The organism is Blautia stercoris, assembly GCF_054657695.1.
The window spans coordinates 1,770,686-1,828,356 of the sequence record NZ_BAAHYF010000001.1 but is presented as its reverse complement, the minus strand read 5'-3'; the positions used below and the strand labels follow the sequence as shown (position 1 = coordinate 1,828,356).

Here is a 57,671-nt window from a genome sequence, read left to right as displayed (position 1 = left end):
GAAAAATATGATAAAAGTATTTCAGGCTACAAAGCAACAAATTTTACAGATATATTCAGAAACAGAATATGAGCAGGCTGTGAAAGAACTCGAGGAGGAAGAAGTCGAAACTAAGTAAATACAAGGAAGTGAAACATGGGCTATCTGTTTTCAGATGGCTCATGTTGTTACGAGATTGTAATTTAAAAGAGCACCTAAAATAGTGCAAATCTAATAGAAACCACATCTTGACAGAACAGAAGCTAACTGCTATGATAGCTTCAAATCAATTTTTTAAATGAAATCAAAATCGAGCTTTTCAAAATCAAGCGGACATTCACAATTCGCTATGCTACTTACTCATAACCAAAATCTTTTCAAAGTCTAATTTTTTTCATCATTAAGAATCTCAATTATTCAAAAAGCAAATCTAAAATTCAAAAAAATCAATCCATAAAAAAGATAAAAATTAAATTATGAACAGAAAATGAGTCTATATGGAAAAAAGACTGACCACAGATTTTGACACATATTGTAAAAATATGTCATTGAAGTGTAAAATTATAAAAAACATTAATGAAATAAGAAAACTTAAGTCGAAAGAGAAAAATAGTTAAGGGATTAGAAAAACAAAGAAGAGAAAAAGGTTATGAAAATAAAAATTGCTATTTTAGAACAGGATGCGGGCTATCTTAGCAGGATTACAAATGTGTTTAATGTTCGATATGCGGATAAGTTAGAGGTATATTCTTTTACTACATATGAGGGCGCGATGGAGGCATTGGACACAAAAAGAATTGATGTCTTATTAGCGGATGACTCGTTTGAAATTGATGAAGAATCTCTTCCGAGAAGATGCGGATTTGCTTATCTGGTAGACTCGGCAGGGATAGAAAGTGTAAGAGATTGTGTAGCGATCTGCAAGTTCCAGAAAGCAGATTTGATTTATAAACAGATATTGGGAGTCTATTCTGAAAAAGCAGAAAGCATATCAAAACTTTCTTCACAGGTAGATGAAGATTGCAGTGTAATTGCATTTATGTCTCCTGCAGGTGGGGTTGGAACTTCAAGCATTGCAGCCGCATGTGCAAGACGGTTTGCAGGACATGGAGTGAATGTCTTTTATTTAAATCTCGAGAAATTTGGAACTGCAGATGCATTTTTTTCAGGAGAAGGTCAGGCAACCTTAAGTGATGTTATTTTCTCTTTGAAGGGAAAGAGAACCAATCTCCAGATGAAATTGGAAAGCTGTCTGAAACGAGACGCAAGTGGAGTCAATTTCTTTTCCGGTTCACAGATTGCGTTGGACATGATTGAATTAAATGCCGACGATATTCTCACTTTACTTTCCGCTTTGAAAATGTCTGGTTATTATAAGTACATTATTTTAGATATGGACTTTGATATTGGAAAAGAATTTATGAAAATTCAAAATGCAATTCGTACAATCGTAATGGTAAGTGATGGTTCTGATTTTGCAAATACGAAACTGTTTCGTGCAGTAGAGGCATTAGAGACATTAGAGCGAAGCAGTAATACAGCACTCTTGAATCGGTTTGGAGTGATTTATAACAAATTCCGTTCCAAGGGTGCAAAAACATTAAATGAACTACCACTTGCAACAGTCGGTGGTGCACCATTATATATGGATGCTTCCGAACAACAGATTATTCAACAGCTGTCATCGATGGAATTCTTTGATGTACTTTTTTAATTACTTTTATTTGTTTAACAGAAATTAGAAATGACAGACAGGGGGATGAAGATGCAGTTGGAGCAAGAAGAACAGCTTGTTATACAATTAAAACAATATGTAACAGACAATTTTCCACTCAGCAGGATGAGTGATGAAGAACTCGAAGCAAGTATAGAAAATCTGGTCACTCAAAATATTGGAAATCAATATTGCCCGATTAAACAGAAAGTTTCGATTGTACAACAGATTTATAGCTCTATCAGAGGCTTTGGTCTGTTGGACAGTATTATGGCAGACGATACCATTACTGAGGTTATGATAAATGGACCGGATCATATTTTTATTGAACAAAATGGTCGGCTGTTTCGGATGAATAAGAAGTTTGAAAGTCAGAGACGGCTTGAAGATGTCATTCAACGAATTGTTGGAATGGCAGGACGTGAAGTCAATCAGGCAAATCCGATTTGTGATACCAGACTGCCGGATGGCTCTCGTGTAAATGTGGTACTTCCACCCATTGCTTTATGTGGACCAACACTTACTATCCGAAAGTTTTCCAAGACGCCAATGACGATTGAGAAACTGATTCAATACGGTTCTCTGACAAAAGAGATTGCAGAAAAACTGGAGCTTCTGGTAAAGGCAAAATATAACATCTTTATTTCGGGAGGAACAGGTTCAGGAAAAACAACGTTCCTGAATGCCCTTTCCAATTATATTCCGAAAGATGAACGAGTTATTACTATCGAGGATTCAGCGGAACTTCAGATAACAGGGATTGATAACCTTGTAAGTCTTGAAACAAGAAATGCAAATGCAGCAGGAGCGGGTCAGATTACAATTCGTGATTTGATTAAATCCTCTCTTCGTATGAGACCAGAACGAATCATTGTAGGTGAGGTTCGAGGCGGAGAAGCACTTGATATGCTTCAGGCAATGAATACCGGACATGATGGTTCACTCTCAACCGGACATGCAAACTCAACCGAAGATATGCTGAGCCGACTTGAGACAATGGTACTGCAGGGGGCAGCAGGGCTTCCACTGGCGGCAATCAGACAGCAGATAGCGTCAGCGGTGGATATTATTATTCATTTGTCGAGGCTGAGGGATAAGTCACGTAAGACGATGGAGATTACGGAGGTTCTAGGAGTTGAAGATGGCAGGATTTTATTAAATCCGTTGTATGTTTTTGAAGAAGATAAAAATTCAAGATTGGAAAAAGTATCAGGTCATCTGAAAAGAACTGAAAATAAATTGATAAATGACCACAAGTTAAGAATGGCAGGACTTCCTGTGGAAATATAAAAGGAGTGTGAGATGAAGATTTTTGAAAAAAAGGGAAAGAAAGAACCCGAACCACAATTTTACACCTCTGCAACAAATGTCCAGACCATAAATTATAAAGTATATTATATGTCAGCGAAAGAAAAATTAGGATATTTTCTTTTAGCTTTCATAGTAGGGGCATTGGTTGGATATTTGTTTTATGGGGGACTTGCGAAAGATGAATATTCACAGCCGACAATGATAACTTACATCTTAGACATTGTGATTTCAACAATTGTTGGGTTAGTTGCAGTAAAAATTTATCTTCCGGCAAGAGTGAATCAGATTATTGCAAAACGCAAAAAGATGCTTACAAGTCAGTTTCGTGACATGCTGGATGGACTTACAACATCGCTTGGAGCTGGAAATAATATGATGGATTCTTTATATGCAGTAAGAGAAGATTTGCAGATGCAGTATGAAGAAGATGCATACATATTAAAAGAGTTAAAAGTAATGATTGCCGGTGTCCAGAATAATATACCGATTGAAGATATGCTTTATGATTTCGGTGAGCGAAGTGACATTGATGACATTAAAAGTTTTGCAGAAGTTTTTCAGGTTTCCTATCGAAAAGGTGGAAACATTAAAGACGTTATCCAAAATACATATACGATATTAAATGATAAGATGGAAATTCGGGAAGAGATTGAGACAGTCGTAACTTCTAATAAGACAGAACAAAATATGATGATTGTTATGCCGATTGCATTGATTGGAGTTATCAAATCCATGAGTCCTGAATTTGCAGCGAATTTTGCAACACCGTCTGGAATAATAGCAACAACAGTTGCAATTATCATGTTTATTATTGCCTACTATGTAGGAAAAATGGTTTTGGATATCAAGATATGAGAGGAAATGAAAAATGTTTTTATCTATGCAGGACCTGGTTATTCTGGGAATTGGCTGTGTATTCCTTGTTATATGGCTGATTATTTTTATGGCATCCAGAAGTTATGATGGTATGTTTGATACGCTTGATGAAAAAGAATTTCCATTAAAAGAATTATATTCCATGGGATATTTCATAATGGAAAAATCAAAGTATCAATATAAATCCAGACGAGACAGAAAACTACGTCAGGATATGGAAGTATTATACGAGAAGAAATATGTAGAATATTATCTTCGACTTACTTATGCAAGAGCAGTTACTTATGGAATGTTGTTATTTGTACTGGCATTTGTAATTTACGCATTTTCAGGTGATGTGGCAGTACTAATGATTATGTTTATGTTCAGTGGTGTTTCTGTTTATTACGTTATGACACTTGCACCAAAGAAAATAGAGTCCCGTTCATCACAGTTAATCGGAGATTTTTCCGAAGTGGTATCGAAGCTGGCATTGCTTACAAATGCCGGAATGATTTTAAGAGAAGCCTGGGAGCTGACCTCTAAAGTAGGAGAAGGCGTTTTTTATCAGGAAATGCGGATTGCAGTAATGGAAATGGAAAATGGAATTTCTGAAGCGGAAGCAATCAGAAGATTCGGAATCCGCTGCATGATGCCAGAGATAAAAAAATTCTCAGCAACTCTGATACAGGGAATTCAAAAAGGAAACAGCGAACTGTCTTCCATGCTTCAAAACCAGAGCGCAGAAATCTGGAATCTGAGAAAGCAAAATGTAAGAAGGCAGGGAGAAAAGGCAGCAAGTAAACTGATGATTCCAATTTTTATGATGTTTATTGGAATTATTATTATGGTAGTTGTACCTATTTTTTCAAATTTGGGAGTCTGATGGCATAAGCCATTTGGATAATAGAAAAAAGGAGAGAAAGAAAATGAGAAAACTGGATATGATGTATTTAAAAACAAAACAAATGGTAACAAATTTCTTTTATGATGAACAGGGTGATGTAAATATTGTAAGTATGGTTGTGCTAATTGGAGTTGCAGTATTGGCAGCAGTGTTATTTAAGAGTAAAATTAAAAATTTAATTGATACGTTATTCAATAAAATTGGGGGAAATGCTGATGGTGCAGTTAACGCTCCGTTATAGTAATAATTAATTTAAGAAATTAAAAACTTATAAAAATGGAGATCAAAATGGGAAAAGAGGAAAGAGGAGCATTGGTTGTTGAAGCGACAATTGTGTTTCCAATTATGTTTTTTGTCCTTTTGTTTCTGATATACATGGGAAATATGTTTTATATGCGTTCTCAGGTAGATTCCATTGCAAGTCTTGGTGCAATTGAGGCTGCTGCTCGTGTTGCAGACCCGATGTTGTCTGAGGTCGAGGAAACAGGATCTGTGCCACGGACGATTCGTGATGTCAAACCGTATCACAGTTTATTCGGGGATACTTCTGAAGTATCCTCGATTGAAAATGATATGAGGACAAAGCTGAATCATCTTGGCACAGGTTTTTTTGCAGGTATGGGAATTAAAAATCATTCGGTCAGTCTTAGCTACAAGAATCACATATTTTATTCGACAGTAACTGCGGATGTACAATATAAGATTCAGTTTCCGATTCGCTTTTTAGGGGCATCAAGACCTACAGTACTGAGTCTCCAATCGCACTGTGTAGTGCCTGTCACGGATACACCAGAATTTATTCAAAATGTGGATATGGCGGTTGATTATGCAGATTCAACTGGATTGACGGAAAAGTTGCAGAAACTTAAGGCAAATGTTGAGAAATTTCTTGGAAGATAAGAGGGAAAGAAATTGTTGCAGATATTTAGAAAAAAAGATGGAGCTGTCACGGTATTTTTGACAATTATTCTGGTTCCGATGATAGTGATTAGCTGTCTTTTTGTGGATGCCTGTCGTGCAAAACTGGCTTCATCTGTAGTTAGTTCTGCAGGTGACCTTACCTTGAATACAGCATTAACACAATATGATTCGGTATTAAATGATTATTATGGACTTATGGCTTCAAGTCAGAGTGTAGATGAGTTTTTAACACATGCAGATGAATACTTTCAAGCCTGTATTACTTCTCAGGGAGTGGATGCAGATACTGGAAGAGAATGGGCGGATAGAGTTTCCAATATCTTAACAGGTGAAACACAAGATATTTCTGATTTACTTCAAATTGAGGAACAAGACCAGACTAAGTTCACGATTAAGACAGTAGAGAATGGAACACTGGAAAATCCGGCAGTAGTAAAAAAAGAAATTGTAGAATTTATGAAATATCGTGCTCCAATTGATGGAGTCTCTGAGTTGATTGATAAGTTTAAAAATGCATCCAGAGATTTGGAGAATGCGAGAAAAAATGCAGATTTGGTAGATAAGAAAGAAAAGTTTTATGACTCTGAAAGTGAACTTTTGAAAAAGGCAAAAGCTGCTAATGATGCAATTCAGGCTTATGTTGCAGTAGGACTAACGGATACTAGTGTAGAAGAGATAAAAAATGCACTGATGAATGCAGAAAGTGAATATCGTGAACTTCATAAGAAAATGGTGAAAGATTTATATAATACACAGGGAATTTCAGAATATAAAAAAGTAGATTTATATGAAAATTGGACACCAAAGCCAGAAGAAGTTAATAAAGCACAAGTGAATGGATATATAAACAATGCAGCAGATACGATGGAAGATTTTGTTGATGTTGCAAATCGGTTTGAGGCAGTACCTGATTTGGGTTATAACAAAAATGAATTTTATAATATTCAGTATTGGGTCAGTTGTGATTCTATTCTTAAACAAAATAATATCTATTCAACTTATGTGCAAAAAGCGCAGAGTATGTGTCAAAATATGGCAAAACTGAAAGTGGTAATGGACCAGCTGACAGATGAAGAAAAGGCAGAAACTTATAATTTAAAGAGTTATCGAAATATAGAATTGGTGGGAAGTGGAACTCGTTCAGAATTATATGAAAGTTTGAAAGCACAATACGATGAATTAAAAAGGGAGTATATAACAAATCCAAATTCTCAATACAATTATATTACTGAAATTCTGGAAGAAATATCTTCTGCAAATAAGGATAATATCAGTATTTTAGAGACAGATAATAAAATCAGAGAATTGAATACAACGTTTAAGAAGTATAATTCCGATTGTGAAAGAGCTATGAATGCATTAAGTGGTGCAGTAACTGAGCTGGAAGCTGTAAAAACATTATCTGAGCAATTCCAGCAAAGTTATGAGATTTGGAAAAATGCAGCAAACAGCTATGATACCCAGCTTGCGGAACAAGACAGGGCGCAGATTGCAGAAATTGAAAGCATGGATTCTGACGAGCGAGATGATGTACTTCAAAATGCAAAACCAGAAAAAGTTCAAGAGTTACATGATCGTTTAAATAATATAAACAGCCTGCTTGGGTCAATAAAAAAAGGAATCGGCGAATATAAATACAATGGTGTATCACTTTTGAATATTGATAGTTATGAAAAAATGAAAAGCAGTTCTGCCGTGAATCCAAGTAAAATAACAAAAAATAAAACAGAGCTGGAGAGCTATGCAGAAAGTAGTTTTAAATTTCAGAAATCAGACACTCTTACAAAAACAAGTATCACGGATAAAAATAATCCGGCGATAGAAAAAGTAAATACACCTGATTTTTATAACTGGTTAAAACAGAAATTTAAAGATTATGACGAAACTAAGATTGAAGAACAGAAAAATAAAAAAGACGAAGCAGCGCATAAGTATGATGGTGAGATTGCAGATGTAACAACACCAAATTCAAATTCACAGGAAGAAATCAAAGATTTGTCTGACCGACCGGCTGCCCAGTATGCTTCGGATAAAGAAGAGGGTATTGTAAGTACAAATGTTTCACAGATTTCAGCAAAGATGTCGACGTTATTTAAAGATTTCAGTGGCACGTTAAACAGGGCTGCGGTTGATTTGCGTGATGATTTATATTTCATGGATTATGTAATGAATATGTTCAGTTATGATACGTTTGAAAATGAGGCAAAGTATAAGTTGTGTGGCGGAGATGTAAATCTGCAAAACTATTCAGGAAAGTATTCCGGTGTAGATTCCCAGTGGAAAAGCGAGGATGTAAAAGTAACAGTCAATAAAACGCTGACAAATAAGATGATAAATTCAACGAATAATTACTCTTATGGAAATGAAGTTGAATACATTTTGTATGGTGGAAGTAATCTTGATAATAAAGTATCCGCTTATGGAACAATTTTTGGAATTCGCTATGCATTGAACTTAGCACCGGAGTTTCAGTACAATTGGAAAGATGCTGGTTTGAGCGGAATAGCAGATGCAGTAGCTACAGCTTCCTACGGAATTGTCCCTGCACCGTTATTTAAACTGGTTGTTATTTTAGGTTTGACAGCGGCAGAATCAGCAAGGGATATCCGATATTTGAAGCATGGAATACCGGTTAAATTGATGAAAGCAAAAGATGAAGTAGAAGTGGTATATACAGGATATACAAGAGCAGCCGATACCCATCCGCTTTCTCTGGCAGCATTTTCCTATAGCGATTACTTAAAATTGATTTTCTTTATCAAAATAACAACACAGGATGAGTACATGCTATATGCAAGAACTGCCGATGTCATACAGGCAAATATGTCGAAGAATATTACGCCAGATACCGGATTTCTTATGAAGAAAGCAAATGTGTATTATTCAGCGGAAGCAAGCTTAAAGATTGCTCCGCTTATGTTGGATTTACCGATTACTTCTGGATATACAGAAGGAAAACTGACAGATGGAATAATTGGACGAATCACATATAAGGCATACAGAGGTTATTAAAAAGGAGAGACTATGAAGAAAAAATTTTTAATGGTGATTTTAGCAGCATCTATGATTTCTCTTTCTGCGTGTGGCGGAAGTGAGAAGAACGCAGATAATTCTTCTAATGAAGTAAGCAGTGAGGGTAAAGCAGAAGATTCTGTGGATGACTCAGATGAGACAGAAGAAGCAGAAGAAGCAGATACTTCATCTGGAATTGAATTTAATTATGAAGAATTAAGTGATGGAACGTTGTCTATTTGGTTTTTTGAAGCAGATGAATCGCATAAGACAATAAAGATTCCAGAAGAGATTGATGGAAAAAAGGTAAGCGAAATTGGAGACAGCCTTTTTGAAGGAAATGAGGACGTAGAGAAAGTGATTCTTCCTGAATCAATAACCACAATATTGCCAGATGCATTTCGTTTTGCAACTTCTTTAAAAGAGCTTGAGATTAATGGAGCAGTAGAATCAGTTGGTGTCAAGGCAATCTATGGATGCAATGAGTTAAAAACTTTGAAATTTCCAGAAGGATTGAAAACTCTTTCCAGTGTATCAATTGCATATTGTGAGAAATTAGCAGATATTTATCTGCCAAGTACGGTTGAAAGTGTCGAATCGGATAACTTTACTTTATGTGCAGACCCATTGACGATTCATGTTCCAGCAGGTTCAACGACAGAAACAGTTGTAAAAGAAGCAATTGCAGAAAATGAATACAATGTTGAGGTCGTAGCAGAATAACAGAAGAAAATCTGGAGGATGAACATGAAACAGAAAAACGAAGAGGGCGCAATTGTAATAGATGCAACAATTTCACTCACTACATTCATGTTTTTGATTACTCTCATTCTGGCTATTACAAATATCTGTCTGGCACAGGCAAAAATTGGCACAATGGTAAATGGAATAGCAAAAGACATTTCCAGTTATTCTTATCTTTATTCAATGACTGGTTTAAACAGTTGGGAGCAGGGCGTATCGTCTGGTGGTGATAAAGCACGAGGCGATTTAGACCAGATATTTTCAGATACAACCACCACTTATGAAAAGATTGGAACAATTCGGGATAATATAGGAGATAAAGAATTCTGGCAAAGCTTGAAGAATTTGTTTATTGAACAAGCGTGGAATGCAGGAAAGAGCGAAGCTCTTAATCTTGTATGCAGAGAGATTGCAAAAGATAGAATGGCAGTGTCGGGGCAGGATGCAGATTCGTATTTAAAGGCGCTTGGAATTAGTGCAGGAGTAAGAGGACTGGATTTTAAAAAATCAGAATTTTGCCCACAGGGAAAAGACGACATTAAGATTGTTGTGTCTTATAAGGTCCATCTGCTTAAGTTTTTTGGAGTAAATTGGGAATTTCAATTTGAACAATGTGCAAAGACAAAGATATGGAATGCTCCAAAAAGAAAATAAGAATGATTTCGGAATAGGAGAGAAGAAAAGTTGAAAGAAATTGTGCGTTACAGCACACTTTTGATAGTGATATTAGTAAGTGTGGTAATTTATTATACTTTGAAAAAATGGAAAACTGTTCCGAAAATAGAATCGAAAAAAGCAGAATGGTATTTTAAACTTATGCCGGTGGTGCTACTGGCTGCCGGCTTATATTTAATATTAATGCCTGCGCAGTTGCCGGTTTTGGCAATGTGGAAGCGTATTTGTATTTTGGCAATATTATGGCCGGTTGCTTACATTGACTTGAAAGAGCATTTGATTCCAAATGTCTATTTGATACTGGCATTAGTAATGAGAGGAATCATATTGATTCCTGAATTATGTATAAGTCCAATGGATGCAGTGGCACAGTTTCTATCAGAGTTGATAGGATGCGGAATTTTATTAGCATTTTGTTTGTTGGTTAGAATTGTATCAAGAAAAGGACTTGGGATGGGAGATGTGAAATTATTTTCTATTCTGCCATTATTTCTGGGAGCATTGGGCGGAATGAGAGCTATGATGTATTCAATGGTAATCATTTTCGTCCAGGCTTGTTTTTGTTTAATTACAAAGAGGAAAGGAAAAAAGGATGTCTTACCTTTTGCACCTTCAATTGCAGGGGGAGTATGGATTATCGTGATATTATCAGGTATCTAGGAGGAGCAAACTGTGAAAAAATATAAGAATCTGGTTCCGATTGCTTTAGTTGCACTTATGGGAATCGGGGTATACTCAACAATTTCAGAAGCTGCAAATACAGATGCAGAGTATGAAAAGTATTTAAAGAAAGCACGGAAAGATGTAAAGCTTGAAGTCATAGAAGAGGCAGTAGACTATTATGGCAAGGCATTAGAATTAAAAGATACGCCTGAGTTATGCATAGAGGTTGGAAACGTTTATGCGGATAATGGCTGGGATAGTGAAGCAGTTGAATGGGGAGAAAAGCTGATTGATAAATATCCAGATGAACCGAAAGTTTATGAGTTTTTATTGAAACAGTATATTGATTCAGAACAATATAAGGAATGTTTTTCCTTAAGAAAACAGGCAGAAGCTCGTAAAGTCGAAAATAAGAAATTTAAGTCATTAATGAGCAAAATTGAATATATGTATACCTTTGGTTATGACGAGTATACAGATGTTTCTGTATATAGTGGCGGATTGTGTGCAGTAAAATCTGAAGATTTATGGGGCTATGCAAATTTAAGAGGAGAGACCGAAATCTCTGCACAGTTTTCTTGGGCTGGTCCGTTTTCAACAGAGGGTGTTGCACCGATAAAAAATGAAAAGGGAGAATTTTATTATATTTCGGAAACCGGAAATAAAAAAATAGCACTGCAGAATTTAAAGAAATGTACGGCGCTTGGGGTGTCTATCAATGGAATATTACCGGCAGCAGATAATGAAGTTTATGCATATTATGATGAGGACTTTAAGAAAATTTCTGGTGATTATAGTTATGCGTCAGCAATTAATGGTGAAGTAGGAGCAGTAAAAGAAAAGGATTCTTGGAAACTGGTAGATTCAAAGGGAAAAGCGCTAACGAAAGATACATTTGAATTTGTTGTAATAGATGATAAAGGAATTGCTTATCGAAACGAGAGAGCATTTGTACAAAAAGATGATAAATATTTTATGGTAAATAATGCTGGAAAGAAAGTTGGAAAGCAGGATTACGAGGATGCCCGCTTATTCCTTGAAGCAGACGGATATGCAGCAGTGAAAAAGGATGGAAAATGGGGCTTTATCGATAAGGATGGAAAAGTCATAATTGAGCCTCAATATGCAGAGGCACATTCTTTTTCAAATGGGTATGCAGCAGTAAAAAAAGATGGAAAATGGGGTTTTATTGATAAATCTGGAAAATTGGTAATTGAAGCAGAATTTTCAGACGTTCGTGATTTTAACGAGCAGGGAAATTGTTTTGTACAGATAGAAAGTCAGTGGAAACTTTTAAAACTGCTGAGAAATAATTACGCATAGGGAGACAAAAATGGGCAAGTTTGAGTTTGAAAATCAAGGAACGAATACATATCTTGTATACACGCTCGAAGAAGAGGAAGAGATTGACACGATGAGCCTTGGTATGATTACAAACAATCATATCAAGGGCATTGCAGATACCGTATATCACCAGATGGATGATATACGGCAGATTAAGTATAACGTAACCGCAAAGGTTTCTTTAAAACAGTTCTTTGCGGGGGCAGTAAATAAAAAAAGATTATTGAGTGTATTTTCTGCAATCATAGATGCAATGTCTGAGATTGAGGATTATATGCTGGATTCAAAATCCATTCTGTTGGACAAAGAACACATTTTTATCAATGTTGCAACTTATGAGATTGGACTAATCTGTATTCCAGTTGTAAGAGAGAATGAAGAGGGGTCTGACATTGGTAAATTTTTTAAGGAAACAGTATTTACCACGCAGTTTGACCCGACAGAAAACACTAGCTATGTAGCGGAATTTTTAAGCTTTTTTAACAGCAATCCGGTGTTTTCAATTGATGCATTTAAAAAGGAACTTGAAAAACTGGATGGTTTTGTTGGGGTGAATACACCGCCAGTACAGCCACAAGTTCCTCCAGTATCATCAGTTAATGTACCTCCAGTTAATGTGTCACCGGTGATGCCGACACCTCAACCGACTCCGGTTCCAAATCCAGTTCCATCTGGTGGGATGAATTTTTCAGGTGGCGGAATCAATCCTGTGAAGCCAGTGTCACTTGGAAAAGAGCCGATTCACGTAGCTGTTCAGGAAAATGTTCAGCCACCAAAGAATCTGCCGAATGGAAATCAACCGTCTGGGATGAATATTCCTGGAAAGGTAGTGCCGCCTTCTAATCTGAATATTTCAGGTAAGGGAGCAATGCCATCAACAATGGACATTCCAGGTAAAGAAAATGTGGTGATTCCAAGAAAAGGACCAGCACCGGTTAAGGAAGAACCAACAGAGAATAAATCAAATGAGAAACCAATGAGTACCTGGTATCTGCTTCAGCATTACAGCAAAAAAAATGCAGCAATTTATAAGGAACAGAAAGCAGCAAAGAAAGCGGAGAAACAGGCGTCTAAGAAAAAGGGCAAAGGTGAAAAGGAAGAGGAATCTTTTGTAGTTCCAGGCGCACCTGTAAATCAGGGAAATAGTCAGCAGATACATAATAATAATCAGCAGCAAATGCAGCAGGCTCAGGCAATGCAACAAATGCAGGAGGAACAAAGACGTCAACAGCAGATGCAGGAGGCGCAGAGACGCCAGCAGCAGGCACAGGAAGCTCAGCGATTACAGCAATTGCAGATGCAACAGGCACAGGAAATACAGAGGCGCCAACAGCTTGAAGCACAGAGATTACAGCAGATGCAGCAAATGCAACAGATGCAAATGCAGCAGACACAGCAGATGCAACAAATGCAAATGCAGCAGGTTCAACAAACGGAAGAGGCTCAACTGTTACCGCCACAGGTTGGAAAGTATGGAGATACGACAGTATTGAATCAAAATGGAGCGGGTGAGACAACCGTATTAAATCAAAATGAAGTTCAGCAGATGCAGCAGCCGTATTTAATTCGTAGAAGAAATAATGAGAGAATTCCAATTAACAAACCGGCATTTCGGATTGGAAAAGAAAAGAGTTATGTAGATTATTTTATTGGAGATAATTCAGCAATCAGTCGAAGTCATGCCAATATTATCAATCGAGAGGGAAAGTATTTTATCGTTGATACTAATTCAACGAATCATACCTATATTAATGGAGTCATGATTCAGAGCAATGTGGAAATGGAACTTGCGCATGGAATGAATTTAAGACTTGCCAATGAAGAATTTGAATTTCGGATGCTTTAAGAAATAGAAGATTGCGAGGGCAGTGTGGTTATAAAAAGTATAATAGTCACCTGTCCAGAAACAGATAAAGGGAAGAGGGTGTTACCTTGAATTTTTTAGTTTCTGCAAATACAGACGTAGGTACGGTGAAAACAACAAATCAGGATAGTCTTGATATTAAAGTATTAAACACGGTACAGGGGAAAATGGTATTTGCGATTCTTTGTGATGGAATGGGTGGTCTGGCAAATGGAGAAGTGGCAAGCGCAGCGTTAATTCACGCATTTGACCGCTGGGTAAAAGAGAAACTTCCGGCTCTTTGCAGGCAGGAGATTCAGGACAATGTGATTCGTGAACAATGGGAAAAAATCATTGAAAACATGAATCAGAGTATTAAGGCTTATGGTGGCAGACAGGGAGTGAAGATGGGAACAACCGTTGCTGCTATCTTAATTACAGAACGCAGATATTATATTTTGAATGTTGGCGATTCCAGAATTTATGAAATCAAAGAATCTATAAATCAGCTGACAACGGACCAGACAGTTGTGGAGCGTGAAGTGGCAAGAGGAAATATGACGCGGGAAGAAGCCAAAGTAGACACCAGAAGAAATGTTTTACTGCAGTGTGTTGGGGCTTCAGATGCAGTCTATCCAGAGCTGGTATTTGGAGAGACAAAAAAAGATTCCATTTATCTGTTGTGTTCCGACGGTTTTCGACATGAACTAAGCAGTGAAGAAATCTTTGGTGCATTTTCACCGCAGGTTATGACAGATTCAAATATCATGTTTCAAAAAATAACAGAAGCAATAGAAGAAAATAAACGCCGCGGAGAACGGGATAATATTACAGCCGGTTTAATCCGGACGTTTTAGGGGGAACTGTTATGTTGCAGATTGGAAGTCTGGTTGATGGAAAATATAAGATATTAAATGAAATAGGCAGAGGCGGAATGAGCGTTGTTTATCTGGCAATGAATGAAAAGGCCAATAAGCAATGGGCAATTAAAGAGGTAAGAAAAGACGGAGTACAAAATTTTGAAGTGGTCAAGCAGGGTCTGATTGTAGAGACTGATATGTTGAAAAAACTTCGCCATCCGAGTCTTCCAAGAATCATTGATGTAATTGAAGATGAAGATACGTTTCTTATCGTAATGGATTACATAGAGGGAAATCCATTGAGCCGTGCATTAGAAGAATTTGGAGCACAGCCACAGGATTTGGTAATCGAGTGGGCGAAACAGTTATGTGACGTGCTTGGTTATCTTCATTCTCAGAATCCACCAATTATTTACAGAGATATGAAACCGGCAAATGTAATGTTAGAGCCGGATGGAAATGTAACATTGATTGACTTTGGTACGGCGAGAGAGTTTAAAGAGAAGAACCTTGCAGATACTACTTGTCTTGGTACAGTCGGTTATGCAGCGCCAGAGCAGTTTGGAGGAATGGGGCAGACCGATGCAAGGACAGATATTTATTGTCTTGGAGCGACACTTTATCATCTGGTTACAGGGAAAAATCCTTGTGAACCACCTTATGAAATCCGACCAATCAGAGACATCAATCCGATGCTTTCAGCGGGTCTTGAAAAAATCATAAAGAAGTGTACGCAGAGAAATCCGCAGGATCGTTATCAGTCTTGTGCGGAGTTAATGTATGCATTAGAACATTACAATGAAATTGATGAAAAATATAGAAAGAAACAAAAACGAAAACTGGCAGCATTTTTGACAAGTTCTATTTTGACTGTGGTATGCGCAGGAACTTCTTTATGGGGATATCTGGGGGCAAACCATAAAAAGAGTGAGAATTACGACCAGATTTTAAAATCTGCAGAAAGTTATGAAGATTATTATAAAGCAATTTTAACCGACCCAGGTAGGGCAGATGCTTATCTTCAGATGAACTCTATGATGATTAATGACTTTGTCTTATCCAAAGAAGAAGCAGAACAGCTTTTGAAACTTCAAATTGGTTTTGAAGAAAAGGATAAGCAGGGATTTTCAGAGCAAAAAGATGTGCTTAAGGAATTAAAGACTGCAAATCCGGAAGGTTATGAAGAAGTCTGTTATGAAATAGGAAATTCATTTTTGTTTTATTATGACATTAATGTAGACCGTGATCGTTATGCAAGTGCATCAAAATGGTTTAAGGAATCGACAAAGTCTTATCCGATTTCTCAGGTTTACTGTGATATATCGAATTGTCTGGAAATGATAGACCAGTATAGCGGTGCAAAAGTAAAACAGACCGATAAAATGTATGAGTCCTATCAATTGTTGTGGACAGAAATCCAGAAGTTAAAAGAAAATGCAGACGTATTTGATGATGTCGATGCAAAGCTTCAGGTATGGACAGAGATTAATAAGATGATAAACGGACAAGTTGTTCCATTTTTGGAAATTACATCGGCAAATGATTTGACTTCCTTGTTAAATGAAATTTCAAAAGAAGCAGGAACGGTAAGTAAATCGGTAATTGCAGATGATATAAAGGAATTGCAGGATTCCATCGAAGCAACGGTAAACAAAATCAATTCAGCACAGAAAGGGGTGGAAAATAAATGACGTATGAAATGTATCGTATGATTTTCCAGATAGCTGGCGGACTGAGTATTGGATTGTTAGTTGTTTCGGTTATCTTATTTTTTGTTTTGAAAATTCCAAGAGTCATTGGAGATTTATCAGGACGAACAGCAAGAAAAGCGATTGAAGATATTAGAAAACAAAATACCCAATCTGGAGATAAACGTCATAAGACCAGTGCAGTAAACAGGGAAAGAGGAATGATTACAGACCGTATCACACCGTCAGGAAATCTGATGATGAACAGAGGACCTGTTAATACTGGTGTTGTAACAGAAAAAATTGGAGTTGTTGATAATTCAGGAGTTTCTTCATATCAGTCAGGAACAGAGGAGACAATGCCGCTTACACAGAATGAAACAGGAGCAACAGAGGTATTGGCAAACGAGACAGAAGTGCTGGCAAATGAAACAGAAGTGTTAGGAACAAATGATTTTTCAATAGAATTTGAAATTTGTCTGATTCATTCAGATGTAAAAATTGAATAGGTAAATGGATTCTCGGAATCAATCACAAAAAGATTCCAAGAGTACAGATAGTTGCGAAGGAGGGAAAAAAAGATGACAGGTAAAAAGAAAAATGAAATTTGGGCTGTCATATTGAGTATTGTTGTAATACTTGAAATGATTTTAAGTCCGTGTCAGGTTGCCTATGCTTCGACACCGAAATCTTCTAATAAGAAAACTTCACAGACAAAAGCTGTGCAGGAGGAAGAAGCTTATACTGTTAAAGTTACAGACAGTAAGCAACAGCCGATAAAAGGAGCAAAAATATCTTATGAAATCTATACAGATGCCACAGGAGAATCTGTAAAAGAAAATGTATTGAATTTGAGTGTAATGACAGATGCAGAGGGAACTGCAAAAATCTTACCTATCAGTACTTTACAAAAACAAGATTCAGAGGTATATTACCGCATTACAGAAATTTCTGCTTATGGTTATGAGGTCTATAAAGATGAAGAAGTTCAGGTAGTGAATGCAGAGAATGTTCTGACAGAACGTGATTTCGTATTGAGTGAGACAAAAGTAAGTCTGACAGGACGAGTGACCAATCAGTCTGATAATACACCTCTTGAGGGTGCATTAGTTACTGCCGGAGAAGAATCTACTTATACAAATGAAAACGGAGATTATACCATTTTGCTTTTCTTTAATACAGAATATGAAATGGTATTTTCAATGGATGGATTTGAGTCTGCAACAACGAAATTTACAATTACCGGACAGAATAGTAAGTGCAATGCGAAGTTGACAAAGAGTCCGGTGTATGACCCGAATTTTATATTTGAGACAGAAAATCCAGAAACCATTATTTATGGAACAAATGATAATAAATTCAGCAATCCTGCAATCTCAGCGATTGGTACAGAAATCAGCGTAAAATATGCCATTACCGAAGAAAAAAACACGGATGGAAAAGACGCAGATGTAGCTGAGATTGATGAAAAAACAGGAGAAGTAACAATCAAAAAAGCCGGAACTGTTAAGGTTGAGGCAACCAGAGCTGGTGATGAAGAGTATGATGAAACCAAGATTTCTTATACTTTGACGATTTTAAAAGCAAACCAGACAGGAGTAAAATTTAAAGAGCAATCACCAAAAGATTGTTATCTGGTAGATTTAAAAAATAAGGGATACACGAATATTCTTGAAGGTGGAGAAAGTAGAGGTACTGTTACTTATAAAATTATAGAAGGACAGGATTTTGCCACAATTGATAAAGTAACTGGAAAATTAACTTTTAATAAAGCGGGTAAAATTGTAGTAGAAGGTACAAAAGCAGGTGATGACTGTTATGAGTCACAGTCCGCAGCTTATAGTATTACAACGCTGAAAAAAAATCAGACGGATGGAGCATTTAAATTTGAAATCACAAATCCATCGGAATTTACCTATAATCCAAATGAAAATAAGTTTGTAAATACTGCATCTGGTGGAGAAGGAAATGGTAAAGTTACCTATCAGATTATTCAAGGTAACGAGGTAGCAGACATTGACTTAAATTCCGGTGAATTAACAATCAACAAAGCCGGAACTGTAAAAGTACAGGCAACAAAAATTGAAGATGAAGATTATGAATCCGCAACAGCAGTTTATACTTTAGAAGTTTCAAAGGCACAACAGAATAATCTGCATTTTGTGCATGCAAAAACAGAAATTATCTGGAATCAGAATGGAAATAAATACGGAAATGAATTAGATGGTGGCAGTGGAACTGGAACAGTTTCTTATAAAATTGTTTCTGAAAAGAACTTAGAAGAAAAAGAAGTACAGACAGGAACCGTTGCAACGATTAATGCAGAATCTGGAGAACTTGCAATTCTCTCTACAGGAATTATAGAAGTACAGGCAATAAAAGCAGGTGATGATTGTTATGAAGAGGCAGCTGCAACTTACAAATTAACAATTAATAAAGCAACTCAGAAGATTGAGTTTGCTGAAAAAAATATTTCTTTATACTATGGAAAAACAGATTATGCTCAGTCTGCAAAAGAAGTTGAAATTCCAGAAGCAGCAGGTGGAAAGGGAGTTGGAACCGGCTCTATTGCTTACAGCATTGATGGAGAAAATCCTTTAAATGCAAAGATTGACAAAAAAACAGGTAAAGTTACATTTGTAGATGGAAAGATTGGTACAATCACAGTTAAGGCAGTGAAAGCAGAAGATGAAAAGTATCAGAAGTGTGAGACTTCCTATCAGTTACAAGTGTCTTATTTGAAAACGTCAGAAAATCTTTATACTCTTTCCGGAGAGAAAGCAGATGCAAAAAATGACTGGTATATTGGAAATATTAAAATTACAGCGAAAGATGGATATCAAATCAGTTATAGCAATAAACTGAAGGAAAATAATTGGACTACGTCTGTTACTCATGACACAGAGGGTACAACAGATACAAATATTTATCTCAGAGAAGAGGCAACTGGAGCAATCACAGATGCAGTTAAACTTTCCGAACTGAAGATTGATAAAGAAAATCCAACGAATTTAAAGATAGAATATAAAAAAGAATCTTTGATTGATAAGTTTAAAGGCTTTTTGTTTGGAAAGAAAGAAGCAGAAGTAATTCTCACAGCAAAAGATGATGTATCAGGAATTGCCAGCTTCAAATATCAGTATCAATCAAATACCATTAGTTTATCCAGTAAAGGTCAGGCTGAAACAGAAGTAAAATTTGATTCTTCTGATAAAAACTGGAAGAAAAATGAAGATGGCACAGTAAGCTATACCTTTAAAATTAAACCACAATTCCGTGGAAATGTATCATTTAAAGCCATTGATAATGCAGGAAATGTATCAACACAAATAGAAGATAGTAAGAACACAGTTGTTGTAGACGACACCCAGCCGGAAGTTAATATTTCTTATCAGGCAGTGAATGGTGCGGAATTAAAAGCAACAGTAGAAAAAGATACAGATGAAAAGATTACAAGAAACAATGTAGACCAGATAGATGAAAATACTAGATTTATCTATGATGGAACAGTAGAAGTAACCATTGAAGTAAAAGAAGCAAACTTCTTTAAAGAAGATGTACCACTTGTAATCAAACGTGATGGAAAAGAAATCTGGAATGGTGCAATAGAAAAAGCACAGGAAGAAAAAGACAGCTATAGCATTTCAGATTGGACTGTTGATGAGAAAAATGATAAAGCGACTTGCACAATACAGTTAAAAGCAGACGGAGATTATCAAGTAGGAATTGCAGGTTATCAGGACCGTTCTGGAAATGAGATGAAATATAAAGATGGTTATATTTCTAATATCATTACAGTAGATACAACAGCACCAGAATTGAAAGTCACTTATGATAATAATGACGTTATCACAAATGCTGATGAAGATTATTATCAGGCAGATAGAACTGCTACAGTTCAGGTGACAGATAGAAACTTCCGTCCAAGTGAAGTGGATTTTAAAGTTGAAGCAAAAAATATAAAAGGTGAAGTTGTCAAAGAATATCAAAATTTAAATAGCTGGGATGATTGGAGTCTTGTAGAAGGAACAACGGACACCTGGGAAGCAGAAGTTTCATTTAATGTAGATGCAAGATACCATGTTACCTTTGATTATACAGACCTTGCAGGGCATGAATTAACAAAGAACTGGGACGAAAAATTTGTTGTAGATAAAACGAAACCAGAGATTAGTGTTAAGTATAGCAATGAAGTAAAAACCTGGAAGAAAGTTTTAAATGCGATTACCTTTGGATATTATACCTATCAGGCTGATTTAAAAGTTACTCTGACTGCAAAGGATGAAACCGCAGGAGTAGATTATATTGAATGGGCATATAATCAAGAAGAAAATACGAGCAAAATAAATAAAGATAAAATTGAAGAGAAAGTCCTTCACGATGAATTGAAATTCTCAGATGATAAAAGTACGGCAACTACAACATTTACGCTTACAGCATCAGAGACAGAACAGTTCAGAGGTTCTATGTCTTACAGCGTAACAGATAAGGCAAATAGAAGTAAATCTGAAAAAGAGGATGATATTATCCGTATCGTAGATAATATTGCACCAATCGTAGACATTTCTTATACCCCAGTGGATAAGAAAACAGTCTTGAAATCTATGGTAGAAAAAGACACTGATTCTAAGATTACAAGAGCAACTGTAGAAAAAGAAAAAGTAAACGATGATACAAGATTCATTTATGATGGAGCAGTAAAAGCAACTATCAAAGTAAAAGAAGCAAACTTCTTTGAAAAAGATGCAAGTGTTACACTGACTCGTGATGGAAAAGAACTCTATAGTGGTCCGGTTACAGAAGCAAAAAGTGAAAAAGGAAGCTATTCGATTTCAGAATGGAAAGCAGCAGGACAGGATACAGTAAGCTGTGAGATTACGTTTGAAAAAGATGGTGATTATCAGCTGAAGATGGATTATTCTGACAGTTCTGATAATGAAATGTCCTATACTTCTGATGAGTATGAAAATAAAGAAGGAACAAAAGAATATACCTCTAATATTATTACAGTTGATACTGTAAAACCGCAGGTGAAAGTTTCTTACGATAATAACAGTGCAAAAAATGGTAATTATTATAAGAATAATCGTACAGCTACAATTCGTGTGACAGAGCGAAACTTCCGTCCGAATGAAGTGAACTTTTCAGTTATTTCTAAGAATGTTCAGGGTAAGAACGTTAACTATAAGTATTCTAAACTACAAGATTGGAATGACTGGAAACTGGTAGATAAAAAGAATAGCGTATGGGAAGCAGAAGTTCCATTTAATGTGGATGCGAGATATGATGTAAGCTTTAAATACACAGACCTTGCAGGACATAATCTGGAGAAAGATTTTGCAGATGCGTTTATTGTAGATAAAGAAGCTCCGAATCTGAATGATATGAAGATATCCTACAGTACACATATTAAGACATGGCAGAAAGTTCTTCATGCGATTACCTTTGGATATTATTCTTATAAAGAAGAAGTAGAAGTTACCTTAACTGCAAAAGATGATATTTCTGGAATTGATTACTTGACCTGGACTTATAAACAAGAGGCGAATACAAGCAGTGTCAATGTGAAAGAACGTACAGAAACCATTTCCAGAAAAGATTTGACATTCTCAGAGGATGGAAAGACAGCAACTGGTAAATTTAAATTAAAAGCAACAAATAAGGAGCAGTTTAGAGGTTCTGTTTCATTTATTGCAACAGATATGGCGGGTAATGACAGTCAGGTTAAAAATGACAGTGAAAGAGTAAATATTGTAGATAATATTTCTCCGACTCGTCAGGTCTTATATCCGCAGGCAAAACAGATAGTAGATGCAGATACATTACTGACAAAATCAGAGTATAATTATGGTGAAGGCACAAATTCCATCTTGTATTATGATGGAGATGTTACAGTTACATTCAAAGTAACGGAAGCAAACTTTTATGCAGAAGATGTGGATATTCGTGTCAACAATAAGGAGCAAGCTCCGACAAACTGGCAGCAGTCCGGTGATACCTGGACAGGAAGCATTACTCTTTCCGGAGATGGTGATTATGTGATTACAATGACTTACACCGACCGCTCCACAAATCAGATGCAGACTTATCAGTCAGAAAAAATTGTAATTGATACGATTAATCCGGTCATTAATGTAAGTTATGGAAATGGCGACGTAAAGAAAACCGCAGGTGAAAGACAATACTTTAATAAAGTACAGACTGCAACGATTTCTATTACAGAACATAACTTCCGTGCAGATGATGTGGCAGCAGTTGTAACCGCAAAAGACGTAAATGGTGCTGATGTTTCTGTTACAGATTTTGCAAGATACCTTTCTAATCGAGGAAACTGGACCAGAAATGGTGATGTTTATTCGGCAAATATTACTTATGATACAGATGCAAATTATACCTTTGATATTGATTACAAAGACCTTGCGTTAAGAAATGCAGCAGATTATAAAGAAGATCAGTTTACGGTTGATAAGACGGCTCCTTCTAATCTGAAAATTTCCTACAGTGAACCAGTGAAAAATCAGACGATTGGTGCACTTCCATATCGCTTCTATAAACAGATGGTTACCGTTACAATTAGTGCAGAAGATAATACTTCTGGCGTAGACCATTTCGTCTATAGTTATCGAAAAGCAAGTGGCGTAAGCAGTGTAAATGCGGAATTGATAGATGCAGCACTAGATAATGCACAGATTAAGAAAAATGGAAGTACGTTTACTTCATCCTTCACGATTCCAAGGTCAGCTTTAGGAAGTAACAACCAGTTTAATGGAACAACAGATTTTGTGGCTCATGATACTGCAACCAATACAACTGATTTAAAAGACAGTAGCAGAACAGTAGTAGATAACATTTCTCCGACGGCTTCTGTTACTTATAACAAACCAGTCCAGGAAGTAAATGGAATTTCTTATTATTCTGGAAAAATTGATGTAACTGTTCAGATTAATGAGGCAAACTTCTATGCAGAAGATGTCCAGATATCTGTGGCAAAAGATGGAGCCAATGGAAATGCAATGACTGCAAGCTGGTCCAATAACAGTACAGATGTACATACAGGAACATTTAGTTTGAGTGAGGATGGAGATTATATTATCACAATTAATTATACTGACCGTTCCACAAACAAGATGGAAACTTATACATCGAAACAGCTTACAATTGATACCAAGCATCCAACGATTCATGTTTCTAATATTAAAGCAAATTCTGCAAACAAAGATGAAACTTATGGATTTACAATTACAGCAACAGATACAGCAGACAACTTTACTTCTAAAGAGTTTAAACCAGTACTTGAAGCGGTAACACGTTCTGAAAATGGCTCTTATGAGAAGAAAGAGATTCCTCTTGGGGATGTTAATACAAACAAAAATAACCAGGAATATTCTATCACAGTAGAAAATCTGGAAGAGGATGGTATTTATACATTAACCTGTAGTGCAAAAGACCTGGCAAATAATGAATATAAGAAATTTACTCTGGACGACGAAAAAGAATATGAAAGCGTAAGTTTTTCGATCAACCGTAATGGTTCTACATTCTTGATTAATAAGGACGCAGAGAATTTAATTAATCAGTATTATGTATATGATGTAAATGAAGACCTGGTCATCAGTGAAATTAACACGGATCCTGTTGAAAATTATACTGTGAAATTAAATGGAAAAGAGCTTGAAGAGGATACAGAGTATACAACAGAAACAAGCAGTCCAGAAGATGAATGGAGTGTCCGCAAGTACACGATTGATAAAGATTTGTTTGATGCAGAGGGCGAATACAATATTGTAGTTGAATCTGTGGATAAAACAGAGACTTCCGCCTACAGTGATGTAAAAGGTCTGAATCTTTCATGGGTAGTAGACCAGACTGCACCAATCGTAGCAGTCAGTGGTCTGGAAAATGATGGACGTTATAAAACAAAAGAACAGGTTGTAACAGCAATTCCTACAGATGATGGCGGTAAGTTGAAATCTTTTAAGGTTGTTGTATCAGATAAGAATAAAAAGAATTCATCAAAATCAGGAACTACTCTGGTCGATTTAACGGGTGATAAACTGGAAAAATACTTAGATGAAAATGATGGTAAAGTTACATTTAAAGTCCCAGAGGGTTATCAGGAAAATGTGCGGATTATCTGTACAGACTATGCTGCACATAAAAATGAAAGTGAAACAAATACTTATGATAAAGTATTTTCTAAAGTAACCGTATCACCGAGTAATGTTGTAATCTTCTATGCAAATAAACCGTTATTCTATGGTTCGATTGTAGCAATTCTTGTAGTGATTGGAGGAGGCGTAATCTTCTTTATCTGGAGACGCAAGAAAGAAAAAGAAAATCAGCAGGAAGGTTAAAATTTAATTAATCCTGAAAATGTAAGAGAGACCCGGTAGTTTGGCTTCTGGGTCTTTCTTGCCGTTAATAGATAACTAAAGTCGAACAGACAACGACAAAAAATGTCAAAACCCACTTCCAAATCTAACTTTTTTCCTTTAGAAGGGTAATCAAATGGTTGACGTTATATGGAAAAGAGGGATGCTATGACAACTTCAGACCTTGTAAAGCAGATGTGTCAGAAACATGGCATCAGTATCGCTGTCTTAGCTAAAGAGTTGGGGCAATCTCGGCAGAATTTTTATAAGAAACTGCAAAGGGATACTTTGATGCTTACGGAATTAAAGGAAATAGCGAATGTGCTTTGAGCAGATTTTAAGTAGCTTTTCCGTGATAGCTCTATACTGCCACAAAAGTAATGATCTTTCACTAACAACTATCCTAACACACAGGGGAAGAAAAAAACCTAAAAGCTTTCTGAAAGTTGGAAAAGTTGAAAAAATGCGGTAAAAACAGGTTGGAAAAATTGGAAAAACATGGTCAAAACAGGTTGGAAAAGTTGAAAAAATGCGGTAAAAATAGGTTGGAAAAATTGAAAAGCAACTGTATAATAAAGTTGAAAAAGATGTAAACTTATTATACGGAGGTGCAAAATGTTGGAGCGTTTGGCAAAAAGAAAGATTCAGGAATGGATCAAAACAGGAAAAGACGCATTTATGTTAACTGGGGCAAGACAGATTGGAAAGACATATTTGATTCGTGAGTGCTTAAAAGAAAGTGGATTTCCATATGTTGAAATTAATTTTATCGAACAGCCACAGCTTGTAGATGTATTCTCAAAAGCAAAAGATGCCAAAGAGTTATTGATGCGTTTAAGCTTAACTGCAAATGGAAAATTGAAAAAAGGAAAAACAATTATATTTCTAGATGAAGTTCAGGAATTTAAAGATATCGTTACAAGAGTAAAATTTTTGGTAGAAGAAGGAAGTTTCCGATATATTATGAGCGGTTCATTGCTGGGAGTAGAGTTAAATGACCTTCGTTCAGCACCTGTGGGTTATATGGAAATATATGATATGTATCCTATGGGATTTAAAGAGTTTGCACTTGCAGTCGGGATAAACAAAGAAATTTTTGAAATGCTGGAAGAGAAATTTAAAAATAAGGTCGTTGTAGATGAATATGTACATTCTAAACTGTTGGAAGTGTTTTATTTGTATTTAATTGTAGGTGGAATGCCGGAAGCAGTAGATGTGTATCTTCGCACGAATGACCTGGAAAAAGTAGCTCAGGTTCATGAGAAAATTATCAGGTTATATAAACAGGATTTTTCTAAATATGAGATTAGATATAAGCTTAAATTGCGTGAAATATATGATGCAATGCCTGGACAACTGGACCAGAAAAACAAGAGATTTCAATTAAATAGTATAGGAAAAGGAATGAGTTATGACCGGGTTGAAAATGATTTTCTGTGGTTGAAAGATGCTGGCGTGGTGATTCCCGTATACAATATAGCAGAACCTAAATTACCGCTAGTTATTAGCGAAAATAGAAATCTTTTCAAATTGTTTTTTTCAGATGTTGGTTTGTTGACCAGCAGATATTCCAATCAGGTAAAACTGGCAATTCTGAATCAGGATAAATCGATTAACAATGGCGCTCTTTTTGAAAATGTAGTTGCACAGGAATTGCTTTTACATGGACATAAAGAATATTATTTCAACAGTAAGAAACAGGGAGAACTTGATTTTGTAATTGAGCTAAATGGAAAGGTGACTCCGTTGGAAATAAAATCAGGAAAAGATTATAAGAGACATTCAGCATTAAATAACATTTTGCAAAATCAAGATTACCAGATTGATGAAGCACTGATTTTCTCGGAAGGAAATGTAGAAATAGACGGAAAACGAGTGTATTTGCCAATTTATATGATTATATTTCTGGAAGAAGCGAGGCTAGAGAATACAGTTTATAAGTTAGACTTAAGTGGATTAAAGAATATCTAAATTGAAATTCAAAACTGAATATGCAAAAAAAACAAAACAAAAGAGCTGGAGGGCTACGTATCCAATGCCTTAACTAAATGACATTGAAGAAAAAGGTACTCTCGTTTCACCGTTTACCAAGGAGGTTCACCATGTTCATTGATTCCCACATCCACCTTTCCCATCCATCCTACTCCACCCCATTTTTATATTACTCTCCAGTCACCCATTCCCTTTCAACCACCACGCGCTCAAACTTAATCGAGGAGTTTCGTTCTGCCAAAATCTCAGCAGTCATCGAGCCTGCGATTGAGTTAGAATCCAATGAACGACTTTTAGACCTCAGCAGAGAGTATCCAGATTTTGTTTTCCCGGCAGTAGGAGTGCATCCGACAAGAACGCCACAGACGCCTTGGAGTGCGAGAAAGCAGGTTGAAGAGTGGTCAAAGGATGAAAAAGTGATTGCGATTGGTGAGCTGGGGCTGGATTATCACCATGCTAGAAGAGAACAGTATCGGTTAAAGCAAAAACTGTGGTTTATCTGGCAGATTCTTTTGGCAGATAAACGTAATCTTCCTGTCATTTTACATATTCGTCTTGCGGACAGGGATACCATTCGGATTTTGCGATTCTTTAAAAAGAAACTGCATGGTGGAGTGTGTCATTGTTTTACAGGAGATGCTGAAACTGCAAGGATTTATACACAGGAATTTGGTTTTCTGCTTGGAATTGGAGGCTATCTTTTACAAGGAACTGAGACGAGCAGGGCATTAGAAGAAGCGGTGAAAGAGACACCTTTGGAATTTCTTGTGCTGGAAACCGATGGACCGTATGTAAAACCAAAAGCACCGGAGGGGATTTCCGGAAAGCAGTGGAAAAAGAGCAGAAATACAAGTCTGATGATTCCGGAAGTGGCAAAGCGTATTGCCGAAATCAAAGGAATTGATGTAGAGGAAGTAGAGCAAATCACGACAAAAAATTTCAAAACACACTTCAAAATTTAACTTTTTTGTCTTAAAATGGTAACCAGATGGTTGACGTTAATAGAGAAAAATAAGCGAATGATTTGAAGGGGGACATTTTATGACTACATCAGACCTTGTAAAAGAAATGTGTCAGAAACAGGGCATCAGTATCGCTGCATTAGCAAAAAACCTGGGACAGACACGGCAGAATTTCTATAAAAAACTGCAAAGGGACACCTTAACACTTACGGAATTAAAGCAGATAGCCGAAGTGCTGGATGCAAATTTTGAACAGCTTTTTCGTATGCCGGACGGCACAAAGTTTTCTTTGAAAAGTGAGAATAAAAAACGAACGGTCTTACCGCTTGTTGGCAGTGCGTTTGAGCCGGGAGGGGCAAAAGAGGCAATTGAAAGGATACAGGATAAGGAACTTTCCGAGATTGCACAGGCAGAATTGTATTTTTTTTCAGCACAGGCGGAAAACTGTGTGAAGATTGTGGAAAACTATCTTTCCAGTGAGGATATTATGTTGAGACTTTCGGCAGATATGCTGTATACCTTTGCAAATCTTACGCTTGGAAATGCAAGGGAAGCGCAGAGTTCCAGAGAAGACGTCTATAAGTGTTTAAAATGGGCATTTCAGGAGGATGAGACAAACGAGAAAAAGGCATCCTGTGTCTTTGCGTTTTATGTCATCAGCATTTTTATCCACATTCCACCGGAAGAAAATATTCCGCCTTTGGAAAAATACATTCCATATCTGCCAATTGGTCAGCGTCTGTTTGCGAGCAGCCTGCTTGCACATGAGACTTATCTTAGAATGGAGTATGCCAAAGCGCAGGGAATCGTTCAGTCTGCGATGTTGATGTCGGACGGAACCTATCCGATATCGATGATTTATTTAAATTGTGTGGCTGCGATGTGTCAGATTAATTTAAGAGAGCAGGAAGAAGCGAAAAAATCAGTTTCTTTTGCGTGGGAAATGGCAAGAAAAGATGGATTTTTAGAACCGTTTATCGAATATCATGGCTTGCTTCAAGGGGTATTAGAGGCCTGTATCAGAAAAAGTGAGCCGGAAGTATATAAAAAATTAGTAGATGGAGTGATTGCATTTAGCAGAGGCTGGATGAAGATTCATAATCCGAAGATGCAAAAGGCAGTTACGGATTTGCTCACACCGCTGGAGTACTCCATTGCGATGCTTGCCTGCCGTGACTGGACAAATCAGGAAATCGGGGAGCATCTGGGATTGTCGGTTAATACGGTAAAACATTATGTTTCGAGAATTTTGGAAAAACTTCATATTGATAAACGGGATAAAATAAAAGAATTTGTAAACCAGTAAAGAGATGTGCTTTCGGAACCTTTATTATACCTGCTTTTACAGAGTGTCTGTTTTGTATGATGAAATACGAAACAGGCACTTTTTTGATGTCAAACGGGCATGTGAAACAAAATCCGTTTTTGATAAAATTAATGTCAAAGAAGTAATGGTTATTGAGCGAAAAATTACCTTTCAAAAGCAAAGCAAGGAAAGAATGCGAGAGGGAATAATTCAAAGAAGGGGAGGGGAAATATGAAGAAACGTCTGATTAGTATGCTGCTGAGTGCAGCATTATTTGTCACATCTATACCGATGCCGGTTTCTGCGGACAATCAAGTAAATGAAGGGAATGCGAGTACCGCAGTTTCAAGTGAAGGCAATCAGGGTGAAACTCAGGAAAATGGCATTGATTATAAGATGAATGGCGGTGCTTTTACATCGGGGTATGAAGCACCGGACACTTATCCGGCAGGCGAACTGCCGACAGAGGAAAATATTACAAAGGCGGGATACGAGTTTGGCGGATGGTATGAGGATGAAAATTTTAGTGGGGAACGCATTACATCCTTAGATACAGCGGATCATTCCGGAGCTATCGTACTTTATGCGAAATGGATCGAGCGTTATTATTATATTGATATTCCACAGACGGTATCGGCAGATGGCGGTACGCTTTCTATTTCAGCAAAAGCAGGTGGATTTTACGACAAAGATTATGTGAGTGTGTCAGTTGCGTCAGAAAATGACTGGAAGCTGAAAAACGGAAAGCATGCATTGGGTTATGAACTCCGAGGGGAAGAGGGCGGTACAAAGCTCGAAAACAATTCGCTTGTAACAAGTTTAAGTGCAGAGGAAAATAAGACAGAGGAGAATTTTAACTGTACCGTAACGGATACACCGAGTTATACAGGGGAATATACCGATAAGCTGACGTTTGATATTGCATTTGAAGAGACACGTTATACCGTTCATTATGAGACAAACGGCGGTACGCAGTATCAGGACACCAAAAATCAAGCAGGCGAAAATGTTGCATTAACCGACCAGTCCTTTCCGGCAGGAACGGCCCTTACAAATCTGCCGGAGCCGGTCAAAAAATCTGCAACATTTATCGGTTGGTGTTATGATGCGGAATGTACCAAGTATGTTGACAGTAAGGACAGGCTGTTAGGCGATATTACGTTATATGCGGCTTATACCGATACCCAGCCGTTAGATACGGTCACGATGGAAACTTATGCGAGAGCGTATGATGTGGCAACGGATTTCACCATTTCGATTACCGATACGAGTGGAAAATTAACGGCAGAAGAACTTCGACAGGCATGTACGATTAAGAATGTAAGTGACCCTTCGGAAGAAATTGTATTAAGTATCATCGAAAACGGCGACCAGACATTTACCGTTGGAAAGGAAAACGGATGGACGGAAGGTGCTTCTTACAAACTGGAATTAAAAAACAATGCGCTGTATTTTACCGGCTATGACACAAGCATCCGTGAGTATGATTTTACAGTTTATAAGGCAGAAATTGAAAATGCAAAGTTAAGAAGTGAACTTAAGTACATTCATACAAATGATTTAAGTGATTTAACCGTAAATGGTCAGAAAGCAAAATCAGTTTCCGTCGCAGTTATGACAGTTGGGGCAGATGGTTCCGTACAGGAAGAGGGAAGTGAAACTTCCGGAACATTTACTTATACCAAACAGAAATTAAGTGTTGGAGATAAGATTGCAGTCTATTCAGGTGATGTGATTCCGACGATGGAACTGTCGTCCGGAGAAAACAGTGATGTTTCCTTTTTTGAAATTACAGCAGTAAATGGAACGTCTTACAGCTATCGTGGCGCTGAGGCAGAAGATGTATTATTTATGCCGGACGTAATTCCGCTTCTTGCTGAGAAAGATAAGGATGGAGATCTAGACAATAACAGTGCGACAGTTGCTGTTAGTGATTTGACCTTTGGCGATGACGAAATGAGTCAGGCAATGAATCTTAGCAGTGAGACAACAATTGACGCCGGTGATTTTCTTGCATTTTATACGGACATTAACAGCGAGACACTTTTCTATGGGGAGATTCAAAGCGTTACCGTTTCAGGGGAGGATTACATATTAGACTATGTGCTTGTTTCGTGGGAAGAAATTCAGATAGCAATGGATGTGTATCGAACAGAGAAAGTAGATGGAAATGAACTTTTAGAAGATACCGACCGTGGCGAGTTTGAAGATGAAATCGAACAGCAGGCAGTTGAGAGTGGATTTGCAAATGAAGTGGTAGAGCGGATTGCCGAAGCAGCGATGCAGACGGAGTCCTTTGAAGAATTAGAACAATCCTTATCCAATGATTTGGGCGCGGGAATTTCATTGCAGCCGAATACAAACATAAATAAAATCATGCCGTTTGCAGGCGGAAAGCCTGGTCGTGTGACCGCAGAGCTTGACCACGTAAAGGCAAATCTTGGAACGACCTTAAAGCATTTTGATGGTGATATCAGTGGTGTGCGCATGGCACTCGATATCGGTGTGAAGATTACCATCAAAGTTGCACATGGCGCAAATATTGAAATTTTAGTGACAGCGACATTTGAACAGGAAGTTCGTGTCAACATTAATGTAAATGGAAAAGCAGTCTGGAAGAGATGGGGGATTTTCCCGTATATTGCAGATTATCGAGTAACGGCATCCTTTGATTTATATGAATATACCGGAATCGGTTTAAATGTAAACTTTAAGGTCGTAGAATCCGGATTTATCGATAATGGCTCGAAACTTAGAAAAGGTGTCAACAAGATAACAGAAGAACTTAAGAGCATGATGGAAAATGGCGAGGATTATCTTGCGGATAAATCGAAATTGTCAGGAAGTCTTGGTGATTCAGGAGATGATATTTCGGTTTCTAAGAGCCTTGCCGAGCGATATTCGGAACTGTTAGAAGAAGATTCAGACTGGGTGGAAATCTATAACCGCAAGCTGCTGGAACGGCATTTCCGTGTCTTATTAATTATCGATATTGAAGTACGTTTAGACTTTGTAGTATCTGCAAATGTCAATATTTCAATGGGTATGAGTTACTGGTATAAAAATGCAAAACGTTATGTGTTCTGTGTAAAAGTAAAAGACAGAAGCGCAACCAGTGATACGATTGATTTATGTGAAGAACAATACGAATTTACCGCTTATGCGATGGGAACGCTTGGACTTCGGGCAGGAGTAAGGCTTACAATCAAGGTGGGGCTGATTTCTACGAAACTTGCCAGTGTGGGGATCTCCGCAGAAGTCGGTGGATATGCGCAGGTTTGGGGTTATCTGTATTATGAATTAAAATATGCGGCATCGACGGGACGGCAGACCAGGGCAATGGGTGCGATTTATTTGGAAATCGGTATTTATCTTGAAATTAAATTCCAGGCGCAGGCACTTGCCAATGCATTTACTTACAGTCCGACTTTGTATGAAAATGAATGGCCGCTCTATCGGGTTGGAAGTCTTGAGAGCGTCCTGGATTTTGTATATACGCAGAATGAAGTTGAAGAGATTAGCATGAAGCGTGACATTCAGTCGGTACAGCTTTCTGATAATTACTTCAAGATGCAGTACATGCACATGAAAGATGGCTTAAACGATGGAAAATATTTTGAAAAGATTTATGATGATAATTCAAAATATTTTAACATCGTGATGACAAATCCGGCATTTAGTTATGACCCTGCGACAAACATCATCAGCGTTGATCCGCAAAACAAACCGGAACAGGATGGAGAAATGATAATTACCTGGAAGAACCAGGAGGGCACATTTAATACAAAAGCGATTACAAGAAAGATTTCTCTGCACTGGGATAAACTTCGGGATGGTTATTACATTGCATTCCAGAGTAACGGCGGTTCTTATATTGAAACAATTGTAGGAAAATACAATGTTCCGATTCAGGCACCGAAAAATCCGGTACGTTTAGGTTACAATTTCGCAGGATGGTACAGCAATGAAGAACTGACCAAACCGTATACGATTCCGACAAACATGCCGGACAATGATGCATTGGTTTATGCAAAATGGGAAGCAGCGGATGTGGATTACACGGTTGTGGACTATGTGGAAAAGACAAATGGTGTCTATGAAGCGCAGACTCCGGTGAAATATAAGGCAAAGACAGATTCTAAGGTGACACCGACTCCGACGAAACGGACAGGATTTGAGACTCCGCCTGAGATTACCGAGACGATACAGGCAGATGGAAGTACGGAAATCGAGTATTATTATGCGAGAGAACAGCATAAAATCACATTTGAATCTGAGGGAGAAATTCTCTCACAGGGAATTTATAAATACGGAAGTCTCATGCCGACACCGGCGGTATATCGACCGGGATATGAATTTGATGGATGGGACAGCGAAGTTCCGGAAAATGTTCCGGCAGAAGATAAGACTTATCGGGCAAAATGGAAACCATTAGACGGTATTGCTTATTCTGTAAAATATTATATCCAGAATCCGGATGGAGAAGGCTATGAAGTGGGTGAAATCAAGACCTTCTCCGGAAAGACAGCAGAAGAAGTGACTGCACCGGAAGCAGATTATGATGAGGCAGTTTACCACTTAAAAGGGCAGCTTCCAAAAGGCAAAGTAAAAGCAGATGGAAGTCTGGTATTAAAAGTTTACTATGATTTAAATAAATATAAACTGACATATGACCCGGATGGCGGAACACTTGACGAGACAGAAGTAAGTGCAAAACCAGGCGATAAGATTTCACTTCCGGTACCGGTTCGGGATGGATATACCTTTGAAGGCTGGTATTTAGACAAAACACATGAGCAGTTATTTGGCGGAACGATGCCAAGAGAGGACTGCACAGTTTATGCAAAATGGGAAACACAGAAAGTAAATTATACGGTAAGACATCTTCAGGAAGTGGTTCATAACGAAGAAGTCGAGGCAAACAGCGTGGAAATCGACCCATCCATTGCGGAAGAAGAACCAATAGAAGAGAATAATTTTGAATTAGTGGAAGAAGAAGTATTCTCTGCAAAGACAGGTGAAATGGTAACTCCGGCAGTGAAAAGTTATACAGGATTTACTGCACCGGAAACCGTTACAGAAAAGGTTTTAGGAGATGGAAGTCTTGTCATTGAATATCGTTATCAGAGAAATATGCATGAGATTAATCTGGTATTTGATGGCAAAGAAATCATTCGTTACTGGCTTCAGTATGGCGCATCGATTGTTGAGACCCCGGGAAGGATGGGATATCTGTTTGGCGGATGGTACACGGATGATACTTATCAGACTGCATTTAGCGGAACAATGCCGGACAATGATTTGAGTTTATATGCAAAATGGGAACCGACAGATTCCGAATACATCGTACGACATTACAAACAGGATCTTCCTGCAACCGATGAAAAGACTTATACGCTTGTGGAAGAAGAAGTGAAAACTGCACTTACAGACAGTGAAGTGACACCGGAAGTAAAAACTTATGAAGGTTTTGTTTCTCCATCGGCGAAGAAAGAAGTCGTAAGTCCTTATGGAGATACCAGCATTGAATATTATTATGATCGGGTTTCCAATCCGGTTACTTATGTACAGAATAATGGAGAAGCAGACAAGGTTGAAGATACTTTATTTGGTGAAGAAATTTCCTATATTCCAAAACAATCCGGTTATGCATTTGTCGGCTGGTATTTAGATGAAGCATTGACTAAACCGCTTGAGAAGGCAGAAATGCCGGCACACAGTTTGAAACTTTATGCAAAATGGGAGCTTGGAAAGAAATCCTATCGTGTCAACCATTACATTCAGGAAGTGCGACTTGGTGAAAATTATGAACTGGCTGAGAGTGAAAACTTTATCGGCACAGCAGGTGAAATGGTAGCACCGGAAGTTAAGACTTATGAGGGATTCACCTCACCGGAAAAACAGTATTATGAACTTCAGGTATCGGATGATATGGAAGTGTTCAATTATTACTATCAGCGTAACAGTTACAATGTGACAATAGACAGAAACAACGGCAGTGAGAATATTACATTAGAACCGGCGTATGAATCAAAAATCGAATACCGTCCGGAAAAGATGGGTTATCAGTTTGCAGGCTGGTATCTTGACAAGGAGTTAAAACAGGAATTTGGTGGAACAGTTCCGGCGAAAGATTTGACTCTGTATGCAAAATGGGAGGCACAGGATGTTTCCTACAGCGTGCGCCATTATCTGCAAAATGCAAATGATGACGGATATACCTCAGCAGGTACAGAGAGCTTTACAGCAAAGACTGACAGCAGTGTGACACCGGAAGTTAAGACTTATGCAGGATTTACCTCACCAGAGACACAGACAGCAACCGTAACGGCAGATGGAACATTAAATATTACTTACCGTTATCTGAGAAACACCCATACCTTGACAGAGAAATTCTGCGATGGCAGGGAAGATAAGATTCAGACGATGCGGTATGGTTCAGCGATTGCGGGCGTATCAAAAGCGGGTTACACCTTTGCAGGCTGGTATTTGGATGAGAACTATGAAACTGCATTTACCGGAACAATGCCGGATCAAGACCTGACCTTATATGCAAAATGGGAAGCAAAGAAAATCAATTACGTGGTGGAACACTATCAGGAAAAGGCAGATGGAAATGGTTATGTTTTAAAAGAACGTGAAATCAAAACTGCCGATACCGACAGCACTGTGACACCGGAAGTAACCTCTTACACAGGATTTACCTCACCACAGGTACAGACAAAGAAAGTAGACGGCGCAGAGATGACAGTGATTCAGTATCACTATACAAGAAATGTTCACCGTCTGACCTTTGTTCTTGAAAATGGAGAAGCAGATAAGGTTTCCGATGCTCGTTATCAGAGTACAGTGACTGCACCAAATCCAAAACGGGAAGGTTATACCTTTGTCGGATGGGATAAAGAAGTCGTTGAGACGATGCCGGACAATGACGAAACTTATACGGCAGTCTGGATGAAAAATACTTACACAATCCGCTTTAACACAGAAGGCGGAAATGAAATCAAAGAAATGACTCTGGAATATGGCGAAAAGATTACCAAACCGAAAGAACCAAAACGGAAAGGTTATAAGTTTGTTAGCTGGAACATTGAAATTCCATCGGAAATGCCGGCAAAGAATCTGATGTGTACCGCAATATGGAAGAAAGAAACTTATACCATCAGCTATAACTTAAATGGCGGAAGTGCTTCTAATCCGGAAAGCTACGATGTGGAAAGCAGACCAATTCGTCTGGAAACTCCGAAACGGACAGGCTATACCTTTACCGGATGGAGTGGAACTGGGCTTTCCGAGAATAAAATGACAGTGACGATTACAAAAGGTTCAACTGAAAACCGCAGTTACACCGCAAACTGGAAGGAAAATACTTACACCATCCGCTTTACCACCTGTGGAGTCGGAACAACCGGCTCAATGAGTGAGATAAAAATGAATTATACACAGACAAAACAACTGCCGGATAACAAATTTGAATGTAAAGGCTACACCTTCATCGGATGGTCTTATAAAGCAAACCAGACCATTGCATATTATAGAGACCACGCATGGGTAAGCAAACTTTCGGATGCAAATAATGGCGTTGCAACCTTGTATCCGGTATGGAAAGCAAACACGTATAAAGTAACCTTTGATTACGGATATGATAACAAGAAGTCAGAAGTTAACTGTGTATACAACAAAAATTATTCGCTTCCACAGAATGTAACAAGATATGGCTGGACCTTTGAAGGCTGGAAACTGAAAAATGCGACAGCAGTAACCTATAAACCAGGCAAGAAAAATGCAAAACTTGAAGATGCAGAAAATATTGTGTTGCATGCAAGCTGGAAAGCAAATAATTCGTACAGTTATCGTCCATCAAGTTCGTCAAACAGATATCTGGTTACGGATGACCATGAACTGACTAAATTTACATTCTATGTGGATGGAAATCAGACTTCTGTAAAGACAACCGGCGATACGGGACAAAATCCGGCAAGATATCATCTGAATATGACGAATCTTTCTTATCAGGCAGTTCATAATAGCTACAGCAAGATGAAGATAAAGATAAGCTTTAAGATTACGATGGAAAAAGATGGGTATGCAGATTTAAGAGTTTCTTATCATTCCAGAACAGAAAATAAGACTTATGAAAAATGGAAAACCGAAGTAGAAGACATCAAGGCGAAGAACGGAGAGACCGTAACGTATACTTATACAAAAGACGGCACCGATGCAGATAATATCACATTGGAATTTGACGCACATGGAAAAAATTCTGATAAATATTATCTCAGCAACTTAAATGTAGACGTTACTTATGAGTAGTGAGCAAGGGGGAAGTGCAGATGAACGGCAAAAATAAAACAAATAAAATACTAATCGGAATTATTATCTGCCTGATTGCAGTGATTATTGGAGGGGCAATTTATTTTACAAGAGGTACAGACAAAGACAAGGAAAATAAAACTCCGGATTCGGCTTTCGAGCCGAATCTGGACTCCAACGCAAGCGAGACTGCCTCAAATGACGGGAACAATGAAGAAGCTGATAAACCGGAAGGAATCCGGATTCCGGGATATCCATCAATTACAGTTCCGGCAGATACAACAGACATAGAAATGAATCTGGAAAATCCGGCCGGAAATCCATGCTACTTTACATTTGAACTGGTGTTAAAAGATACAAATGAAACTCTGTATACCTCGAAAATGGTAGAACCGGGGAAAGCAATTACGAACGTAACACTGTCGCATGGACTTGAAAAAGGGGAATATCCGGCTGTGATAAAGATTTCGACAGCATCACTTGAGGATGGCTCTGCAATGAACGGAGCAAATGTAGAAACTACCTTGATTGTACAGTAGTAATAATATGCGCTCGGAGTCTTCAATGCACTTACTTTTATGGCTGATTTTTTGCCAGCTGTACCCGAATTTTATCAAAAAATTAGGCACAAAAAGATTCCGAACGCACATAAGAAAGGAAAGATAGGAGGAACACTATGAGAAGAAAATGGTTTTTTGCCGGAATCTTTTTTACAGTGATGCTTGCCAATACTGTCTATGCAAATAATACGACAACGGTAAGTTATACAGTAAATCCGGCATATACAGTGCTGATTCCGGTGGATACAGAAGTTGAATTTAATCAGTTATCAGAATCATTTGGAAAGATTCAGGTAGAAAATGCACAGCTTGATGAGGGAAAATGCATTGAGGTTTCTTTAAGTTCTGACGGAGTATTGAAAAACAAAAATAATCGGAGTGATGTGATTCCTTATCAGATTTTAAAAACGAGTGAAGCGACACCATTTGTGTCAGCGAGGTATCACACGGCAGGAGAAGCGACACCGCTTACCATCAGTATTAAACAAGATGACTGGAACAAAGCACCGTCGGGAGATTACTCAGATACCGTGACATTTACGATTTCCTACGTGGATGATAAATAAATGAGAGGGGAAGTATTATGAAGAAAAAAACAATTATGGCAGTTTTAATAGGAATGACAGTCATAATGACACAACAGAGGATTATCGTTTTAGCAGCGACTACTTCAGGTGATCGGCAAAGCAGTACTGTTAGTGCAACTGTACCGGATAAACATACGATTACAATCGATAAAGATGCGCATGTTACGATTACTTATGAGGACTCAAAAGATGAAGGGGAGGGAGATGCATTTCCGATAGAACGCTTTTCAACTCCAACCTTTACGATTGAAACCGAAGACGGATGGGAGATTGATAAAATCCTTTTAGATGGCGTAGATATCACCAGTCAGCTGAGCAATAAAAAGCTGACGCTGCCATCCGTTTATCAAAATCAGACGCTGAAAATTTCAACGAAAATCAAACCGGTATATACCGTAGTGATTCCACAGGATACCAATGTTCATTTCAATAAATTGACAGAAAACTTTGGAAAAATTTCAATGGAAAAAGTATGGTTGGAAGATGGAAAATGTATTGAAGTATCGATGAGTTCCGCAGGAAATCTGACGAACCAGAAAGATTCAAGCAAATTAATTCCATATCAGATTTTGGAAGAAGGAAAAGATACTCCGTTTACATCAGCAAAATATACGGCGCAGGGAGAAGAAACTTCTCTGCTTATCGACATTAAACAAGATGACTGGAATAAAGCGGCATCCGGTTCTTACTCTGATACTGTTACGTTTACAATCTCTTATGCAGACAGTGAATGATGGACGTGTCTGATTTGTCATCTACTGCGTTAGCGTCAACCACCGTAGCTCCGCTACGTTTCATTCCGCTGCCTTGTATATGAAAAAATCATTCAACGTCAAATATCAATGTAGTAGAGATTTGCTATACATTATACTTGTGAATTGGAGGAGGATAATGTGAAGAAAAAAATCGCTGTGCTGGCTGGAATCTGTATGCTTGTCAGTGTGCAGGGAACGGTTTTTGCAGCCGATAGGAATTCGCCCGATGATTTGTCAGACCAGACGGTTCAAAGCGTAATTCGTGCAGACGTGCCCGATTCCCATAAGATTACTGTAAAAGGAGAGCATGTTACGGTCAGTCTTGAGGGAGGAAACCAAGAAGAAAACCAAGAAGAAAACAGTATTCTTGTAGAACGGTTTTCAGAACCAAAGTTGAAATTCAGCCCTGAAAAAGGATGGAAAATAAAAAAGGTTCTGCTCGGAGATACGGATGTCACAAGTCAGGTAAAAGATGGAATAATCACTTTGGCATCTGTGTATGAAGATTTGATATTAACCGTCGAGACTGAAAAAATCAAAGACGAATCCGGCGCAAAAACAGATTCCAAATCAAACACAAGCTTCGGTCAGAAAACAAATCAAAACAGTAAAAATAATCAGACAAGCACAACAAATGGAACAAAAACAACTGCAAATTCAGGCAGTGCAACAACTGTGGGACAGGGAATCAAAGCAGCCGTGACAGAAGATGAAATGAATGTGGGAATTTATGGAATCGGAGCGGTTGCAGCAGGAGGAATAGCAGTGCGGTGCTTGAAAAGAAAAAAGAAAAAAATCTGATTTTTGGTATATTGCAAAATGGAAATGGAATATGCCATAATGCCAATAGGCAAAGAGATACAAGTCATCCATAGGTGACAAAAAACGAAAGAGCCAGAGGTGGGGTAGACCTCTGGCTCTTTCTATTCCAATTTTTGCAGCAATTTATCTCTTTTCTCAACTAACAAATTAAACTATTGCTTGTGATACACAAATATAAATGGTACTATAAAAGAGAAAAGACTCCTAAAAAAATTAAGAAAGGGGCAAGTTTATGGGAAGAGAAGGAGAAGTTAAAGTAAAGAGTCTGCAAAAAGCAATGGAAGTATTAGAGTGCTTTATACAAAAGCAGCCGCTTGGAGTAACAGAAATCAGTGAAAAACTGGGGCTGTATAAGAGTAATGTGCATAATATTCTGATGACTTTTACCGCACTTGGATACTTAACACAGGATGATGAAACCGGAAAGTTTCATCTGGGAGTATCCGTAATGACTCTGAGCCGGGCATTTCGTGAAGGACTTGATATTACAAGAGTCGCAGTACCATTTATGCGAGAAATTGCAAATGAGGCAGGAGAGCTGATCTATCTGACAATTCCAAAAGATGACAGTGTAATCTATCTGGAAGGAATTTCACCGGATCATCAAAGAATGGTCAGTAAATCGGTTGCAGGAGAAGACTGTAAGATGTATTGCACTGCTGTAGGAAAAGCGATGCTTGCAAGTATGCCGAAAGAAGAAGTCGAAAAATGTATTTCAGGGAAGCTTGAAGCGTATACAGAAAATACGATTACAGATAAAAAAAGTCTCTTAGAAGAAATTGAAAAAACACGAATTCGAGGTTATGGAATCGATGATATGGAAATCATGTTTGGCATTAAATGTGTGGGAGTTGCACTGTTAAATCATGATGGAAAAGTGGAAGGTGGACTGAGTATCAGCGCCCCATCGCTTAGAATGAGTGACGAGAAAATTGAATTATATGCAAATATACTTAAGGAATATGCCGCAAAGATACAAAAAATGTTATAAACTTGTGCAAGTTTACTGAAAAATAAAAAAGCAGAAGAAAAATATTGAAAAAAAACACAAAAGATGGTAAAGTAGAATTATCAAATAAAGAACGTAGTTCTCTAATAAAGAACAGATGAAAGAGGAACCCGACAGGAAGTCGGGTAAAAAAATGAACGAAAATAAGAACACTGTTCTGTAATAGAGAACAAAGGAAAGATTTAGGGAGGATAAAAAATGGCAAACAAACCGTATGTAGTAGTGGAATGGAATGACACAGAGACAGATGCAAAAGGATGGATGTGTGCGTACAACTTCGTTGGACATTATTGTGGCGGTGGAACAAGAATGCATCCGACAGTAACAAAAGAAGAAGTAATTCGTCTGGCAACAACAATGGGATACAAATATAAAGCATGTGAATCCCAGACAACAGGTGGATGTAAAGCAGGTATTGCTTATGATTACAAAGCTCCAGATGCACTCGATGTATTAAAGAGATTCTTAACCGCAACTGCTCCTTATATTAACGCAGGTGTTTCCATCGGTGGAGACTTAGGTGTTGATTATTCAGATGTACTTCGTATCTTAGATGAACTGGGAATTGGTATTCCTCAGACAAAAGCAATGAAAGAAGACCCGGATATCCATCAGGGAATTGTAAATCATGACAGAGCAGAAAAAGAATTAACTTATGATGGATTTAAAATGTACGACATGATCACCGGATACGGTGTTGCAGCTGCAGCCGATGAAGCCTGGAAATTAAAAGGCGGAAAAGAAGGCGCAAGCGTAGTGATTCAGGGATTCGGATGCGTTGGTGCAAGTTGTGTTAACTCTTTATATAACATGGGTTATAAAGTAGTTGGTATCGCAGATGTAAACGGACTGGTTTACTGCAAAGACGGATTGAATATTCCAAAATTAGTTGAAACAAGACTTCCAAAAGGTGAATTAAACCGTGAAGCGTTTGAAGATAATTATGAAGTTCTTCCAAATACCGAATGGATTTCAGCAGACTGTGATATCTTAATTCCGGCAGCACTTGAAGATGTTATCAATAAAGATAATGCAGATAAAATCAAAGCTTCTCTTCTTGTTGAAGCAGCAAATATTCCTACCACTCCGGAAGCAGATGAAATCCTTCAGAAGAAAGGCGTAGATGTAGCAGTTGACTTTATTTCCAACCTTGGTGGAATTCGTATTTATGAAGCTGTTATTTTCCGTATTGTAAAAATTGAAAATATGAATGATGAAGAAGCAGCAAAAGCAATTGTAGATGATACAGTAAATCTGATTCGTAAACAGACTAAACTTGTATTTGAAGAAGCAGCAAAAACCGGAGAATTTACAAGAGACGTTGCAAGAAGATTATTTACACCGGATAAATCTGACACACCGGATATGTAAGAAAAAACTTACAGAAATACAACGTGAAAGAAGTTGGGGGCTGTCGGAAAGACAGCCCCCTTTTTCAGTTTATGGGATGAGAAACATTCTAAATTAGGAAAAAAGAGGAGGGTGTTTATGGAGTCAAAAGCGAGAAAATATTTGACCATTATTGCATTAGGGCTTGCAGGAGGTTCAATTTATTTCATTCCTTATGTAAAATATGTATTTTACGATGCACAGCTTGCGGCAATGGGAATTAATAATACACAGTCAGGTTTATTGCTGACCATGTATACGATTGGAAATATGGTTCTTTATATTCCGGGCGGATATCTGGCGGATAAGGTATCAACGAAAAAAGCTTTGATTATATCGCTGGTAGCGACATCCGTTTTAACGTGGGTTTATGCATTTTCATTAAATTTTGTCGTTTCTATGATTATATGGCTTGGTCTTTCCTTTAGTACAGCCTTTGTATTCTGGTCAGCACTTATGAAAGCGGTACGAATTGTAGGAACAGAAGAAGAACAGGGATTCATGTATGGTTTATATTACGCTTGTAATGGAATCGCAGCAGCTTTAACAAGTTTTATTTCTCTGTATGCTTATAATACAGCAGGCGAAGACATTAAGAGCGGATTTGTACGTGGTGTAAATGCCAGCGGAGTTGTTGTTCTTATCGCAGCCATCTGTTTAGTATTCTTAATGAAAGAAGAGGCAGGAAAAGTTACAACAGAAAGTGACGATGATAAAATTTCTCTTCCAATGGTTGGAAAAGTTTTAAAATCCCCTGTTGTGTGGATTTTATCAATCGTAATCTTATGTGGATATGGATTAAAATCCAGTGTTTCTTACTTCAATCCATATTTAACAGAAGTAGTTGGCGTCTCAGCAGTTAATTCAGGTATTTTCTCAATTATTAATAACTATCTGTTGTTATTACTTGCACCGGTTGGTGGAATTTTAGCAGATAAGGTATTTAAATCAACATGTAAATGGTTGAGTGTGTCATTTGTGATTCTTGCAGTATTATTCGGTGGAGTTTTATTGATTCCATCTGACATCAGCCCGATGGTAGCAAGTATTTATACTTTACTTCCAGGGGCAGTTACAATGATGATGTATGGGGTTGTATTTTCATCAGTCAGTGAAGCAGGTATTTCAAGGACAATGACGGGAACGGTTATTGGAATTTCATCCATTATTGGATATCTTCCGGATTCCATTTACTCCGTATTATTTGGCAAGTGGCTGGATAATAAAGGTGCAGCAGGGTATACAAATATCTTTATTTTCCTGGTTGCATCCGGAATCTTAGGTGCGGTTCTTGCATTTTGGATTTATCGTCATGGGAAACGTGCACAGCATGATGCGTGATGCATTAGTAAAAATATAAGAAGGAGAAGCAAGTTATGGGTAAAGAGAAAACAGAAAAGGTGTATACAAACCCGGTAAGATGCAAAGGCTGCGGATATTGTATTAATGCCTGTCCGCAGGAAGCAATCAGTGTTTCCGATCATGTAAATGCAAAAGGTTATAACACGATTATAGTAGATGAAGAAAAGTGCGTGGTATGTGGTATGTGTTATCGTGTATGCCCGGATTATGTATTTGAGATTAGATAAGGAGGTCAGTCACTTATGGCGAAGGTATTATTAAAAGGAAATGAAGCGCTGGCCGAAGCCGCATTAGCAGCGGGCTGTCGTTTTTACAGTGGATATCCGATTACTCCTCAGACAGAGATTCTGGAGTATTTATCATGGAGAATGGAAGATGTAGGCGGTGTATTTATTCAGGCAGAATCGGAACTTGCCGGAATTAACATGGTGCTTGGAGCAGCGGCTGCAGGTGCAAGAGCACTTACAACTTCATCCGGTCCTGGATTTTCTTTAAAACAGGAAGGAATTTCTTATTTGGTAGCAGCAGACCTGCCGGCAGTTATTGTTGATGTTATGCGAATCGGAAGTGGTCTTGGAGATATTGCACAGGGTCAGGGAGACTACTGGCAGTTGACAAGAGGTGGTGGTCACGGAGATTACCATACACTCGTACTTGCTCCGGCTTCCGTACAGGAAAATGCAAACATGATGGCAGAGGCATTTGACCTTGCAGAAAAATATCGTCATCCGGTGTTGATTGCATCCGATGCAGCAATCGGACAGATGATCGAAGCAGTTGAAATTCCGGAATTTGTTGAGCATGATATCAATAAATTTGACTGGAGTATCAAAGGTTGCAAAAAAGGCTGTGAACAGCGTAAAATTCAGAACGTTTATTACACACATCCTGATTATGAAGGCTATTTATCCTCTAAATATGCACAAATGGAAGAAGAGGAACAGCGTTATGAAAATATTCAGGTAGAAGATGCGGAAGTGGTTCTGGTTGCTTATGGAATCAGTTCCCGTGTAAGTAGAGAAGCAGTAGAAATTGCAAGAGCACAGGGCTTCAAACTTGGTTTGATTCGTCCGATTACTTTGTGGCCATTCCCGAAAAAAGCATTTGAAGAAGCAAAAGAAGCAAAAGCATTCTTAACTGTTGAAATGAATATTTTAGGACAGATGGTAGATGACGTAAAACTTGCAACAGAAGGCAAATATCCAGTGGATCATTATGGTTCAATCTTTGAAATTCCTGAAACAGATGGAATTATTGCAAAAGCAAAAGAAATGTTAAAAAAGGGGGAGATATAATATGAGATTAGTAGCTCCTGAAACGATTACATTTACCCAGAGTGGTTTTTGTCCGGGATGTGGACATGGTTTAGCAGTACGTTTGATTGCTGAAGTTATGGAAGAAATGGGCTTAAGCGAACAGCTTTTAGCAGTTGTAGACGTTGCCTGTGGTTCATTAAATATTGACTCCTGGAGATTCGATACAATTATGGCAGCGCATGGAAGACCAATCGCAACAGCAATTGGTGTAAAAAAAGTTCGTCCGGAAAATCCGGTTATGGCATACATCGGTGACGGTGCAGCCTATTCAATCGGTATGGCGGAAACCATGCATGCAGCACTTAGAAATGATAATGTAGTAACAATTGTTATTAACAACAGTTTATATGGAATGACAGGTGGACAGTGTGCACCGACTTCTCTTCCGGGACAGATTACAACTTCTACTCCAAGAGGAAAAGATCCGAAAAAAGCAGGTATGCCATTCCGCGTAGAAGAAGCATTTACCGGTTTTGATATTGCATATCTGGCAAGGGGTTCTATGGCAGATGCAAAAGGCATGATGCAGGCGAAAAAATATGTGAAAAAAGCATTTGAGAAACACATGAAGGGAGAAGGATTCTGCCTCGTAGAATTATTATCTCCATGTCCAACCAATCTGAATATGACTCCTGTTAAGAGTGTGGAACGTATTAAAAATGAAATGATAAAATATTTTCCACTGGGAGAATTTAAAGATAAGAAAGAGGAGGAATAGACATTATGGCAAAAGAAATTATTTGTGCCGGATTTGGCGGACAGGGCGTACTGACAGCCGGAATGCTTTTGATCAACGCCGGTATGGAACAGGATAAAAATGTATTGTTCTATCCTTCTTATGGTTCTGAAATGAGAGGTGGAACTGCAAACTGTACAGTAAAAATCAGTGATAAATTAATTGCAAGTCCAATTTCAAAGAAACCGGATATTTTATTTACCATGAATACACCGGCGATTGATAAATTTGAAGAGAGATTAAAACCAGGCGGACTGCTTCTGGTAAATTCTTCTATCGTTCCGGACGACAGAAAATATCGCGATGATATCACAGTCGTAAAAGTTCCGGCTACCGATATCGCAGCAGAAGTAAAAAATCCAAAAGGTGCAAATCTGGTTATGCTTGGAGCACTTGCTGCTCACAGTGATTTATTTTCTATTGAATATATGGAAAGTGCAATTGTTTCTTTTTTTGAGAAAAAAGGAAAAGGCAAATTTAATGAGAAAAATGTTGCCTGCTACCGTCGTGGTGTAGAAGGAAAGTAAAAACTGGAGGTAACGGAAAATGAATTTAAATAAACTGTTGAAACCAACATCCGTAGCCGTTATCGGTGCAAGTGAAAAAGAAGGATTTGGTGGAGATGTTTGTAGAAATATTTTAAGTTACGTGGAAGATAGAAGCCATGTGTATTTTATCCATCCAAAAAGAGACAGTGTTTTTGGAGTTCCATGTTATAAATCCATCAGCGATGTACCTGAAAATGTGGATTTAATGGTTATCTGTACTTCACAGAAAACAGTGATTCCGCTTTTACAGGAAGGTGCCAAAAAAGGTGTTGGCGGAGCAGTTGTATTTGCCAGCGGTTATGGTGAAGTTGGAACAGCAGAAGGAAAACAAAATGAAGCAGAACTGATTGCAGCAGCAAAAGAACTCGACATTGCGGTTATGGGACCAAACTGCGCAGGTTTTGTGAATTATATTGATAATGTACAGGCATTCGCATTTATCTCCGCAAAAAGAGACAGAAAAGGAAGCGTTGGTGTCGTGTCCCAGAGTGGTCAGCTTTGTCTTTCCATGATGGATGACCCGGGAATGCGTTTCTCTTATAATATTTCAGCAGGAAATGGAAAAATCGTTCAAATGGAAGATTATATGGACTTCCTTGTGGACGATGAAGATACAAAAGTAGTCAGCATCTATATTGAAGGTGTTAAAAATGCAGATAAATTTGCAGCTGTATTGAAAAAAGCAGCTGAAAAGAGAAAACCGGTTGTTATCTTAAAAGCCGGACGAAGTGCAAAAGGTGGAGCGATTGCTGCTTCTCATACAGGAAGTCTGTCCGGTTCCGATGCATCCTTTGATGCAGTATTGAAAAAATTCGGAGCAATCCGTGTAGATGACCTGGAAGAATTAATCGCAATGTCACTCATGCTTTCTACTATGAAGAGAATGCCGGAAAAAGCAACATTTGCTTCTATGAACTTATCCGGTGGAGAAACAGGAATTTGTGCCGATGTAGGAAGCTTAAATGGAATCGAATATCCGGATTTCACCGAAGAAACTCTGAAGAAATTAAAAGAACAGCTTCCATCTTATGCTTCTCCAAACAACCCGCTCGATATGACTGCAAGTCTTTCTTATGATGCAGACCTCTATGCAGGAGCACTTCGGACGGTTATGGATGACCCGAATATCGGTATGGTACTGATTGGATATACTCTGCTTCTTGAGATTGCAGACCCGTGTATCCATTACATGTATAAAGGAATTGAAAAGGTAGTTCAGGAAAAAGGCGGTAACTGCAAACCAATTGCCATGATACCATTTGCGGAGAACACAAGAAATCCTGAATATCAGGAAAAATTATTCCAGATCGGCGTACCGGTTTTACCGCCTCCGGTATACGCCTTCAAATTACTCCGTCATCTGGCTGACTTTATCGCTTATGAACCGGAGACAAAGACTCTGGAACTCGCGGTAGGACATCCGAAGAGCGAAGAAACACAGGCATTATCTGAGCATGAAAGTAAACAGGAATTAAAAGTATACGGTGTACCGGTACCAGATGAAGTCATCGTAACATCAAAAGAAGAAGCAGCTCAGTTTGCAAAAAATCATCCGGGTCCATTAGTAATGAAAGTAGAATCAGCTGATATCCTCCATAAGAGTGATGTGGGCGGTGTAAAATTAAATGTTTGTGGTCCGGAAGCAGCAGAAAAAGCCTACGAAGAAATCATGGAAAGTGTAACCGCAAAGAGACCGGATGCACATATCAATGGAATTCTGACGGTTCCAATGTTAGATGCCGGTGTAGAAATCATCATAGGCGTAAACAATGATCCACAGTTTGGACCGATGATCATGGTTGGAATGGGCGGCGTCTTTGTAGAAGTCTTTAAAGATGTAGCATTATATCCGGCACCTCTGAAAGAAGAGGAAGCGCTTGAAATGCTGAAATCACTGAAATCATTTAAACTTCTTAATGGATATCGTGGAACTGAGAAATGTGACATAAAAGCATTGTGTCAGACAATCGTAGCAATCAGCAATTATGCCCAGGCCAATAAAGATGTTTTAAAAGAGCTGGATATCAATCCATTGTTTGTATATCCGGAAGGTAAGGGTGTCGGTGTAGCAGATGCTCTGATCGTAAAGAGAAAATAATGTATTAGCTAGTCCATTTGGTAAAAAATAAATTCAGAGATATCCCGTAGAAGTCAAAGATGACAGACTACGGGATATTTCTGTTTTATAAAAATTATAAAAAAACGGCAAAACCATATGGAAAGAACGCTGTGTGATGGAAGCAAAATCTTTTGCAAAGTGGGATATTTGCCGATAATAAACAGAAAAAGAATGAAAAATATAAAATAAATGCACAAAAATTACAGAAAATTAAACTGAAAAAAGTTAAAATGTATAAATATATTCGGCTTGAAGTGCGTTGGCTTTGCGAATATGATTTGTGGAATCTTCTGGGAGTTAGAAAGAAGATTTGGGGACTGATGGAAATTGGCAGAAACGAAATGTAATTAAAAGGATTGAACTGCTTTTTAATTATATTTAAAGAAAAGGGGGCAGTTCATTCATGAAGAAACTTTTTGAAAACATAGAAAAGAAAATATTTATACCGGCATTTTTGGTATTAATTGTACTGACACTTACGATTTATTTGTTTCCAGGTCAGGTAAACGGAGTGATTTCGATTTTATTTTCATTTTGTACCCATGAGCTTGGCTGGTTGTTTATGCTGGTCTGTCTGGCATCGTTTGGATTTATGATTTGGCTGACATTCAGTAAGTATGGAAAGATCAAACTTGGAAACAAAGATGAAAAACCACAGTACAATAATTTGTCCTGGATTGCGATGTTGTTTACAGCGGGGGTTGGAACAAGTATTGTAATTCTTGGATTTTTAGAGCCGATTTATTATGTGAGTGCACCACCATTTGATTTGGAACCGTTTAGTAATGCTGCATATGAGTATGCACACATGTATGGGCAGTTTCATTGGGGTTTCAGTGCATGGGCATTTTATAATCCGGCGATTGTGGCAATTGCCTATGTGATGTATGTGCGGAAAGAAAACAGTATCCGCTTGAGCAACGCCTGTCGAAGCGTGCTTCATAAAAAATCAGATGGATGGCTTGGACACATTGTGGATATTCTTGTTGTGTTCGGTATTGTAGGCTCGATTTCAACATCTCTTGGAATCGGTGCACCGGTGCTTTCTGATATTATCCGTGAAGTGTTTGGTATCCCTGCACAGTATGATTTTATTGTAAAAATTATTGTGTTGATTATCTGGGTATTAATCTTTGGAACAAGTGTGTATCTGGGACTGGATAAAGGAATTCAGCGGTTAAGTAATATTAATGTTGTGCTGGCATTTATTTTTATGGGACTGATTCTTTTGATTGGACCGACAATGCAGATTTTTAAGATGGAAGTAAACTCAATCGGTTTATATGCATCTGATTTTATCAAGATGAGCACTTATACAGATCCATTTGGAGAAGGAAAATTCTCCAGTGAGTGGACGGTATTTTACTGGGGATGGTGGATTGCTTTTATGCCGATGATGGGAATGTTTGTCGGTAAGATTTCAAGGGGAAGAACTATCAAAAATGTAATGTGGGGACAGCTTCTATGGGGGACACTCGGATGCTGCTGCAGTTTTATGATTTTTGGTGGATATTCTCTTTACCTACAGCAGTCTGGAAAAGTTGATTTGGCGACCATCCTTGCAGAAGAAGGAAATAGCGGTGCAATTATTGCAATTTTGCAGACCCTTCCAATGTCTAAGATTATGATGCTGTTCTTGTGTATTGTCTGTTTTGTCTATCTGGCAACAACGATTGATTCTTGTGCTTATGTACTGGCCGGAACAACGACAAAACGCTTATCCTATAAAGAAGACCCTGCAAGATGGAATCGTATCTTATGGGCAGTTTTATTTTGTGTCTTATCCATTGGGCTTATGATTATTGGTGGATTGGAAGCTGTAAAAACGATTTCGGTGTTGACGGGACTTCCACTGATTGCAGTGTTGATTGTGCTGATGGTTTCAGTGAAACGAATGTTGAAAGAAGACGAAGAAAAGGAAGAAAAAAGGAAATAGAAAAATTTTAACTAATTAACATTCAAGAATAGCCGCTTAGTTTAGAAGATCTGGGCGGCTATTTTTGTGATTTATGATTATCTTTACCTATTTACTTATAACAGTCAGTTTCAATTTTTCTAAAAATAATCACTGTTGAAACTCTCAGGATATGATTCAATAAACTTAACAATAAAAATAAAGCTGAGAAAGGGGTTTATAAATGATAAAGGTTATAAAAAATCATGGAAAAACAGTGCATGCATATCGCCTGGGAGAAGACAGTGAAAAAATTCAGCAATTAATAAAAGAGAAAAAAATCATTCCGCTTCCGGATGATAAATTTGAGGTGAAATCCTCAGAAACGCTTTCAAGTCAAAGTGAGCATGGTGAAATTGCAAGGGCAGGAGATTTCATTAAAGTGGACAGTGATGGCAATCCCTATCCAAATGGTGCAGAATGGTTTTATCGAAATCACAGACATTTGGCAGGAGATGAATATGAACAGCTTCCGCAGACTTTAGACGCCTGGACGTGCAATGAGAAAATGTGCAGGGAGATTGAGTTTTTAATTCAACATAAAGGACTTGTAATAAACGAACAAGAGGAGGCAGATTATTTTGTGGCGCCACTTTGGGGAACAACAGAGACTGCCGCAAAGGATGCTGTAATTGTATTTTACGGAATTACATATACAGAGAACGGTGAAATTATGGATGTGGAGTTTAATTTTGTCAAACGCACAGAATTTGATAAAACCTACCATATCACGGAATAAAAAATCTAAAAAAATAATGCGTTTTTACTGCGAGTTTTAGCTATATGGCTAGTGTACAAAATTTGATAAACTGATATAATAAAATTACGAATATATACGTAAAAAAATAAATTTGTGCGAAATCAGCAGAAAGGAAGGTATTATTATGGGTCTTATTAAAGCGGGAGTTGAAGCGATAAATGGAGTATTGGCGGATCAATGGAAAGAGTTTTTCTATTGCGAAGCGCTGGATAAGGATATTCTGGTAACTAAGGGACAGAAACGCATTGGCAAACGTTCCTCTAATACAAAGGGCAGTGATAATATTATATCGAATGGAAGCGGAATTGCAGTTGCAGACGGTCAGTGTATGATTATTGTCGAGCAGGGAAAAATTGTTGAAGTCTGCGCAGAACCTGGAGAATTTACTTACGATCGTTCGACTGAACCAAGTATTTTTACAGGAAAACTGGGTGATGGGATTAAAGAGACGTTTAAGACAATCGGCAAACGATTTACATTTGGCGGAGATACCGGAAAAGACCAGAGGGTTTATTATTTTAATACTAAAGAAATCATAGATAACAAATTTGGAACACCGAATCCATTCATGTTTGATGTGGTAAATAAAGACATCAATATGAGAAGAACTGTTCAGGTGCGCTGTAATGGTGTGTATTCTTATAAGATGATTGACCCATTGTTATTCTATACACAGGTTTGTGGAAATGTAGAGCGTGAGTATACCAGAGAAGAGATTGACCATCAGTTAAAGACGGAATTTATCGATGCCCTGCAGCCGGCATTTGCGGCACTTTCCGAATTGGAACTTCGTCCGGCACAGATTCCGGCACATACAAAAGAATTAAAAGATGCCATGAATCGTGCATTAAAGATAGAATGGACAGAACGAAGAGGAATTGAAGTACAGGCGATTGCCTTAAATCCAATTACACTCACTGAAGAGGATATGAAGAAAATCAACCAGATGGAGGATGCAGCAACACTTGGCAGTAATCCATTTATGATGGCAGGACGTATGACAGATGCAACTGCAAATGCAATGGAAAATGCAGCTTCTAATCCAAATGGGGCAATGAATGGATTTGTCGGGATGGGCATGTCGATGAATGCAGGTGGAGCAGGAGCAGGCTTTGGCGCAGCGCAGAGCTTTTATAATCAGGGAGTTCAGCAACAACAGGCACAGCAGCAGATGCAGCAAATGCAGCAAATGCAGCAGACCGAGCAGCAGACAGCACAGAATCAATCCGGGCAGCAGTCTCAGGATAGTTGGAAATGTGCATGCGGAGCAGTTGTAACCGGAAAATTCTGTACCGAATGTGGAGCAAAGAAACCGGAACCAATTCAGGCAGGAAGATGGAAATGCAAATGTGGCGCGATGGCAACCGGAAAGTTCTGCCCGGAATGTGGCTCACCTAAACCATTAGAGGATGGATGGACCTGCACCTGTGGAACAGTAAATCAGGGAAAATTCTGCCAGAACTGTGGAGCAAAGAAACCATCGGGTGCACCGTTATATCGCTGTGATAAATGCGGATGGCAGCCGGAAGACCCGAAGAATCCACCTAAATTTTGTCCGGAATGTGGAGACCCTTTTGATGAGAACGATGTTCAGTAAAAAATATAGTTTAGAATCTTTTGACATTTAATTTGTGAAAAGTTTTTTGATGATTGTGTCAGAATTTCTAAAGTATAAGTAAATGAAAGTTATTACATCATAAGAAAAGAGAGGGGGAAACTGCATGGGAAATTTACAGGAATATAAGTGTCCGTGTTGTGGAGGCGCAATTGAGTTTAACAGCAAACTTCAAAAAATGAAATGTCCATACTGCGATACAGAATTTGAAATAGAAACCTTACAGGGTTATGAAAAAGAACTTCAAAATGAACAGTCTGACGATATGACATGGGAAACTTCTGCCGGAAGTGAATGGCAGGAGGGTGAAGCAGAAGGGCTTAGAGTCTACACCTGCAAATCCTGTGGCGGAGAAATTGTTGCCGATGCAAATACTGCTGCAACATCCTGCCCATACTGTAATAATCCGATTGTGATGACCGGACAGTTTGAGGGAAGCTTAAGGCCGGATTATGTGATTCCGTTTAAATTAGATAAAAAAGCAGCAAAAGAAGGTTTGATGAAACATTTAAGCGGAAAACGGCTTCTGCCTAAGATTTTCAAGGACCAGAATCACATTGATGAAATTAAGGGAGTGTACGTTCCATTTTGGTTGTTTGATACAGATGCAGAGGCACATATCCGATATCGTGCAACGAAAGTGAGAAGCTGGAGTGATAGCGAGTACGATTATACCGAAACAAAACATTATATGATTCACAGGGGCGGAACCGTTGGGTTTGAACGAATTCCGGTAGATGGTTCCTCTAAGATGCCGGATGATTTGATGGAATCGATAGAACCGTTTGATTTTAAAGAGGCGGTAAAATTCCAGATGCCGTATCTGGCCGGATATTTGGCAGATAAATATGATGTAAGTGAGGAAGAAAGTGTTGGGAGAGCAAATAAGAGAGTGAAAAAATCGACAGAAAAAGCATTTGCGTCTACTGTCAAAGGTTATTCTTCTGTGACAACGGAAAACAGCAGTATACAGTTGCAAAATGGAAAAGCAAAGTATGCGCTGTATCCGGTTTGGATTTTAAATACGACCTGGAAGGGAGAAAAATATCTTTTTGCGATGAATGGACAGACTGGAAAATTTGTTGGAAACCTTCCGGTGGATAAAGCGGCAGCAGGAAGATGGACCGCATTGCTTACAGTGATATTTGGAGCTTTGAGTTATGGCATTATCTGGCTGTTTTGGTTGTTTGGTGTGTTATAGAGGGAGGGCGGAAAAATGAAGAAACGAATTTTTACAGTTTTTTTAACCATACTTCTTTTTATGCTTTCCACAGTGGGAGTCTGGGCGTCAGAGGGATCAGATGACAGCGGATTTTCAGGGGAGTATGAACGTCTGACTGATGCAGCAGGATTATTAAGCGAGGAAGAAGCACAGAATATTTTGACAAAGCTGGATGAAGTAAGTGAGCGTCAGAAGTTTGATATTGTAATTCTGACAGTAGATAGTCTTGAAGGCGCAACAGCGACGGAGTACGCAGATGATTTCTTTGATTATTATGGCTATGGATATGGCGAAGGGAAAGATGGAATTTTATTCTTAGTCAGTATGGAAGACAGAGACTGGGCACTTTCAACACATGGATACGGAATTACTGCATTTACAGATGCAGGATGCGATTACATAGCAGAACAGTTTAAGAGTTCACTTTCAGATGGTGAATATGAGAAAGCATTTGAAATTTATATCGACCAGTGCGATGCATTTGTTACACAGGCGAGAGAAGACCGCCCTTACGACAATTCCAATCTTCCAAAAAAACCACTTGGAATGATATGGATTCCAGTTGCACTGGTGCTTGGATTTATCTGTGCATTTTCAATTGTAGGAGGAATGAAACGACAATTGAAAACCGTGGCAAGAAAAACAACGGCCGGAAATTATCAGAAAAAAGGCAGTCTAAAAGTGACAGAAAGCAGGGATTTATTCTTATATGAAGATGTAACTCGTACAGCAAAACCAAAATCCAGTGATGGGGATTCCGGAAGCAGTACCCACACTTCATCGTCGGGGGAAACACACGGCGGAAGCAGTGGAAAATTCTAGCAAATTGGGCTGAAAGTTAGTCTTTCAAAGGGGAGTATATAAGGGTATAATGAAAGAAAAATTAAGACTGATTTTGTTAGAGAAGGGAAATTATGACATGAAGATTGCAATTTTAGGTGCTGGAAGAATCGCAGTACATATGGCAGAAACACTGGCTGGAATGGATGATGTTGAGGCTTATGCAGTTGGAGCAAGAGAACTTGAGCGGGCAGAGGCTTTTGCAGAGAAATATGGATTTACAAAGGCTTATGGTTCTTATGAAGAAATGCTGGCGGATAAAGAAATTGATTTAGTCTATATTGCTACGCCACATTCCCATCATTATAAACACGCAAAAATGTGTCTGGAAGCAGGAAAAAATGTGCTGTGTGAAAAATCATTTACCGTAAATGCAAGCCAGGCAAGAGCACTTTTTAAACTGGCGGAGGAAAAAAATCTGTTAATCACAGAGGCAATCTGGACCAGATACATGCCGTCAAGAAAAATAATTCAGGATATTGTGGAAAGTGGAGTGATTGGAGAGGTAACTTCTCTTACTGCAAATTTAAGCTATGCAGTTACAGAAAAAGAAAGAATCCGTAAACCGGAACTTGCAGGAGGTGCACTGCTTGATGTCGGAGTCTATCCGATTAACTTTGCAAGCATGGTGCTTGGTGAAAATCTCAAAGATGTGCAGTCAAGTGCAATTTTTGAAGGCGGCGTCGATATTCTCGAAACCATTATTATGAATTTTGAAGGAAATAAAATGGCAACGCTTCAGAGTGGTGTCAGAGAAATTTCTGATAGAATGGGAAGTATTTTTGGAACAAAAGGCTACATTCAGGTTCAAAATATCAATAATCCGGAGAAGATTACAGTATTTAACCAGAACCATGAAGAAACAGCAAGCTATTTTCCTCCAAAGCAGATTACAGGATACGAATATGAAGTCCGAGCTTGTAAAAAAGCATTGGAAGAGGGCAAAATTGAGTGTCCGGAAATGCCTCATGCTGAAACGGTAAGAATCATGGAAATTATGGATGGTTTGAGAAAAAGCTGGGGATACGAAATTCCGGAAGTGTACTAGACTCAAATAAGTATGTTATAAAGTGATAAAACAAATGTCCATACAGACAGCAAAACAAAATCCCCGATGTTGACGCATCGGGGATTTTTACGTTCTAATTATAAAATTATAAAAGAAACAACCAGATGTGCTTTTAATTTAAAATTTTTAAAAATACCTAATAAAACATATTTACATAGTATGAAATAGGTGTTATAATGTGAACCATAGTAGAAAACAAATATAAAGTTGATAAGATAAGTATGAAATAGAGATGAAACAAGCGAGAGGGTGAAAACAATGAAAGAGATATTATGCTTTGGAGATTCCAATACCTATGGATTAATTCCGAAAACAAATGGAAGATATGACAGAGAAGTAAGATGGACGGGTCTGCTTCAGGATGCATTAAAAAACGATGGATTTCACGTATTAGAAGAAGGATTGTGTGGAAGAACCACAGTATTTGAAGATGAATTCCGCCAGAACAGAAAAGGCAGTGACATGCTTCCGGTATTATTAGAATCCCATAATCCAATTGATATTGTGGTACTGATGCTTGGGACAAACGATTGTAAATCTTATTATCATGCATCTGCTGAAGTAATCGGAATGGGAATTGAGAAATTAATCGAGCAGATTTGGAATTATTCACAGTCCGTGAAAATCCTGCTGGTATCTCCGATTTTACTTGGTCAGGAAGTGTGGAAAACCGAGTTTGACCCTGAATTTGATACCGATTCCATTGAGACTTCAAAACGGTTAAAAGCAGTGTATGAGAGAATTGCCAAAAAACAGAAGATAGAATTTCTTGCGGCTTCAGATTATGCAAAGCCAAGTAAAGAAGACCAGGAGCATATGTCTGTAGAAGGTCATCGAAGATTGGCAGAAGCAGTGATTGAAAAAATAAAAAATTCCGCACTCAGCGCATAAATCCGGTAAGATGGATGTAAAAGTAAATGAAATAAAAAAAGGACGCTAAGATAATTTCTTAGCGCCCTTGCTTATGGTGACATTATAGTAACGGATTTAGAAAATGTCAAGAAAGATTTAAAGATTTAAAAAGTTTGATTCTGTCAGTCGCCTTTTAAGACTACACGAATTCTCTTATAGATTAGAAATACAATCAAAGAAGTCAGTGTGTATTTAAATAAGTTAAATGGGAAAATAATCAAGGCTGCAAATGTCAGAAGATTATGAACAGAACCATGAACGGCACTTCCCATTTGAATAAATGCATCAACCGGCATTCCGAATGCTTTTCCGTAAGCCGGAAGCAGAATAAATGCATTGATAAAGCAGGCTACAACAGAGGTTAAAAGTGTTCCGGCAATCATTCCGAGAACAGCATGTTTTCTATTTTTCATAGAACGATAAATGAAACCGGCCGGAACAACGAAAGCACATCCAAAGATAAAGTTGGCAACATCACCGACACCGGCTGTCATTGTACCCTTTGTTACCAGATGAACTAAGATTTTCACAAGTTCCACCCAGACACCTGCAAGCGGTCCCATTGCAAAAGAACCAACTAATACCGGAACTTCAGAAAAATCCAGCTGATAAAAACTTGGTGCTAAAAAAGGAAT

42 protein-coding genes (2 of these 42 running past the window's edge) are annotated in these 57,671 nt (G+C 38.1%); 41 read left to right on the top strand and 1 reads right to left on the bottom strand.

Annotated elements, in window-relative coordinates; genetic code table 11:
* The 41 genes from ACYQ2D_RS08755 to ACYQ2D_RS08555 form a co-directional block, all read left to right on the top strand.
* Positions 1–118 carry the 3' portion of a hypothetical protein gene (locus ACYQ2D_RS08755; protein WP_459785178.1) on the top strand. The gene continues 86 nt to the left of window position 1, outside the view, so 118 of the gene's 204 nt are visible here — the last part of the coding sequence; the start codon falls outside the window, past its left edge; it ends in the stop codon at positions 116–118.
* A gap of 510 nt (positions 119–628) precedes the next feature.
* A complete protein-coding gene (locus ACYQ2D_RS08750; RefSeq protein ID WP_459785176.1) occupies positions 629–1,693 on the top strand; it encodes a P-loop NTPase family protein in 1,065 nt (354 codons plus the stop codon).
* A gap of 45 nt (positions 1,694–1,738) precedes the next feature.
* Positions 1,739–2,983: a TadA family conjugal transfer-associated ATPase gene (locus tag ACYQ2D_RS08745; protein ID WP_459785175.1), complete on the top strand. Its 1,245-nt coding sequence runs from the start codon at positions 1,739–1,741 to the stop codon at positions 2,981–2,983.
* A 12-nt stretch (positions 2,984–2,995) separates the two neighbouring features.
* Positions 2,996–3,859, top strand: a complete 864-nt coding sequence (locus tag ACYQ2D_RS08740) for a type II secretion system F family protein (protein WP_459785173.1) — start codon at positions 2,996–2,998, stop codon at positions 3,857–3,859.
* 13 nt (positions 3,860–3,872) lie between these two features.
* Positions 3,873–4,745 carry a type II secretion system F family protein gene (locus ACYQ2D_RS08735; protein WP_459785172.1) on the top strand — a complete coding sequence of 291 codons (873 nt, stop codon included), beginning with the start codon at positions 3,873–3,875 and terminating at the stop codon, positions 4,743–4,745.
* Positions 4,746–4,788: 43 nt separating this feature from the next.
* The gene (locus ACYQ2D_RS08730) at positions 4,789–5,007 is read left to right on the top strand and encodes a Flp1 family type IVb pilin (protein ID WP_459785171.1); all 219 of its coding nucleotides are present in this window, start codon (positions 4,789–4,791) and stop codon (positions 5,005–5,007) included.
* Between the two features lie 47 nt (positions 5,008–5,054).
* Positions 5,055–5,666: a TadE/TadG family type IV pilus assembly protein gene (locus tag ACYQ2D_RS08725; protein ID WP_459785170.1), complete on the top strand. Its 612-nt coding sequence runs from the start codon at positions 5,055–5,057 to the stop codon at positions 5,664–5,666.
* Positions 5,667–5,678: 12 nt separating this feature from the next.
* Positions 5,679–8,699, top strand: coding sequence for a DUF5702 domain-containing protein (locus ACYQ2D_RS08720; RefSeq protein WP_459785169.1), 3,021 nt, complete (start codon positions 5,679–5,681; stop codon positions 8,697–8,699).
* Positions 8,700–8,711: 12 nt separating this feature from the next.
* Positions 8,712–9,422, top strand: a complete 711-nt coding sequence (locus ACYQ2D_RS08715) for a leucine-rich repeat domain-containing protein (protein WP_459785168.1) — start codon at positions 8,712–8,714, stop codon at positions 9,420–9,422.
* 24 nt (positions 9,423–9,446) lie between these two features.
* Positions 9,447–10,097 carry a hypothetical protein gene (locus ACYQ2D_RS08710; protein WP_459785166.1) on the top strand — a complete coding sequence of 217 codons (651 nt, stop codon included), beginning with the start codon at positions 9,447–9,449 and terminating at the stop codon, positions 10,095–10,097.
* A 30-nt stretch (positions 10,098–10,127) separates the two neighbouring features.
* The gene (locus tag ACYQ2D_RS08705) at positions 10,128–10,778 is read left to right on the top strand and encodes a prepilin peptidase (protein ID WP_459785165.1); all 651 of its coding nucleotides are present in this window, start codon (positions 10,128–10,130) and stop codon (positions 10,776–10,778) included.
* Between the two features lie 12 nt (positions 10,779–10,790).
* A complete protein-coding gene (locus tag ACYQ2D_RS08700; protein WP_459785164.1) occupies positions 10,791–12,104 on the top strand; it encodes a WG repeat-containing protein in 1,314 nt (437 codons plus the stop codon).
* Positions 12,105–12,114: 10 nt separating this feature from the next.
* Complete coding sequence (locus tag ACYQ2D_RS08695; RefSeq protein WP_459785163.1) at positions 12,115–13,971, top strand: DUF6382 domain-containing protein; 1,857 nt, start codon at positions 12,115–12,117, stop codon at positions 13,969–13,971.
* Between the two features lie 86 nt (positions 13,972–14,057).
* Positions 14,058–14,825: a PP2C family protein-serine/threonine phosphatase gene (locus ACYQ2D_RS08690; protein ID WP_459785162.1), complete on the top strand. Its 768-nt coding sequence runs from the start codon at positions 14,058–14,060 to the stop codon at positions 14,823–14,825.
* A gap of 11 nt (positions 14,826–14,836) precedes the next feature.
* Entirely contained in the window at positions 14,837–16,519 is a 1,683-nt protein-coding gene (locus tag ACYQ2D_RS08685; protein ID WP_459785161.1) for a serine/threonine protein kinase, read from the top strand.
* Positions 16,516–17,025: a hypothetical protein gene (locus tag ACYQ2D_RS08680; protein WP_459785160.1), complete on the top strand. Its 510-nt coding sequence runs from the start codon at positions 16,516–16,518 to the stop codon at positions 17,023–17,025. The genes ACYQ2D_RS08685 and ACYQ2D_RS08680 overlap by 4 nt, the downstream gene beginning before the upstream one ends.
* Positions 17,026–17,097: 72 nt before the next feature.
* Positions 17,098–24,870 (top strand): carboxypeptidase regulatory-like domain-containing protein, encoded by a 7,773-nt coding sequence (locus tag ACYQ2D_RS08675; protein WP_459785158.1) that lies wholly within the window; start codon positions 17,098–17,100, stop codon positions 24,868–24,870.
* A gap of 186 nt (positions 24,871–25,056) precedes the next feature.
* On the top strand, positions 25,057–25,218 hold the full coding sequence (locus ACYQ2D_RS08670; RefSeq protein WP_459785156.1) for a helix-turn-helix domain-containing protein: 162 nt from the start codon (positions 25,057–25,059) through the stop codon (positions 25,216–25,218).
* Positions 25,219–25,503: 285 nt separating this feature from the next.
* Positions 25,504–26,859 carry an ATP-binding protein gene (locus ACYQ2D_RS08665; RefSeq protein ID WP_187558820.1) on the top strand — a complete coding sequence of 452 codons (1,356 nt, stop codon included), beginning with the start codon at positions 25,504–25,506 and terminating at the stop codon, positions 26,857–26,859.
* Positions 26,860–26,990: 131 nt separating this feature from the next.
* A complete protein-coding gene (locus tag ACYQ2D_RS08660; protein WP_187558821.1) occupies positions 26,991–27,842 on the top strand; it encodes a TatD family hydrolase in 852 nt (283 codons plus the stop codon).
* A gap of 79 nt (positions 27,843–27,921) precedes the next feature.
* Entirely contained in the window at positions 27,922–29,148 is a 1,227-nt protein-coding gene (locus ACYQ2D_RS08655) for a helix-turn-helix domain-containing protein (protein WP_330600401.1), read from the top strand.
* Between the two features lie 231 nt (positions 29,149–29,379).
* Positions 29,380–37,461: an InlB B-repeat-containing protein gene (locus ACYQ2D_RS08650; protein WP_459785154.1), complete on the top strand. Its 8,082-nt coding sequence runs from the start codon at positions 29,380–29,382 to the stop codon at positions 37,459–37,461.
* A 20-nt stretch (positions 37,462–37,481) separates the two neighbouring features.
* Positions 37,482–38,000 carry a hypothetical protein gene (locus ACYQ2D_RS08645; protein ID WP_187558823.1) on the top strand — a complete coding sequence of 173 codons (519 nt, stop codon included), beginning with the start codon at positions 37,482–37,484 and terminating at the stop codon, positions 37,998–38,000.
* A gap of 137 nt (positions 38,001–38,137) precedes the next feature.
* A complete protein-coding gene (locus ACYQ2D_RS08640; protein ID WP_118701242.1) occupies positions 38,138–38,587 on the top strand; it encodes a hypothetical protein in 450 nt (149 codons plus the stop codon).
* Between the two features lie 17 nt (positions 38,588–38,604).
* Positions 38,605–39,342, top strand: a complete 738-nt coding sequence (locus tag ACYQ2D_RS08635) for a hypothetical protein (RefSeq protein WP_187558825.1) — start codon at positions 38,605–38,607, stop codon at positions 39,340–39,342.
* 159 nt (positions 39,343–39,501) lie between these two features.
* Positions 39,502–40,164 (top strand): hypothetical protein, encoded by a 663-nt coding sequence (locus tag ACYQ2D_RS08630; RefSeq protein WP_187558826.1) that lies wholly within the window; start codon positions 39,502–39,504, stop codon positions 40,162–40,164.
* A gap of 253 nt (positions 40,165–40,417) precedes the next feature.
* The gene (locus ACYQ2D_RS08625; protein WP_022304225.1) at positions 40,418–41,176 is read left to right on the top strand and encodes an IclR family transcriptional regulator; all 759 of its coding nucleotides are present in this window, start codon (positions 40,418–40,420) and stop codon (positions 41,174–41,176) included.
* A gap of 216 nt (positions 41,177–41,392) precedes the next feature.
* Positions 41,393–42,565 (top strand): Glu/Leu/Phe/Val family dehydrogenase, encoded by a 1,173-nt coding sequence (locus tag ACYQ2D_RS08620; protein ID WP_022304226.1) that lies wholly within the window; start codon positions 41,393–41,395, stop codon positions 42,563–42,565.
* Positions 42,566–42,682: 117 nt separating this feature from the next.
* Positions 42,683–43,924 (top strand): MFS transporter, encoded by a 1,242-nt coding sequence (locus ACYQ2D_RS08615; RefSeq protein ID WP_459785152.1) that lies wholly within the window; start codon positions 42,683–42,685, stop codon positions 43,922–43,924.
* A gap of 35 nt (positions 43,925–43,959) precedes the next feature.
* On the top strand, positions 43,960–44,172 hold the full coding sequence (locus tag ACYQ2D_RS08610) for a 4Fe-4S binding protein (protein ID WP_459785150.1): 213 nt from the start codon (positions 43,960–43,962) through the stop codon (positions 44,170–44,172).
* Between the two features lie 15 nt (positions 44,173–44,187).
* The gene (vorB, locus tag ACYQ2D_RS08605) at positions 44,188–45,240 is read left to right on the top strand and encodes a 3-methyl-2-oxobutanoate dehydrogenase subunit VorB (protein ID WP_459785148.1); all 1,053 of its coding nucleotides are present in this window, start codon (positions 44,188–44,190) and stop codon (positions 45,238–45,240) included.
* Between the two features lies 1 nt (position 45,241).
* Positions 45,242–45,979, top strand: coding sequence for a thiamine pyrophosphate-dependent enzyme (locus ACYQ2D_RS08600; protein ID WP_117457707.1), 738 nt, complete (start codon positions 45,242–45,244; stop codon positions 45,977–45,979).
* Between the two features lie 5 nt (positions 45,980–45,984).
* Entirely contained in the window at positions 45,985–46,524 is a 540-nt protein-coding gene (locus tag ACYQ2D_RS08595; protein ID WP_022304231.1) for a 2-oxoacid:ferredoxin oxidoreductase subunit gamma family protein, read from the top strand.
* 19 nt (positions 46,525–46,543) lie between these two features.
* A complete protein-coding gene (locus tag ACYQ2D_RS08590; protein WP_459785147.1) occupies positions 46,544–48,643 on the top strand; it encodes an acetate--CoA ligase family protein in 2,100 nt (699 codons plus the stop codon).
* A gap of 424 nt (positions 48,644–49,067) precedes the next feature.
* The gene (locus tag ACYQ2D_RS08585) at positions 49,068–50,600 is read left to right on the top strand and encodes a BCCT family transporter (protein ID WP_459785145.1); all 1,533 of its coding nucleotides are present in this window, start codon (positions 49,068–49,070) and stop codon (positions 50,598–50,600) included.
* A gap of 202 nt (positions 50,601–50,802) precedes the next feature.
* Positions 50,803–51,357 carry a hypothetical protein gene (locus tag ACYQ2D_RS08580; protein ID WP_459785144.1) on the top strand — a complete coding sequence of 185 codons (555 nt, stop codon included), beginning with the start codon at positions 50,803–50,805 and terminating at the stop codon, positions 51,355–51,357.
* A gap of 145 nt (positions 51,358–51,502) precedes the next feature.
* Positions 51,503–52,975, top strand: a complete 1,473-nt coding sequence (locus ACYQ2D_RS08575; protein WP_459785142.1) for an SPFH domain-containing protein — start codon at positions 51,503–51,505, stop codon at positions 52,973–52,975.
* A 124-nt stretch (positions 52,976–53,099) separates the two neighbouring features.
* Positions 53,100–54,194, top strand: a complete 1,095-nt coding sequence (locus ACYQ2D_RS08570) for a TFIIB-type zinc ribbon-containing protein (protein ID WP_022304237.1) — start codon at positions 53,100–53,102, stop codon at positions 54,192–54,194.
* Positions 54,195–54,209: 15 nt separating this feature from the next.
* Positions 54,210–55,037, top strand: coding sequence for a TPM domain-containing protein (locus ACYQ2D_RS08565; RefSeq protein WP_118701254.1), 828 nt, complete (start codon positions 54,210–54,212; stop codon positions 55,035–55,037).
* A gap of 97 nt (positions 55,038–55,134) precedes the next feature.
* Positions 55,135–56,103 (top strand): Gfo/Idh/MocA family protein, encoded by a 969-nt coding sequence (locus ACYQ2D_RS08560; protein ID WP_459785321.1) that lies wholly within the window; start codon positions 55,135–55,137, stop codon positions 56,101–56,103.
* Between the two features lie 279 nt (positions 56,104–56,382).
* Positions 56,383–57,015, top strand: coding sequence for a GDSL-type esterase/lipase family protein (locus tag ACYQ2D_RS08555; protein ID WP_459785140.1), 633 nt, complete (start codon positions 56,383–56,385; stop codon positions 57,013–57,015).
* A gap of 143 nt (positions 57,016–57,158) precedes the next feature.
* On the opposite strand, the gene ACYQ2D_RS08550 is transcribed toward ACYQ2D_RS08555, so the two are convergent.
* Positions 57,159–57,671, bottom strand: the 3' portion of a protein-coding gene (locus ACYQ2D_RS08550; protein ID WP_022304241.1) for an ECF transporter S component. The gene runs 114 nt beyond the window's last position; the window shows 513 of its 627 coding nt (coding positions 115–627); its start codon lies beyond the right edge, outside the window; its stop codon occupies positions 57,159–57,161.

What these genes read in the sequence shown, in the direction of transcription:
- ACYQ2D_RS08750 (WP_459785176.1), top strand. Translation starts at nt 629, where the DNA reads ATGAAAATAAAAATTGCTATTTTAGAACAGGATGCGGGCTATCTTAGC.
- ACYQ2D_RS08745 (WP_459785175.1), top strand. Translation starts at nt 1,739, where the DNA reads ATGAAGATGCAGTTGGAGCAAGAAGAACAGCTTGTTATACAATTAAAA.
- ACYQ2D_RS08740 (WP_459785173.1), top strand. Translation starts at nt 2,996, where the DNA reads ATGAAGATTTTTGAAAAAAAGGGAAAGAAAGAACCCGAACCACAATTT.
- ACYQ2D_RS08735 (WP_459785172.1), top strand. Translation starts at nt 3,873, where the DNA reads ATGTTTTTATCTATGCAGGACCTGGTTATTCTGGGAATTGGCTGTGTA.
- ACYQ2D_RS08730 (WP_459785171.1), top strand. Translation starts at nt 4,789, where the DNA reads ATGAGAAAACTGGATATGATGTATTTAAAAACAAAACAAATGGTAACA.
- ACYQ2D_RS08725 (WP_459785170.1), top strand. Translation starts at nt 5,055, where the DNA reads ATGGGAAAAGAGGAAAGAGGAGCATTGGTTGTTGAAGCGACAATTGTG.
- ACYQ2D_RS08715 (WP_459785168.1), top strand. Translation starts at nt 8,712, where the DNA reads ATGAAGAAAAAATTTTTAATGGTGATTTTAGCAGCATCTATGATTTCT.
- ACYQ2D_RS08710 (WP_459785166.1), top strand. Translation starts at nt 9,447, where the DNA reads ATGAAACAGAAAAACGAAGAGGGCGCAATTGTAATAGATGCAACAATT.
- ACYQ2D_RS08695 (WP_459785163.1), top strand. Translation starts at nt 12,115, where the DNA reads ATGGGCAAGTTTGAGTTTGAAAATCAAGGAACGAATACATATCTTGTA.
- ACYQ2D_RS08685 (WP_459785161.1), top strand. Translation starts at nt 14,837, where the DNA reads ATGTTGCAGATTGGAAGTCTGGTTGATGGAAAATATAAGATATTAAAT.
- ACYQ2D_RS08680 (WP_459785160.1), top strand. Translation starts at nt 16,516, where the DNA reads ATGACGTATGAAATGTATCGTATGATTTTCCAGATAGCTGGCGGACTG.
- ACYQ2D_RS08675 (WP_459785158.1), top strand. Translation starts at nt 17,098, where the DNA reads ATGACAGGTAAAAAGAAAAATGAAATTTGGGCTGTCATATTGAGTATT.
- ACYQ2D_RS08670 (WP_459785156.1), top strand. Translation starts at nt 25,057, where the DNA reads ATGACAACTTCAGACCTTGTAAAGCAGATGTGTCAGAAACATGGCATC.
- ACYQ2D_RS08665 (WP_187558820.1), top strand. Translation starts at nt 25,504, where the DNA reads ATGTTGGAGCGTTTGGCAAAAAGAAAGATTCAGGAATGGATCAAAACA.
- ACYQ2D_RS08660 (WP_187558821.1), top strand. Translation starts at nt 26,991, where the DNA reads ATGTTCATTGATTCCCACATCCACCTTTCCCATCCATCCTACTCCACC.
- ACYQ2D_RS08655 (WP_330600401.1), top strand. Translation starts at nt 27,922, where the DNA reads ATGACTACATCAGACCTTGTAAAAGAAATGTGTCAGAAACAGGGCATC.
- ACYQ2D_RS08650 (WP_459785154.1), top strand. Translation starts at nt 29,380, where the DNA reads ATGAAGAAACGTCTGATTAGTATGCTGCTGAGTGCAGCATTATTTGTC.
- ACYQ2D_RS08645 (WP_187558823.1), top strand. Translation starts at nt 37,482, where the DNA reads ATGAACGGCAAAAATAAAACAAATAAAATACTAATCGGAATTATTATC.
- ACYQ2D_RS08640 (WP_118701242.1), top strand. Translation starts at nt 38,138, where the DNA reads ATGAGAAGAAAATGGTTTTTTGCCGGAATCTTTTTTACAGTGATGCTT.
- ACYQ2D_RS08635 (WP_187558825.1), top strand. Translation starts at nt 38,605, where the DNA reads ATGAAGAAAAAAACAATTATGGCAGTTTTAATAGGAATGACAGTCATA.
- ACYQ2D_RS08625 (WP_022304225.1), top strand. Translation starts at nt 40,418, where the DNA reads ATGGGAAGAGAAGGAGAAGTTAAAGTAAAGAGTCTGCAAAAAGCAATG.
- ACYQ2D_RS08620 (WP_022304226.1), top strand. Translation starts at nt 41,393, where the DNA reads ATGGCAAACAAACCGTATGTAGTAGTGGAATGGAATGACACAGAGACA.
- ACYQ2D_RS08615 (WP_459785152.1), top strand. Translation starts at nt 42,683, where the DNA reads ATGGAGTCAAAAGCGAGAAAATATTTGACCATTATTGCATTAGGGCTT.
- ACYQ2D_RS08610 (WP_459785150.1), top strand. Translation starts at nt 43,960, where the DNA reads ATGGGTAAAGAGAAAACAGAAAAGGTGTATACAAACCCGGTAAGATGC.
- vorB (WP_459785148.1), top strand. Translation starts at nt 44,188, where the DNA reads ATGGCGAAGGTATTATTAAAAGGAAATGAAGCGCTGGCCGAAGCCGCA.
- ACYQ2D_RS08600 (WP_117457707.1), top strand. Translation starts at nt 45,242, where the DNA reads ATGAGATTAGTAGCTCCTGAAACGATTACATTTACCCAGAGTGGTTTT.
- ACYQ2D_RS08595 (WP_022304231.1), top strand. Translation starts at nt 45,985, where the DNA reads ATGGCAAAAGAAATTATTTGTGCCGGATTTGGCGGACAGGGCGTACTG.
- ACYQ2D_RS08590 (WP_459785147.1), top strand. Translation starts at nt 46,544, where the DNA reads ATGAATTTAAATAAACTGTTGAAACCAACATCCGTAGCCGTTATCGGT.
- ACYQ2D_RS08585 (WP_459785145.1), top strand. Translation starts at nt 49,068, where the DNA reads ATGAAGAAACTTTTTGAAAACATAGAAAAGAAAATATTTATACCGGCA.
- ACYQ2D_RS08580 (WP_459785144.1), top strand. Translation starts at nt 50,803, where the DNA reads ATGATAAAGGTTATAAAAAATCATGGAAAAACAGTGCATGCATATCGC.
- ACYQ2D_RS08575 (WP_459785142.1), top strand. Translation starts at nt 51,503, where the DNA reads ATGGGTCTTATTAAAGCGGGAGTTGAAGCGATAAATGGAGTATTGGCG.
- ACYQ2D_RS08570 (WP_022304237.1), top strand. Translation starts at nt 53,100, where the DNA reads ATGGGAAATTTACAGGAATATAAGTGTCCGTGTTGTGGAGGCGCAATT.
- ACYQ2D_RS08565 (WP_118701254.1), top strand. Translation starts at nt 54,210, where the DNA reads ATGAAGAAACGAATTTTTACAGTTTTTTTAACCATACTTCTTTTTATG.
- ACYQ2D_RS08560 (WP_459785321.1), top strand. Translation starts at nt 55,135, where the DNA reads ATGAAGATTGCAATTTTAGGTGCTGGAAGAATCGCAGTACATATGGCA.
- ACYQ2D_RS08555 (WP_459785140.1), top strand. Translation starts at nt 56,383, where the DNA reads ATGAAAGAGATATTATGCTTTGGAGATTCCAATACCTATGGATTAATT.